Source organism: Acinetobacter sp. YH12116, assembly GCF_013418895.1.
In the GTDB taxonomy this organism is placed as follows: Bacteria; Pseudomonadota; Gammaproteobacteria; order Pseudomonadales; family Moraxellaceae; genus Acinetobacter; species Acinetobacter indicus.
The window spans coordinates 1-57671 of record NZ_VPBE01000008.1 but is presented as its reverse complement, the minus strand read 5'-3'; the positions used below and the strand labels follow the sequence as shown (position 1 = coordinate 57671).

Below are 57671 nucleotides of genomic sequence, written 5' to 3'. Positions count from 1 at the left end.
CTGGCAATGGTTAAAACATTATAATACCGTGACCCTGAAATCTGACCTGCTGGCCTCGCTAATTGTCATTGCGATGCTGGTGCCGCAAGGTATGGCCTATGCCATGCTGGCCGGTCTTCCACCGGTAATGGGACTGTATGCCAGTGTACTGCCGATGATCATCTATGCCTTTTTCGGCAGCAGTCCTACGCTTTCGATTGGCCCGGTGGCCATCATCTCCATGATGACCTTTGCCACTTTAAATCCCTTATTTGAAGTCGGCTCTCCGGTGTATATTCAAGCCGCCTGTCTGCTGGCGCTGATGGTTGGGGTCATTTCCCTATTGCTCGGTATGCTGCGCTTTGGCTTCCTGATCCAGCTGATCAGCCATCCGGTTATTAAAAGCTTTATTATTGCTTCGGCACTGCTGATTGCACTGGGCCAGTTAAAGTTTCTGTTTAATGTGCCGTTACAAGCCAACAATATTCCAGAATTTGTGCTGAGTGTCTTTGAATATATCGGCCTGATGCATTGGGAAAGCCTGATCTTTGGTATCGCATCCATTCTGTTTTTGGTCTTCATGCCGAAGTTTTTTAATCTGGAAGCAGTCAAACAGCGCCTCGGGGCCAGCGGATTTATTATTAAATCTTTACCGCTGGTACTGGTGGTGGTCTCCATTGCCCTGGTCTATTTCTTCAATCTGCAACAGGTCGGCATTAAAACTGTCGGTGAAATTCCTTCCGGTTTCCCGGCGCTGTCGATGCCGTTCTGGAATCTGGAGCTGGTACTGCAACTGTTACCCGGCGCCGCGATGATTGCCATGATCAGCTTTGTGGAGTCATTATCCATTGCTCAGGCCACCGCCTTGCAGCAACGTAGCCAGCTGAATAGCAATCAGGAACTCATTGCCTTGGGTGCAGCCAATATTGGGGCCGGCCTCAGTTCAGCCTTTCCGGTGACCGGCAGCCTCTCACGTACCGTGGTCAATGCCGATGCTGGCGCCAAAACCTCTATGGCTGGCGTGCTGTCATCTTTGTTTATTGTGCTGGTCAGTCTGTATTTCACCGGTTTTTTCCGTGATCTGCCACTGACTGTACTGGCGGCAACCATTATTGTGTCAATCTGGAAACTGGTCGAGCTAAAACCGTTTATCGACACTTGGCGTTATTCCAAGGCTGATGGTCTGGCGATGTGGATTACCTTCTTCGGCGTGTTATTTATTGATATTTCTACCGGGCTGATTATCGGGATTGTTTCAACCTTTATTCTGCTGCTGTGGCGTATTAGCCGGCCGCATATTGCCGAAATTGGACTGGTCGAAGGCACCCAGCATTTCCGTAATATCCAGCGTCATCAGGTCATCACCTCGGCCAAAGTGCTGTCGATCCGGATTGATGAAGACCTGACCTTTTTAAACTCCAATACCTTAAAAGGTTTCCTGATTAATGCAGTCAGCCAGAAACCGGAACTGGAGCATGTGGTAATTAACGGTTCCAGTATTAGTGCCATTGATTTAAGTGCGCTGGAAATGCTGGAAGATCTGGACAATGAACTGAGAAAACTGAATATCCAGCTGCATTTTTCCGAAGTTAAAGGCCCGGTCATGGACAAACTGCAACGCTCTAAATTACTGAATCATTTAAGCGGTAAAATTTTCCTGACCCATTATCAGGCCATTCGCGAGCTGAGTCCGGACATCACCTAAGATGCCGATCCTGTCTGCTTTTCAGGCAATTATTTGCCCTAAAAAGCAGGCATAAGCATAAAAACATGAAAAAATCATGACTTTTGCATAGCTTAATTTTTCGAATATTCTATTTAAAAACAGCCATTTGATTTTTATATGATTTTTTTTGTAAGCTATTTAAATTTTCGGTATAAAATACATCGCTAATTTTTCCCTATATTGTCCGTAATTCAGACAAGGCCTTCCTATGTTCTCAGCATTTCTGCGCTTGAGCTTAGTCACTCGAATTCTGATCGCTATCATTTTAGGTGTGATAGTTGCGGTGGCTTTTCCACAATTTGCGCCCTACTTAAGCCTGCTCGGCGATTTATTCATTAAAGCGCTTAAATCCGTGGCACCGATTCTGGTGTTTGTCCTGGTGTTATCCTCTATTGCCAATTTCAAGGTTGGCCATAGTGCGCATATCCGCCCGATTATGCTGATGTATGCCGCAGGTATGTTCCTGGCTGCGCTGGCTGCAGTAATTGCCAGCAGCCTGTTCCCAAGCACGCTGTTCCTGGATATTCCGGCCAATACCGACATGCAACCACCGGGCAGTCTGGCTGAGATTTTAAAGAATCTGCTATTAAGTTTTGTGGCTAACCCGGTAACAGCAATTAGTGAAGCCAACTTTATTGGTATTCTGGCCTGGGCCGTGGCTCTAGGTGTGGCCTTCCGTCATGCAACTGACAATACCAAAGCCTTCCTGACCGATGCTGCAGATGCTGTGAATAAAGTGATCCGTCTGGTGATTAACTTTGCGCCGTTTGGTATTTTCGGTCTGGTGGCGGTGACTTTTGCCGAATCGGGTATGAGTACACTGGTTAGCTATGCGCAATTATTAACTGTGCTGATTGGTACCATGATTTTCGTGGCGCTGGTGATTAACCCGATGATGGTGGGCTTTGTCACCCGTTCAAATCCATATCCACTGGTATTCAAATGTTTACGTGAAAGTGGTATTACCGCCTTCTTTACCCGTAGCTCTGCCGCTAACATTCCGGTAAACCTGGATTTGGCCAAGCGTTTAGGGGTACAGGAATCGACTGCCAGTGTTGCTATTCCGTTGGGTGCTGCGATTAACATGGCTGGTGCTTCTGTAACCATTACTGTGCTGTCACTGGCGGCGGTGAATACTTTAGGTATTCAGGTTGACTTTAGCACCATGCTGATTTTATCCGTGGTCGCAACAGTTTCGGCTTGTGGTGCATCAGGTGTGGCCGGCGGTTCATTGCTGCTGATTCCGGTGGCGTGTGGTCTGTTCGGAATTTCATCGGACATCGCCATGCAAGTGGTGGCCATTGGTATGGTGATTAGCGTGTTGCAGGATTCAACTGAAACTGCACTGAACTCATCTACCGATGTATTATTTACTGCCGCAGTTGATCGTAGTTTGCGTTAATATATGCACTACGTCTGTTGATTAATCAATGAATTATGCCATTTCAAAAATTACCGCTCTGGGTTCAGCTGGGTGCATTTTTTCTTTCTGTGAATGCAGGAATCATTAATGTTCTAGGACTAGTGACTGTGTTGCACCAGTCTGTTTCCCACATGACCGGTAATGTCAGCATGCTGGCAATGGCACTTTTAGACTGGCAATGGTCACAGGTAATTTATCTGTTTCTGGTCGTTGTCTGTTATGTGATTGGTTCATTTTATAGTGGACTTATCTTGGGAAATAGCCACTTTCTCCTCGGACGCCGTTATGGGCTGCCGCTGAGTTTAGTGGCTATTTTTATTCTGCTGTGCTGGATTTTACTGCCGTATTTCCCGCGTTATGCATTGCTCTGGGCCTGTGTAGCGATGGGCGTTCAAAACGCCATGATCAGCTATTACAAAGGCACCATCATCCGGACCACGCATTTATCCGGGGTACTGACCGATTTAGGTCTGGCTTTGGGCTATCGCATGCGTGGCCTGCATGTTGGCAAACGCCGGGTGATTCTGCACCTGCTGATTTTAATTGGCTTCTTTATTGGCGGTCTGGTTGCGACAGCAGTTTATCCTTTATTACAATTAAACTCTTTCCTGGTGCCGGTGGCTTTAAGTTTTAGCTTAAGTCTGGTGTACTGGGTGATTTATTTTCGTTATCGACATTTTCAGAAATAGTTCGGACATTTTCTCATGGTCAAAAATGCATTACAGGCACAGTTACTCAAAGCAGGTTTAGTCGATAATAAAAAGGCTAAAAAACTGTCTAAACAGGCAGTACATGAGCAGCGCACAGGTGTGAGTAAAGATGCTGAAGTCAAAGCCAAAATCGAGCAGGACAAACAGCAGAAAATGGCCCGTGATCAGGCGCTGGAACAAGAGAAAAAAGCCGCCTTGCAGGAAAAAGAGCTGAAAGCTGCCATCATGCAAATGATCAACCAGCATAAAATCCGCGACACCGATGGCGACAGCGTGTACCAGTTTATTGATGGCACCATCAAAAAAGTCTACATCAACCAGCAGATTTATAATGCACTGGTGGCCGGCAGTCTGGTGATTGCCAAGGAAAATGAAGCTTATGCCTTCTTGCCAAAAGCGTTGGCGGAGCGTATTAACCAGAAAATGGAAGGCTTTATTCTGGTGAATAATTCACAAAGCAACGCGGATACCACCGATGAAGAAGATCCGTATGCTGCTTATGTCATTCCTGATGACCTGATGTGGTAAGCACTACAAAGAAAACCGGCTTGGGCCGGTTTTTTTATGGGCCGTTTCATGTGATTCAGAGCCGATTAAACGTAAGCAGATGCACAGGATATGTATAAAAATTTTATTAGAGGTTATAAATTTAAACATAAACCTTTAAACTCTATCACATTTTTAAAATGAATTAAGCGAGGATCACTTGGAACAGTTTGACGTCATCCAGAATCTGCAAGACTGGATAGATCAATACCCATGGCTAGAAATGCTGTCATCTCTCAGTATTGTGATTTTATTGGCGATTATTGCCAATTTTATTGCCAAGCAGGTGGTGGTACGCGGCATTCGCAAGCTTATTTCCAAACTTCCTTTTGCCCACAACGAAATTATTGCCGAACACAGCGTCATCCGCCGTATTGCCAATATTGTGCCGGCGATTGTAATCATGAACGGGATTACCACCGTTCCACATTTGTCTGATAAAGCCATCACCTTTGTACAGATGGGTGCGCAGGCCTTTATCTTCCTGACCATTGCCCTGGCCATTGGCGAATTGCTGAATATCTTTAACCTGATTTACCAGCGCAATCCCAAGTCACGCAATAAACCAATCAAGGGCTATTTGCAGCTGGTCAAGCTGATTATCTTTATTGTCTGCGGTCTGATGATTCTGGGCACCTTCCTGAAAAAAGATGTATTCACCTTGCTGGCCGGTTTTGGTGCCATGGCCGCGGTGCTGATGCTGGTGTTCCAGAATACGATTTTATCGCTGGTGGCTTCAGTACAGATTGCCTCTTATGACATGGTGCGTTTAGGGGACTGGATTGAAATGCCATCTTTAAATGCCGATGGTGATGTCATTGATATGTCATTACATACCGTCACAGTACAGAACTTTGACAAGACCATTACCACCATTCCGACCAATAAATTAATTACCGACACCTTTAAAAACTGGCGCGGTATGCAGGAAGCCGGTGCACGCCGAATTAAACGCTCGATTCATATTGATCAGAGCAGCGTGCATTTCATGAGCGCTGAAGAACAGGCCAAGCTGAAAGAGTTTATTTTGCTGGATCAGTATTTAAATACCAAAGCGGAAGAACTGGAGAAATTTAACCAGCAGCTAAACAACCATGCCCAGTACAATCATCGTCGTCTGACCAATCTGGGAACGTTCCGTGCTTATGTTGAGTTTTATCTTCAGCAGCATCCGGGCATTAGTAAAAACCAGTCCCTGATGGTGCGTCAGCTGCAACCGACCAGCGAAGGCTTACCACTGGAGATTTATGCCTTTACCAATACCACGGTCTGGAAAGAGTATGAAAATATCCAGTCAGATATTATGGATCATTTACTGGCAATTATTCCGGAGTTTGGTTTACAAGTGTATCAGGCGCCATCTGGAACCGATTTTAAAGAGTCGTTTAAAGCATCTTAAGTTTTTAGACTGAAACTAAACACATGAGAACCCACCGCTTGGTGGGTTTTCTTTTTCATCTTCCCTTTCGAATGTATCAGACTCATTTCCCTGTTCTTTCTTATCTGAACGCTGCCCGCTGATGTTTACAATGACACAGCATTGCAGCACGCTGTTTTTACGTATACTGATACGTATACTGAAATTAAGCTTATAAAAGAAAGAGGTACATCCTGCATGAAAATTAAAATGCCGTTAATCTTCGCCAGTGTTCTGCTTGCACTTTCAGCTCCTGCCTTTGCGGATGATGACCAGAAAATTATTGCGCAAGCAGCAAAAAATATTATGACCACTGCGCAGGCACTGAAAGCCGCAGATGAAACACCAGTTACGGTGTATGGCACTATTCATAAACATATTAAAGATGAAATGTACCAGCTTCAGGATCAGACCGGCATCATCCATGTCGAAATTGATCATGATCTGGCGACACCGGCGCAATTGCTGAATCCGGGTAAAAAAGTCCGGGTGGTCGGTGAAGTGGATACACACCGTTATAAACCAACCGATATTGATGTAGTCGAGATTGAAATTCTGTAAGTTTCAGGCAGATATTTTCTGATCGAAGCTCGCAAAAAATATGAGGTTTCTTTCAACTGCAAAGCCTTATTTATCTGCCTGATTTTAAAGCAGCACCGCCCTGAAAAGTTTTACTTTTCTTTTAAACTGGGTATGCTTGGCAATAAATCTGTTGTTTATCTCGCAAGCGGTAATCGTGATCAGTAGCGCATTGAATAGAACATGCTCTTCGTCTGTACAAGCCGCATGGCCGATACCAATGATGATCATCAATCTGCTTGCTCAAAAGGACATTGTGTATGTTTAAGTGGTTCGAGAGCCTGGTTAATCCATACCCCACCAAAGGTTTAAATAAACCACTACCTACCCGTTTTTTTCCTTTTGTCTGGCAGGCCGCGCGCGGTGTTCGTCCGTACTTATTGCTATTGGTGCTGTGTACCGCAGGTGCGGCAAGTTTTGAAGCCCTGCTCTATGCCAAAATTGGCGAGCTGGTGAACTGGCTCAGTCAAAGTCAGCCAGATACCTTTCTGGCCGAACATCAAACCAATCTGACTATTCTGACTTTTATCCTGCTGGCCAATATTTTCTTTGCTAGTTTGCAATCCATTATCAAACATCAGATTTTATATAGTAATTTCCCGATGCGCCTGCGCTGGCGTTTTCACAACTTACTGCTGCGTCAAAGTCTGGATTTTTTCCATAATGATTTTGCCGGGCGGCTATCGGCCAAAGTCATGCAAACAGCGCTGGCGGTACGAGAATTCTGGATTATTCTGGGCGATATGCTGGCCTATGTGGTGATTTACTTTATTACCATCAGCGTGGTGTTAGGCGCCATTTCACCTATGCTGATTATCCCGTTGCTGGTATGGCTGGGCCTGTTTATTGCCGCAGCCAGTTATTTTATTCCACGTTTAAGCAGAATCTCCAATAGCCAGGCTGATGCCCGCGCCGTCATGACCGGCCGCGTGACCGATGCCTATACCAACATCCAGACCGTGAAACTGTTTGCCCATGCCGGCCGCGAAAGCCAGTATGCCAAAGAATCCATGCAGGAATTTATGGTCACGGTCTATAAGCAGATGCGTTTGGGCGCACAGTATGAAATCAGCATTAACCTGCTGACGGTTGTGCTGTATGTCGGTGTGCTGGGTACGGCGCTGTGGTTATGGATGAATGGCCAGGCAGAACTCGGCATTATTGCCGCCACCACCGCCATGATTCTCAAGCTGAACAGCATTGCTGAATTTATGATGTGGCAAACCTCGGCGCTGTTTGAAAATGTCGGTACCATTCAAGACGGGATGAAAACCCTCGGCCGCCCGATCACAATTGAAGATAAACCGGATGCCAAAACCTTGAATGTCGCGCAAGGTGAAATCAAATTTGAAAATGTCAGCTTTGCCTATAATGACAAAAACGTAATTGAGCAGTTTAACCTGACCATCCGTCCGGGTGAAAAAATCGGGATTGTCGGACGTTCCGGTGCCGGGAAATCGACCCTCATCCAGCTGTTACTGCATTTTTATCAGATTAATCAGGGCCGGATTCTGATTGATGGTCAGGATATTGTCGATGTCACCCAGGACAGCCTGCGTAAGAATATCGCGCTGGTAACACAGGACACGTCGCTGCTGCATCGTACCGTGGCTGAAAATATTAAATATGGCCGCCCTGATGCCAGCGATGAAGAGATGTATGCTGCAGTGGCCAAAGCCAAGGCTGAAGAATTTATTCCGCAGCTGACCGATTTACGTGGCAAACGCGGTTATGAAGCCTATGTGGGTGAACGCGGCGTGAAACTGTCGGGCGGACAACGTCAGCGGATTGCGATTGCCCGGGTATTCTTAAAAGATGCGCCCATTTTAATTCTGGATGAAGCCACCAGTGCGCTGGATTCTGAAGTTGAAGCCGCAATTCAGTCCAGTCTGGATGAACTGATGCAAGGTAAAACCGTTATTGCGATTGCTCACCGTTTATCGACCATTGCGCAGATGGATCGCCTGATTGTGCTGGATCAGGGTCAGATTGCCGAACAAGGCACGCATGATGAACTGGTGGCACTGAACGGAATTTACGCTCAGCTGTGGCAACGCCAAACTGGTGGCTTTCTGATTGAGCAACAACAATTAAAGCAAAAACAAGGAACCTGATATGTTGTATCTGGAAGATTTGAAGGTGGGTGATCACTTTGTCAGTCGTGACTACGAAATGACTTTAGAAGAAATTCAGCAGTTTGCCCACCTGTATGACCCACAAATTTTCCATACCGATGTGCAGCAAGCCGCGCAGCATCCGGTATTTCAAGGCATTGCCGCCAGTGGCTGGCATACTGCCGCGGTAACCATGCGTTTATGGACCGAATGTTTTCCGGTGGCACATGGCCTGATTGGTTCAGAATCCAGTCTGCGCTGGCCACGTCCGACCCGTCCGGGTGACCTGATTCATGTTGATGTTGAAATTACCGCCATCAGTCCATCAAAAACCAAGCTGGACCGTGGTCTGGTCAGTTATGTGACACAGGCCTTAAACCAGCATGGTGAAGTTTTACTGATTTCGACCACCAAAATTGTGGTGTTCCGGCGGGATGCACAGGTGGCCTAAGCAGTCATTTTGTCAAACAATTTTTCTAGTTTTCCGGTTTTTTTCATGCCAATATAGGCAAGCAAATTTAAAAAATAATACTCATTAGTGCAATGGACCGTGCATGAAAACACTTTTACCGCGTCAGGATCAGGGTGTTCCTGGTGTTTATGGCTTACTTATTCTGGATGTTGTTTCCCGTTGGGGATATAACGCTGAAACCTTTTTTGCTCCCTTCCATCTGACCACTGAACAACTGGCCGATCCTGACTTTCGGATTCCGACCAGCATGGCCAATGACATGGTCAAACATGCGCTGTATCTCACCGGTGAGTCGACGCTGGGCTATCATTTAGGCACGCAAATGCGCATCTCGATTCATGGCTTTATCGGCTATGCGATTATGACTGCCAATGATATTAGTGATGCTTTAATGCTGGCCAACCGCTTTATTCAGCTGCGGATGCCCTTTTTACAGCTGTTTTTCTCTACCTTTGGTGAAAAAGCCACCCTGCAGCTGCAAGGTGAAATTGATCTGGAACCGCTCAGAACCGAAATTGCGATTGCACTGATTATTGGCATAATCACCATGGCCAAAGCCATTACCGGCATGGAGCATCTTTCTGGTGAAGTCGATTTTGATTTCCCGGAACCGCTGGGCTTTGAAAAATATGCAGCCAAATTCCCGAATCACAGTTTCCGTTTTGACCAGCCCTATCTGATCTTGAGTTTTGACAAGCAGTATTTGGGGCTGAAAATGATTCATGCCGATCCTATTGCCAGCCAGATTGCCATTAACCAGTGCGAAGCCGAACTTTCTGCCTTGGGTGAACGGCGCCGCCTGTCGATGCGCGTGCGCGATATTCTGACCAATTCCGAACAGCATTATTTAAGTATCGAGCATGTCGCCGACCAGCTGCATATGTCAGATCGCACCCTGAAACGCCAGCTGGCAGCCGAAGGTACCTCTTTTTCTACCCTGGTTGATGAAGTCCGTTACCGGCATGCCACCTCGCTGCTGTCACGTACCGATTACACCCTGGAACAGATTGCCGATGAACTGGGTTATAGCGATGTCGCCAATTTTAGCCGCGCCTTTAAGCGCTGGAGTGGCCGCAGTCCAAGCAACTGGCGTAAAGATCCGTATTTATAAAACTTTTGTTTTTCTGCAAAAGCATGTATAAACATGCCAAAAATGATTTAAATAGTTAAGGAGTCATCATGAATCACCCTTCAGAACTGAAATATGCACGTACACACGAATGGGTACGCATTGAAGGTGATCTTGTTGTTACAGGTATTTCTGATCATGCTCAAGATGCACTGGGCGATCTGGTCTATGTCGAAGCACCTGAAGTGGGCCAGCAAGTGACCGCGGGTGAACAGGCCGGCGTGGTGGAATCTGTGAAAACTGCGTCTGACATTCACGCACCAGTATCCGGCACAGTGGTTGAAATTAACCCTGCGCTGGAAGATGACCCGGATTTTGTGAATGATGAGCCGTATGGCAAAGGCTGGATTTATAAAATCAAGCCAGACAACCTGGCCGATGTCGAAAAACTGCTTTCAAGCAGCGAATATGAAGCCGGCTTATAAAAAATAATCTTGCAAGAAGATCAGCCTACGGGCTGATTTTTTTAGCCTAAAAGCCAAATTAAGTACAATAAATATCATATTGAGATAATTTAATTAATAAAATTTAATAAATACCATTAAAATAAACATAGATTATAGCAATACTATATTTTTACCATAAAGTAATTTAAGATAGGCCTTGTCTCTCCCATGTACCAATAGCGGCAGATCAGCACAACAACAAACGCCCTATTGATCCCAGCACAAAGGTTTAATATGTCAAACACCGCGTCACAGCCTTTATGGAACAAACCTTTTCTTCTGTGTTTTTCCAATAACCTGTTTCTGTTTATTTTCTATTTTGCCCAGACCACCATTTTGCCAATTTATATCCTGAATGAGCTGAACGGTTCACTGGCACAGGCCGGTCTGGCCATGACCCTGTTTATGGTGTCCTCTATTCTGGTGCGGCCATTTAGCGGGTTGATTATTGAAAAGCTGGGCCGTAAAAAGACCTTGTTCCTGTCCGAAAGCATGTTCTGCCTGCTGTCTTTTGCCTATATTTTTGCTGACAACCTGACCCTGCTGCTGATCATTCGTTTTATTCATGGTATCTGGTTCAGTATTTTAACCACCGTTACTGTGCCAATTGCCAATGACTTTATTCCGGAGCAACGTAAAGGCGAAGGCATGGGCTATTTTGTCATGTCGGTGAATTTAGGGATTGTCCTCGGACCTTTGCTGGGTATTTCCTTAATCCAGACCTGGTCCTATAGCATTATCGCGACTGTGCTGGCGGTGATTATCAGCCTGGGCTTTGCCTTCTGTTTTATAATTCCGCTACGTGAGCCAGAAAAAAATGCGACTGCTGAAACTGTTCGCCGTAAGCTGTCGCTGCATGACTTTATGGAAAAAAAAGCCTTAACGGTTTCAGTGATGGCGATGCTGGTGGCCTTTTCCTATGCCAGCATCATGTCTTTTATTTCCACCTATGCCGAAGAAAAAGACCTGCTCAGTTATGCCAGCATGTTCTTTATTGTGTTTGCTATTTCCATGATGAGCCTGCGCCCGATTACCGGGAAAATTTATGACCGTTATGGTCCGCGCTATGTGATTTATCCTTCAATCTTAATGTTTGCCGCAGGTCTGGCATTGCTCAGCCAGATGCAGGGTGTGGTCAGTTTTATGGTCTCTGCGATCTTTATTGGGATGGGATTCGGCACCTTGCAACCATGTTTACAAACCTTGGCGATTCAGCGCGCGCCTAAATCGCGGATTGGCCATGCCACCTCAACTTTCTTCACCTGCTACGATATTGGCATTGCCCTCGGTTCGCTGCTGGTCGGCTTACTGATTAGCTGGCAAGGCTATAGCATCACCTATCTGGTCTGTGCTGGAGTGGTGTTGTCGAGTCTGGTCTTTTATAAGTTTGTGGTTAATCACCCAGCCACGGCCTAAATGTAAAAACGCCCGATTTGGGCGTTTTATTTTTTAAGTGATGCTAGATAAATTGCAGCTTAAGCACTCTGTTGAGGAGCAGCTTCCGTATCTTCATCTTCCGGTTTTGGCTCTTCCAGCATGCTAAAACTCATAGCTGCCGAAGCTTCGCTTGGCCGGTTACTTTTCAATTTAATCTGTAAGCGCAATTCATTCATCGAGTCGGCATTACAAATTGCTTCTTCATAGGAAATTGCACCTTCGTTATACAAATCAAATAGAGCCTGATCAAACGTCTGCATGCCCAGTTCACGCGATTTGCCCATAATCGACTTTAACTCATGGAACTGGCCTTTTAAAATCAGTTCAGAAATCAGCGGCGTATTCAGCATAATCTCGACTGCCGCACGGCGGCCTTTACTATCTTCGGTACGCACCAGACGCTGGGAAATAATGGCCTTCATATTGGACGACAGATCCATCAGCAACTGGTTACGGCGCTCTTCCGGGAAAAAGTTGATAATCCGGTCCAGCGTCTGGTTGGCGTTATTGGCATGCAAGGTGCCCAAACATAAATGCCCGGTTTCAGCAAAGGCAATCGCATGTTCCATGGTTTCGGTGTCGCGGATCTCGCCAATTAAAATCACATCCGGTGCCTGACGTAAGGTATTTTTCAGCGCATTGTGCCAGGAATGGCTGTCGACCCCGACTTCACGATGGGTAATCATCGACTTTTTATGCTTGTGCACATATTCCACCGGGTCTTCCACGGTAATAATATGCCCGGCTGAATTTTCATTACGATGATCAATCATCGCCGCCAAAGAGGTCGATTTACCTGAACCGGTTCCCCCCACCACCAGCACCAGACCGCGCTTTTCCATAATAATATGCTTCAGTGATTCCGGCAGTTTCAGCTGGCTAAAGTTTGGAATTTCCGCGCTAATGGTTCGAATCACCATCCCGACATGCAGCTGCTGTTGAAACACATTGACCCGAAAACGCGATACCTCCGGCACACTAATGGCAAAGTTGCATTCCAGATCAGTTTCAAACTCGCTACGCTGTTTTTCATTCATGAGGCTGTAGGCAAACAGCTTGGTTTTTTCTGCGGTCAGCGCCTGTTGTCCCAGCGCTTTCATCATGCCCTGATGTTTAATGCTCGGTGGAAAATCCGCGGTAATAAATAAATCTGATCCCCCAAATTCAACCACTTTGCTGAGCATATGAAACATAAACTTACGCGCATCTTCGAGTAATTCTGCACTGTACATCATCAATTATTCACTATCTGTTCTGTCATCATTTTTGACCCCAACGCGCCGGTATTCAACCGATTGGCAGCGCTGAGCATGTTGTCGATATTGCATCAATCATCCTGATTTCACAATCAATAAAAATTTCAACTTATTCAAAAAATTCAAGATAATCTGCCAATTTCATCAAACTTTTCTATTTTAATTTTAAGATGCTGATAAAAAATAAGCCCCTGAGGTTCAGGGGCTATTCATTCAATACAATTGCAGTTTAAGCACTACGTTTTAACGGTCGTAAGACCAGTTCTTGTGCGACCTGAAACAGTAACTGTTCAGTCTTGTTCCAGCCTAAACAGCCATCGGTCACGGACTGGCCATAGGTCATCTGATCCGAGATTTTCTGTTGTCCATCGACCAGATGACTTTCCAGCATGACACCGCGAACCTGAGTCTGTGCACGCTCTGCCACAATGGTTTTTAACACCTCTGGTTGTAATAACGGATTTTTACTGCTGTTGCCATGACTGCAATCAATCACCAGCGCTGGCATCTCGCCTTTGACTTTGGCTTTGATTTTTTCAATTTCAGCCAGCTGGTAGTTCGGGCCAGCATTGGCGCCACGTAAAATCAGATGTGCTTTCGGGTTGCCCTGTGATTCTAAAATACACGGTAAACCTTGCTGGCTCATGCCTAAGAACTGATGCGGATGTGAAGCCGATTGAATTGCGTCTAAAGCAATTTGTACCGAACCATCGGTACCATTTTTGAAGCCAATGCTGTACGGCATGTGGCTAGAAATTTCACGGTGAATCTGAGATTCACTGGTACGCGCGCCAATCGCACCCCAGGCCAGTAAATCGTCAAAGTAGGCCGTTGCCATCGGGCTTAGAATTTCCGAGGCAATAGGCAGCCCCATTTCAATAATTTGCAAGTACAGTTCACGTGACTTTTCCAGTCCCAATTGCATATTGGATGAACCGTTTAATTCTGGATCGTATAAGAAGCCTTTCCAGCCAACCGTGGTGCGCGGTTTTTCGATATAGGCGCGCATTACCAGGAAAATCTGGTCTGCCACCTGGCTTTGCAGTTGTTGTAATTTTTGTGCGTATTCCAGTGCTGCCGCAGGATCATGGATGGAGCATGGGCCGGTAATCACCAGCAAACGTGAATCGGTACCGTTAAGAATATTCTGAATGGTTTGACGCTGCTCGGCAATTTGCTGTGCCAACGCGCCAGAAAGCGGCAATTGCGCCTTGAGCTGATAAGGTAAGCTTAAAATTGTTTCTTTGGCTGAGGATTGTTGTAATGCAGTATTTAAAGCGTTCATTGATTCTTCCTTTGGACTGTGGTTTGACAGTCCGAACTTTTATTTGAGCGATATGGGTCTAATACAGGTCAGGTTGGTCATAGCTTGACTAAAGTAAAACCAATAAAAGTTGCTAAAGTATGAATAGTTAAATGTACGCATGAGAATCTCCAAAAGATTGATTAAATTCAAGATATAAAAAAACCTGATCAGGGTTGCCGATCAGGTATCAACTGGTGGGCAACCTTATTTTGCCCGAACGCGTTCAGGCAATTATCTAAACTGCCAGAAGTAATAGTATGCGTTTGAGATTACAGGTTGCTTTAACATCTTTATTTCTTCAAAAAAGTATGTGTCTGAAAAATAAAATACGCGCTATTTCCAGCTTTGACAATAGTTTTCTGGATGTTTTTTAGCATTCTTCCGGATTTCCTTTCACATTTAGCAAAACACAGCTTTCCTCCAATTGATCTCCTATCTTCCGGGTTAAATCACGTCGAAAGACTCAAATTACTTTTGGATAAAAAATTATCCGCATTAAAATTACCTTCTATTGGATATTTACAGTCAAAACACCACCATTAAAAACCTTTTAAAATCATTAACTAATTCATTAAAAATCATAGCCTACCCGCCATCATTTACAAAAAGTTACAATTATATTTCTTCCTATTCACCAATAAAACACAAAACAATATTTTATAAATATCATTACTTTAATTTATCATTAAGCCTGATTTGAGTTATAAGTTACGAAATGCGTAATCATATTACGTATTGAACAAAGATTAACTCTTGCTAAGATATTTTCATCTGGAACTCCCTGATTTCAGGAAATTCCTGCAAAAACAACAAGTGAAGCAATTGGATTGCTCACCATACATGAGGATGGAACATGCACAACTTAGCTAACCCTTTAGAGCTATGCGGATTTGAATTTATTGAGTTTGTCTCGGAAAATGGCGCTCTGGATTCAGTTTTTCAAACGCTCGGTTTTACCCAAGTGGCTAAGCACAAATCCAAAAATGTCTACTTATGGTGTCAGGGCGACATCAATATCATTCTGAACTATCAGCCAGAATCCTATGCATCGTATTTCTTTAATGAACATGGTCCATCGGCCTGTGCCATGGGCTTTAAGACCAAAAATGCAACCCGTGCCTATCAGAAAGCGCTCGAACTCGGTGCCGAACCAATCAAAAACGTGATTGGTCCTATGGAACTGAATATTCCAGCGATTAAAGGCATTGGTGGCTCACCAATCTTTCTGGTCGACTGCGATATTTATCAGCAGGATTTCGAGTTCTTTGAAGGTGTTGATCCGCGCCCGGTGGGTACTGGTTTAAAAGAAATTGACCATTTAACCCATAATGTCTACAAAGGCCGGATGCAGTACTGGGCCAATTTCTATGAAAAAATCTTTAATTTCCAGGAAATCCGCTACTTCGATATTAAAGGTGAATACACTGGTTTGACCTCAAAAGCGCTGACTGCACCAGATGGCAAAATCCGTATTCCACTGAATGAAGACTCGGACAAAGGCAACGGACAAATTGCCGAGTTCCTGTCAGAATTTAACGGCGAAGGCATTCAGCATATTGCCTTCTCAACCGATGACTTACTGGCGACCTGGGACAAGCTCAAAGCCATGGGTGCCAAGTTTATGACCCCACCACCGGCAACCTATTATGAAATGCTGGCAGAACGTTTACCGGAACATGGCGAACCGACTGCAGAGCTGCAACAGCGTGGCATTTTACTGGATGGCAATACCAAAGATGGTGAAAAGCGCCTGCTGCTACAGATTTTCTCGGAAAATATGATTGGCCCGGTGTTCTTCGAATTTATTCAACGTAAAGCAGATGATGGCTTTGGCGAAGGAAACTTCAAAGCCCTGTTCGAATCGATTGAGCGCGACCAGATTAAACGTGGCGTGCTTGACGTCTCTGCCTGATTTTCAGGTGTTCTAAATCCCGACAACGCCGCTCTTGCACATGCGATTTGGCATGTGTCAGGGGCGACGCATGTTTAAATTTCAGCAATCACATCACCTGCGCCAAAACAATAACAACACAGTGATGTCGATTTTACATGGATGATAAAAGATGCAACAACATGATGGCAAACTACATAAGGGTTTGAGCAACCGGCATATCCAGCTCATTGCCCTCGGTGGCTCAATTGGCACCGGATTATTCCTCGGCATCTCCCAGACCATTAAACTGGCCGGCCCGTCGGTCATTCTGGGTTATGCCATTGCCGGCCTGATTGCATTTTTAATGATGCGTCAACTGGGTGAAATGATTGTCGAAGAACCGGTCAGCGGTTCTTTTAGTCATTTTGCCTATAAATACTGGGGCAAGTTTGCCGGCTTTATGTCGGGCTGGAATTACTGGGTACTGAATGTGCTGGTGTGTATGGCCGAACTGAGTGCCATTGGCCTGTATATCCATTACTGGTGGCCGGAGATTCCGACCTGGGTCTCAGCACTGGGCTTCTTTATTTTTATTAATGTGATTAACCTGCTGCATGTCAAACTGTTCGGCGAAATGGAATTCTGGCTGGCGATTATTAAAGTGCTGGCGATTGTGGCCATGATTGCGTTTGGGAGCTATCTGCTGGCCTCAGGCACGGGCGGTCCACAGGCGCATTTAAGCAATTTATGGGAACTTGGCGGCTTTTTCCCCAATGGTGTGATGGGCCTGGTGATGGCAATGGCCATGATCATGTTTGCCTTTGGCGGTATTGAGCTGGTCGGTATTGCCGCAGCAGAAACTGACAACCCGAAAAAGACCTTACCGAAAGCGGTCAATCAGATCGTATACCGGGTTTTATTATTCTACATTTTAACCCTGCTGATTATTCTGGCCTTATATCCATGGAACCAGATGGCACAAGGCGGCAGCCCGTTCGTGATGATGTTTGATTCTTTGGGCAGTCAAGGCGTTGCTACCGTGCTGAATTTCGTGATCTTGACTGCGGCGGTGTCGGTCTATAACAGTACCAACTACTGTACCAGCCGTATGCTTTTAGGTCTGGCGGAACAAGGTAATGCACCGAAGTTTTTAAGCAAAATCAATTCACGCGGTATTCCGGTGAATGCGGTGATGGTTTCAGCCTTTTTCACCCTGCTCTGTGTGCTACTGAATTACCTGTTCCCCGAAACGGCATTCAGCCTGTTGATGATGCTGGTGGTGGCGGCCATTGTGATTAACTGGGTGGTGATTTCCTATACCCATCTGAAATTTAAACGTCAGATGCTGGCGCAGCAACAGCAAACCCTGTTCCCAAGTATTGCCTATCCGTTTACCAATTACCTGTGTATTGCCTTTATGCTCGGTATCTTGGTGATTATGAGCCAGACCCCATCAATGCGTATTGCGGTCGGCCTGCTGCCGGTATGGATTGGCCTGTTATCGCTGGCCTATTACCTTAAACAGAAAAAACTGGCGCGCGATCCTGCGCTCATCAAAGCCAAAAGCTATTAATTCAGGAAGATTGTATGTTTCAACATGTCGATACCTATGCCGGCGATCCGATTCTGTCCCTGATGGAAGAATTCCAGCATGATCCGCGTCCGCATAAAGTTAATCTCAGTATCGGGCTGTATTATAACGAGGCCCAGCAGGTTCCGCAGTTGCGTGCCATCCAGCAGGCTTATCAGGACCTAAATGCCGAGCAGCAGAAGGTCAAACTGTACCTGCCAATGCAAGGTATGCCGGCTTATAACAGCGCCGTCCAAGCACTAATTTTTGGCGAAGATAGTCCGGCTTGTCAGGCCGGTCGTGTAGTGACCTTACAAACGCTGGGTGGTTCGGGCGCACTAAAAGTGGCGGCAGATTTCTTAAAACGCTATTTCCCGGCCTCTGAATTATGGGTCAGCCGCCCGACCTGGGATAACCATATTGCGATTTTCCAGGGCGCTGGCATTCGCTGTCATGAATATCCGTATTTTGATCCGCATAGCGGTCAGGTGGACTTTGCTGCCATGCTGGATTGCCTGCAACAACTGCCGGCACAAAGTATTGTTCTGCTACATCCCTGCTGTCATAACCCGACCGGTGCCGACTTGTTGCCAGCGCAGTGGGATCAGCTGATTGAGCTACTGGCGCAGAAGCAGCTGATTCCGCTCTTGGATATGGCCTATCAGGGCTTCGCCGAAGATTTTCACGCAGATGCTTATGCCATCCGGGCGATGGACAGGGCCGGCCTGAATTTTCTGGTCAGCCATTCATTTTCCAAAATTTTCTCTTTATATGGCGAACGGGTTGGCAGCTTAAGTGCGGTCTGTGATGATGCCACCACCGCCCAAAGCGTGTTAGGCCAGCTGAAAGCCACCGTACGCCGGATTTATTCCAGCCCGCCGACTACCGGCGCGATGCTGATTCAGCATGTGTTACACACGCCGACGCTGTACCAAAGCTGGCAGGACGAACTGACCGAAATGCGTGAGCGCATTCAACAGATGCGTGAGCGTTTAAAACAGCAGCTCGAACTTGCCTTACCGGGGCAATCTTTTGACTATCTGACCCGGCAGCGCGGCATGTTCAGCTATACTGGCTTGAGTGCAGCCCAAGTCGATCAGCTCAAGCAGGAGTTTGGTATTTATCTGGTGCGTAGTGGCCGGATGTGTGTGGCAGGACTCAACCAAAACAATGTCGATGCAGTGGCACATGCCATGGCACAGGTATTACAGCATAGTGATACTGCTCTCACTGCTTAAACCTCTGTTCCCTCGCAAATAAAAACGGGCCATGTGCCCGTTTTTATATTTTTATATCGTAGAAATTTGAAGATTATGAAGCGGCTTTTAACATCTGCTTGGCTTCAAGCTGATTGACAGCATTGCTAAATAAATAGCCCTGACCAAAATGGCAGCCAAACTGTTTCAGGGTTTCAAACTGCTCCTTGGTTTCAATGCCTTCGGCAATAATATCCAAGGACAAAACCGGCCCTAACTTGATAATCGCTTCGACAATGGCCTGAATTGATTTATCACTATTGATGCGGTTGACGAAATCACAGTCAATTTTCAGGCTATCTACCGGATAATCACGTAAATGGGTTAAGGAGGAATGTCCGGTGCCAAAATCATCCAGCGAAATGCGAATACCGGCCTGTTTCAGTTTATGGATGGTACGAATCACACATTCAGAGCCACGCTCGGCCAGCGATTGCTCAGTAATTTCAATTTCAATTAATTGCGCCGGAATCTGATAATGCTGCATCCGTTTTAACAGCACTTCTGCGTAGTTATCGCGCATCAATTCCACCGGCGAAGCATTAATTGACACCGGCACCGTCTGTAGACCCTGTTTGATCCAGCTTTGTAAATCACTAAAAATCGCCTGCTGCATCAATTCACTGATTTTTGTAGTCAGCTCATAATCGCTAAATGCTTCTAGCAGCTCTTTCGGATAACGGTAACGCTGCTGTGCATCCTGCCAGCGTAATAAAGCCTCAAAGCCAATCAGCTCACCGGTTTCAATACACACTTTCGGCTGATAAAACGGTACAATCCGCTGTTCACGAATAATCATGCGTGCAGTCTGCAACTGCTCTGCCTTGCTCTGGACCGCCGCCAGCATAGAATGATCAAACATGCGGATGCCACCTCGGCCACCGGCTTTCAGGTCATTCAGCGCGGTATCGGCACATTTCATCAGTTCGGGAATTTCTCTGGCATCTTTGGGATACATCGAACAGCCAATGCTCATGCCGCAGTTAATGACCCGGCCGCTATAGGTAATGGGTGCATCCAGCAGTTTGGCAAACTTCTTGGCCAGTTCAATCAGCTGCTGTTCATTTTCAACCGAATGCACCACCACGGCAAACTCATCACCACCCAGGCGCGCAATACTGACCTGTTCTGAAATATATTTTTGAAAGCGTTTGGACAATACTTTTAATAAATGATCGCCGGCCTGATGGCCCAGGGTATCGTTAATATTTTTAAAATGATCCAGGTCAATCAGCATGACCCCGACCAATGTGCGGGTTTCTTTGGCGACCTGAATTGCCTGTTTGGTTTTTTTCCGGAAAGTTCGGCGGTTAATCAGCTTGGTCAGATCATCGACTTCACTGCTGAGTCTTAATTTATCTTCGGCAATTTTTTGCAAGGTCACATCACGCGACACACATAAAATACTGGTGGTTTCGCCGTGTTCGTTCAGCACTGGGGTCAGCATATTGTCCCAGTATTTCACTTCATCCTGATTAATGCTCATACCCGGGAAATGGGAATTTTTGCCTTTAATCGCCTCACGAATGGCCTGCTGACCTTTTTCACGAGCTTCGGGTGGTAACAGGTCAAGCCATTTCATGCCGAAGTTCTTTTCCCGCTCTTTGCCTAGCAAGGCCTGGCAACCTGAACGGTTCATATGCGACAGTGAGCCATCCGGTTTGACAATCTTGATACAGTCAACACTGACATCCAGCATATGGGTGTGGGCACGTAAGGTATCTTTGGTTTCCCGATATTTCACCGCACTGTCATGAATATTGGTACAGCTGATCATCCACTGGTCACAACCCTCGAGCTGCTGCGAATTTCGGGCAATTAACAAAAACCAGTGATAGCGCTGCTGGCGATCCCGAATCCGGCATTCTTTTTCAAAACTCTGACCACTTTTTTGCGCACTTTCCCATAAAAAACACAGATGCTCGGCATCTTCCGGGTGAATGGCATTCAGCCAGCTTTGAGCAGTCAGGCTTTGCTCATCTGAAGCAAGATACTGTTTAAAATTAGAATTATATAGATGATGTCCGGCTGAACTAACCCAAATCAGTTGTGGCATCATTTCAATGGCGCGAATAAAGTCTTTCTGAAAAGGAGATTTCTCAAGTTTAGGCGTGACCTGTTTGGACTTGTCTTTTAATACCTCAAGCAGATTAATATGACTCATATCGCATTTTCCGATTTATAGTGCCAATAAGATCACACTTCTATACAAATATGTATTATAAGAGCTATAAAAATTATTTTTAACCCACGGTAAATAAAAATACCCAGTTTTTGTATATTCTTTTTGTAATTAAAATGGCTTAAGAATATACAATTTTCTGTGCATATTCCTGACTTTAAGCATGCAGCCTAGTTCTACTTTGTAGCGAGACTGGGCAGTTTTGATAGAAAAAAGATATCAGTTGTGATGGTTTCTGTGAGTGCAGATACAAAAAAACACCGGGTCTAAGCCCGGTGTTTTTTAGATAAGGTCATTACGACTCGAAATGAATTACACTACGAATTGATTTACCTTCATGCATTAAGTCAAATGCTTCATTAATCTGTTCTAACGGCATGGTATGGGTAACAAAAGGCTCCAGCTGAATATCACCTTTCATGGCCTGCTCGACCATGCCTGGTAATTGTGAACGGCCTTTAACGCCACCAAATGCAGTGCCCATCCATTTACGGCCCGTCACCAATTGGAATGGGCGGGTCGAGATTTCTTTACCGGCACCAGCCACACCAATAATCACCGATTGGCCCCAGCCACGATGGGCACATTCCAGCGCGGAACGCATGACGTTGACATTGCCGATACATTCAAAGGAATGATCAACACCCCAACCGGTCATTTCAACAATTACTTCCTGAATTGGGCGCTCATAATCATTCGGGTTAATGCAGTCAGTCGCACCAAACTGTTTGGCCAGTTCAAATTTTTCCGGGTTGGTATCAATTGCAATAATACGGCCGGCTTTGGCCTGACGCGCACCTTGCACCACGGCCAGACCAATCCCGCCTAAACCAAACACGGCAACGCTGTCACCTTCCTGCACTTTGGCAGTGTTATGCACCGCGCCAATACCGGTGGTTACACCACAGCCCAACAAGCACACCTGTTCATGGTTGGCTTCCGGGTTAATTTTGGCCAGTGACACTTCGGCCACCACAGTATATTCACTGAAAGTTGAACAGCCCATGTAATGATAAATGGGCTGACTATTATACGAAAAACGGGTGGTACCATCTGGCATCAAACCTTTACCTTGGGTAGCACGCACCGCCACGCACAGGTTGGTTTTGCCCGATTGACAGAACAGACATTCACCACATTCCGCGGTATACAGTGGAATCACATGATCACCCGGCTTGAGACTGGTCACGCCTTCACCGACTTCCACCACCACACCCGCACCTTCATGCCCCAACACGGCTGGAAACACCCCTTCAGGATCATCACCTGACAAGGTAAAGGCATCCGTATGACATACACCGGTATGACTAATTTTAACCAAGACCTCTCCAGCTTTTGGCGGAGCCACGTCTATTTCTACAATTTCAAGGGGTTGACCCGGACCAAATGCGACCGCAGCTCTTGATTTCATGAAATTGATCATCCTTTTGATACGTCTTTAACAGATGTCTTACAGTAACCGCTTTTTATCAACAGATTCAACCTATAACATCATGATAATCTATATGAATCAGTAAAAATTTACTTCATAAAAATGATGCCATTAAAATATTACAACATGATCTGGTTGTGCTGTCTGATTCTGGCATGTACCGGTTGTAATTCGCTTGAACAGAACTATGCTGCGCAGGATGCGCCAATTGAACCAGATTTTGAACACTGGATGCCGCGACCAGAGGCACAGGCACAACTACAACGCGGACAAACCGCCTATTTACCGCTGTATGACGGATTTATCAGTATTGCTTCACGTTTACATTTAATTCATAACGCCAAACATCATTTAGACCTGCAGTATTACATCTGGACCGATGACGAAATTGGTCATTTAGTGCTGGCCGAATTACTCAAAGCCGCCGACCGCGGGGTACAGGTCCGGTTACTGATTGATGACCAAAATGGCACCCAACTGGACGATACCTTGCTGGCACTCAGCCATCATCCGAATTTTAAAATTCGCCTGTTTAATCCTTATAAATTCCGTCATTTTCGGGCGCTGGATTATGCCTTCCGGATGCAGGCTGTGAATCACCGCATGCACAACAAACTGATTATTGCCGATGGCGCGATTGCCGTGACTGGTGGCCGCAATATCAGCCGGGAATATTTTGATGCCAGTGATGACTTTCAGTTTACCGATGTAGATATTCTCTTTGCCGGTAATGCGGTCAAAAAAGCCAACGATAATTTCCGTGCTTTCTGGAACCATGAACTGAGTTTTAATCTGGTCCAGCTGATGGACCAGAACAGCAATAAATACCATCGTAATAGCTTGACCTTGCTGCGGGAAAAATATGCCAGCCAGCAACTGGATGAACAGGAGGTGCAACATCGGATCAGTTTTGCCGAGCAACAGGTGGCGCAGTATTTAAAACAGCGTTCCTATCATTGGGCCAAAGCTCATTTTGTGGCTGACCCGCCAGAAAAAATCCAGGGCAAAGCCAAAGATGAAGAGATGATTTACCATCAGATGATCCAGATTATGGGCACACCCAATCAGCATCTGGAACTGGTGTCTGCCTATTTTATTCCAACCCAACGTGGTACAGATTATATGAGCCGTTTGGCAGAAAACGGCATTGATATCCGGGTTTTGACCAACTCGTATATGGCCAATGATGTACCGATTGTACATGCCTTCTATCAGCAATACCGGCCGCAGCTATTGGCCAGTGGCATTCGACTGTATGAGTTCAAGCGTTATATTCAGCGCGAAGAACGTACCTGGTATGAAATTATTACCGGTAACGTGATTCCAGCCAAAGGCCGCAGTGCTTCCAGCCTGCATGCCAAATTCTTTGATATTGATGGCAAGGTATTTATTGGCTCTTTTAATTTTGATCCGCGCTCGGCTTTTTTAAATACCGAAGTCGGGCTAGTGCTGGAATCTGATGAACTCCAGGATGAAATTTCAGATTCATTGAATCAGTACCTGCCGCAAATTGCCTATGAACTAGGGTTGGATGAGAAAGGACATATTATCTGGCTGGATTATCAAAAAGATGGTTCAGTGATTCAGCACAAGGTTGATCCGGAAACCACCAGTTTCCAGCGTTTTGTGATGAATTTAATGACCCATGTCCCAATCGAGTGGATGATGTAATGACATCCACATTACAGTAAATATACATTGACCAAGATAATTGAATACGAGTTGCTCTATGGGTTTGCAGCAAACCCGATACCCGGAGAGATTGTGTGATCTCTCACTTCGTATTTATCGCCAGAAGGTTTTACTCTTCTGCTACATTACTTTAAAATTCACGCTTTATTTTTCTTCTTTTTTAGATCTCTCCTCATGCAATTTTTTGATTTAAGCCGTCAATTTAAATTAAGTGATATTCTCAGCCCGACTAAAACCCTGAATGAATTGGGCCAGCAAGAGTGGTTTCTGGCCAAAGTGCGGGTCGAACATGATTGCCTGTCCGACTCGGAGCAGCTTGAAGGTCAGGTAGTGTTGCAATCGAATGAGAATATTCAGCTGGAACTGGAATGGCTGATTCAGGACACCGGTTTTGAATTGCAGGTGTTGTTTAAGGGTGTAGAAACTGCGGCTGAACAGGAAACCTTGGTGATGGTCAAAGGTGCACAACTGGTGGATGATGCACAGCAACCGCTCTCAGCCCAAGCCCTCAGCTTATGGATTGATGGCACTTTATTACCGATGTTGCCGCAAATCCGCAAGGAAATTAAAGCCCGCCTGAATTTATGGGATTATGTGGAATACGGAGCTTAAGTCCTTTTATTCTGCTTTTACTGCTGAAACATGAAAAAAGAGCGAAGTTTTTCGCTCTTTTCTGAGCTGTGCTCGTCAGATTTCCTCTCGTTCTATTTTTAAATCCAATTTATGATGAATATGCAGTTGCGCTTTCACGCATAACAATAGTTCTGGTCTTTATTATGCTGGTTTTAACTATAAAATGAGTATAAAAATGAACAAGAATATGGATGCTCAAACCTGGGGGCAAATACGACAAGTGGTTGCGCAGGCGCAGCGCGCCAGTATGCACTGCTCCATCGCCAGTGTGAGTCCAGAAGGTATCCCGAATATCACCCCGATTGGAACCTTATTTTTAAACGACAGCTCTCCCACCGGTTTCTTTTTTGATACCTACTCTGCCACGCTGCAACAGCATCTCAAACATAATGCGCAGGCCTGTATTCAGGCCGTAAACAGTAGCCGCGGGTTCTGGCTAAAATCAATGATGTCAGGTCAATTTCGTACTTATCTGGGTGTGCGTTTATATGCTGAAATTGGTGAGTTACGCCCGGCCACTGCCGAGGAAATGCATCAGGTGCGCCGTAGAATTGCGCCGTTAAAATGGACACGCGGCAGCAAGCTGATCTGGTCGGATTTCACCCAGATTCGGGAGGTACATATTCATGCGTTTAGATGGGTGGAATATCCATCAATGATGCCAAAGACATCCTCTCTTTTTTAAAGCAGGCCGACATCCTTAAACAGACCGCAATAAAGTTCAGCCTTTTTCTCCACCGCTAAGGGATAGGCGCGAGATGAAGACGGCATACGGTATAAATGCAGCTCTCGACCAGCAAAGATCGCCTGTGAAGATTGGCCAATTACCGGTTTCGGCGTGCCTTCCGGCATTGATTCCATCAAGGTATCAGTGGCTTTATCACCCGTGGTCATAATGTACTGACACAGCGGCATTTGCTGGAGCAGCCGATTTAAATCGGTCGGGGTGTGAATATGCAGAAATTTATCTGAAGCATTGCCCTTTAAACGGCTGATCCGGTAGGCGGTATCAAACAGCGCAATACCGGTATCTTTTAAAAAGTTTTGAATCAGTTCGAGCTGAAAGTTTTTATTCGGCAGGTCTAAAAAATAGTTTTTATCCTGAAAAAAGCAGATACCAAAAATCCGCCACATATCATTCTGATAATTCGGATAATAAAATTCCATTTTCCAGCGGTTTTTGGGCGGTGGAAAACTGCCCATCATCAGCAGTTTGGCATTGGAGGGTAAAAAAGGCTCAAAGGGATGGGTTTCAATTTCAAGATCATCAATCATAAGGCAGCAAACTCAATTCACTTTATTCATCTTAAGCCGTTGTTTAATTTTGAGTGTTACTTCTTTGCCCCATATTTGATAAATTTCTTTACTCGGATGAAAGCCATCTTCGGCCATTTCCAGTTTCATCTGCTGATATTGTGCAATGTCATATTCAATCCAGTCCATGTTTGGCTGCTTTTGAATAAATTTATGCAGTTCACGGTTCATCTGCTTGGCATATTGGCCAAACAGCCACGCCAGCGGATTCGGTAAAGCCGGGAAAAGTTGCATCGGTGGTACACCTGCTGCAAGGATGAGCTGTGGCTGGAATTTAGCTGCAATCAGCTGATACAACTGCGCCTGCTTTTGAATCCAGATATCGGCTGGTATCAATTTGGTGACATCATTCACCCCGACCGAGGTGACCACTACATCAAACTTTTCAGTGTCCAGCTGCTGAACGCTTTGAATGACCTCCCCCGTGGTATTGCCTGTTTTGGCATGCAGTTTCCAGCTGACCTGAAATTCGGAAGTGAGTCCGGCCAGAATCGCGCCGAGCAAGGCATCTTCCTGATGGCTAACGCCAACGCCGGCAGCGGCTGAATCACCCAGAATCAAAATGGATAAGGCCTGTCCCTGACCGCTCGTGCCTTCACGTTCGCCTTCTGGCTCTGCCAGTCTTAAGGTATTTTTCTTGACCCGGCGGCCTTGAATAATCAGGGCGGGAATTAAACCCAAGGTTGCAAGCTTCAGAAACATCGCATTGTCGATCATCTTCAAAAAAATCGGGCCTATTTTAACCAAAATAAGCCCTCTATTTTTATCTTTCTATGAAATATTTTTAAATTTTCAAATATTTAAAACAAACATTTAAAATAAAAAGTGAAAAGCGCCAAATGGAACTTTTCACTTGATATTAATATGAATTAACCGAGCTTATTGACCAGTTTTAACGGTAAGACTTTCATGGCCAAGCCCAGTGGCAACCATGGCCATTTTGGCACATAAGCTTTTACCGGTGCTTTTTCAATTTCTGCAGCCAGTAAGCGTGAACCAGTTTGCTCATCCACTTCAAATGGTAATTTTTTCGCGCCTTCGTTAATTTCGGTACGGATATACCCCGGGAAAATGGTGGTAACTTTAATTGGCGTATCAATCAGCTCGGCACGGATGCCTTCAGCCAGATGCGCCACGCCGGCTTTACTGGCGCCATACGCAGTCAGATGTTTTGGCATACCACGCATTGCGCTCATGGAAGAAATCATCACCAGATGGCCAGAGTTTTGGGCACGGAAAATTTCTACCGCAGCTTCACATTGCGCCAGCGCTGAAATAAAGTTGGTTTCAACCGTGGCGCGGTTAATCGCAAAGTTACCTTTGCCGATCCGGCGGCCTTCACCAACCCCGGCATTGACAATAATCCGGTCAATTGTGCCGAGCTCTTCTTTAAAGGCACGGAACACCTCAAATACCTGATCATAATTGGTGACATCTAAGGTTTTTGCGGCCACGCTCACGCCGTACTTGCTTTCCAGTTCCTGTTTTAAGCTTTCCAGACGTTCCATACGACGCGCACAAATGGCCAGGTTATAGCCTTTTTGCGCAAATTCGCGGGCCATACCGGCACCAATGCCGGAACTTGCGCCGGTAATTAAAATTGTTTTGGTCATCTGTCTATTCCTTGATTAAATCCAAGTTAATAATTCTGGATGTTGTGCTTTTATAAAATGATGTTCATTCAGACTTAACAGTTGTGGCTCATTGCCGACCAGACGCAAAGTGGTCATGCTGGTATTGGCGATGGCCCAGTTCAGTGCAAAAGTCCGGTTAGGATTCAGTTCCAGAATTTTTCCAGCAACAACCGAAATGACGCCGCCCGAAGTAAACACAATCGCGTAACGCGGTTTGGTTTGGGCCAGTTCATCACACAGGTTTTGCAAGGCGGTTTCGACCCGGGCCTTGAAATGCGGCCAGGATTCTTCATATTCATGGTGATATTCACCGCCAGTCCAGCGTTCAATGGCACCTTCAAAAATTTTTGCCAGATACGCCCGCGGATTAAGCTCTTTGGCTACATCGGCCTTTAATAAATGCGGTTCATTAAAGCGCGGTTCGTATTGGGCAAACACCTGCTGATGATTAAACTCGTTCCAGTCCGGATTGGTGACCAGATGAGCTTCAGGGAAACATTCGGCCAGAGCGATCTGTGCAGTCTGCTGATGGCGCTGCATGGAGCCGGCCACCACATAGGGTTCTTCTTTTAAGATGTTGTCAAAATACTGCCCCAGCAGTTTGGCCTGCAATTCCCCATTCGGCGAAAGCTGGTCATAGCTTTCTGCACCAAAAGAAGCCTGGCCATGACGGATTAAATAAATGGTCGTCATTTCGGCAGCAGCTCCTTAAATTTGGCCATATATTTTTGTGCCAGCTCATTGGCTTCAATTTTTTGCAGCCCAATCAGTTTTAAGGCGCGGATGTGCAAGGCATGAATCACAATCCAGAAATCTTTAAAGGCCGGATTATTGGTCTGTTTATGATAATAACGGTAGTAAATCTGCTGGGCGATCACCGCCAGACGGAAAATCCCGAACACTTCATAGAAGGTCCAGTTTTCCGGTTGCAGGCCGGTTTTTTCCAGATAGTAATCGACCACCTGTTTACGGGTGAACATGCCTTTTAAATGGGTCGGCTGACGGCGGGTGGCTTTAAAAATCTGGTTATCGGTTTCTTCTACCCAGTAGGCCAAAGCGGAACCAAGATCCATCAGCGGATCGCCCAGAGTTGCCATTTCCCAGTCCAGCACGCCAATCACTTCGGTTGGATGCTGCGGATTTAAAATCACATTATCAAAACGCCAGTCATTGTGAATAATGCAGGTGGTGGAATCTGCCGGAATATTCTCGTGCAGCCATTTACGCACATATTTAAATGACGGCACATTCAGGGTTTTGGCTTTTTCATAACGGCTGTCCCAGCCTTCCACCTGACGACGGCAATAGCCATCACCTTTACCGAGTTTTTCCAGTTCAGTGCCCTGATACGGCACCTGATGCAGCTCGATTAATTTATCAATCACATTAATGCACAGTTCCTGAACCTGGGTTTCATCAAAGTTCAGTTCTGGCGGCAGTTTGGCCCGCGGGATAATACCTTCCACGCGCTGCATGATATAAAAATCACAGCCAATCACCGATTCATCCTGACACAGCGCCACCATCTGCGGTAACACCGGATAATACGGCGCCAGATTTTTTTGTACATGATATTCACGCGCCATGTCATGCGCAGATTTGGCTTTGGTGCCTTTGGGTGGACGACGTAAAATTAAATCGGCATTGCGATAGTTCAGACGATAGGTCCAGTTGGAGGCACCGCCTGAATATTGGGTCACTTCAACGGGTTCCTGAACATCAACCCCTTGCGCCTTTAACCACTGGCTTACTGCCTGAATATCCAGTTCCTCGCCTTCACGAACCTGACCGCCAACATCAATCACTGACATGTTATTTTCCTGATTTTTCACTTTTTTAGGTCTTGCTCTATTAGAGCATTTTCAGCTGTAAAGACCCACACTGTTTCTGGTGTTTTGCCACTTATTTTTTACGACGGGTACTGTAGCCACGTTTGGCCAGTTCCAGTTTGGCAATCATGCCTTTATGCACTTCATCCGGGCCATCGGCCAAACGTAAGGCACGTGCCTGAGCAAAGAAACCGGTCAATGGCGTATCGCGGGACAGCCCGGCACCGCCGTGGATTTGCATGGCCATATCTACCACTTTTTCCAGCACGCTTGGCGCCACCACTTTAATGGCAGAAATTTCTGTTAAGGCGGCCATATTGCCTACAGTATCCATTTTATAGGCGGCATAGAGTGTTAACAGGCGGGCCTGATCAATTGCCACACGCGCTTCGGCCACACGCTCCAGGTTGCCACCCAGTTTCAGGATTTCCTTGCCAAAGGCAGTCCGGTTCATGCCACGGTCAATCATCAGTTCCAGTGATTTTTCTGCCGCACCGATACAACGCATACAGTGATGAATCCGGCCGGGTCCTAAACGGCCCTGGGCAATTTCAAAACCTTGGCCGGCACCACCAATAAAATTGGCCACTGGCACACGGACATTGTCAAAGCTGACTTCACCATGCCCATGCGGCGCATCGTAATCGCCAAACACCGGTAACATACGTTCAATTTTCACCCCTGCAGTATCAACCGGGACCAGCACCATCGAATGTTGATGATGACGGTCTTTGCTTTCGTCCGGGGTATGCGCCATAAAAATAATGATTTTGGCATTCGGATCACCCAGACCCGATGACCACCATTTACGCCCGTTCAGGACAATCTCATCGCCTTCTACCACCGCCGTAGCCTGCATATTGGTCGCATCAGAAGAGGCGACCGCCGGTTCAGTCATACAAAACACCGAGCGGATTTTGCCTTCGAGCAGCGGCATCAACCATTGCTGTTTTTGCTGTTCTGAACCATAACGCCATAACACTTCCATGTTGCCGCTATCTGGCGCGTTACAGTTAAATACGGTCGGGGCAATCAGGCTACGGCCAGACAATTCGGCAATATGTGCATATTCCTGCACTGACAGGCCCTGGCCCAAATTAGGACAAGGCAAAAACATATTCCACAGTCCCGCGGCTTTGGCTTTGGCTTTTAAACTTTCTAATTGCGCCGGCCACTGCCATTGCGTCCAGTCACCACCCTGATTCAGTTCATGCACCTGCTGCCAAAAGTCGGCCTCACTTGGTTCAATTTCTGTTTGAATAAACTGTTGGGTTCTTTCGAGATAATCCTGTGCGCGTGCTGACAATTCAAACATGACTGTAGCTTCCTCAATCTGTTGTTATATTGGCTTTACAACACCTTAACCTAAAAATTATTATGCATGAAATGATTTTATTGAATTAAATACTATGCACAATATTCATAATAATAGCCCGATGGATCTGGGTGCTTTTCATCGTATTGATATTAATTTATACCCGCTGTTTATTGCGATTTTTGAACAAAAAAATATTTCCAAAGCGGCGCAGCTCTTATGTATCAGCCAGTCGGCCACCAGTCATGCCTTACAACGGCTTAGGTTACAGTTACAGGATGATCTGTTTATTCGCACCGGCCATCAGATGTTACCAACGCCGTTTGCCGAGCAGATTTATCCGACCATTAAAACTGCACTGCTGTCTATTCAGCATATTGCCCGGCAAAAACAGCAGTTTGAACCGGCGATGGTACATACCCTGAAAATTGCCATACATGATGAAATTGAACCGATTATTTTTCCCAAACTGGTGCAGCATTTTCAGCAGCTGAATCTGGAGATTCAGTTTTTAAGCAGCAAGCTGGACCGTAAAACCATGATCAATGATCTGGCGACCCAGCAAATTGATTTTGTGATTGATCTGGAACACAACCTGGGCGATAAAATCCAGTTTCAGGCGCTGGTACAAGACCGTTTCGTGGTTTGTAGCCAGCGTTCATCCATAGATAAAGAATTATATTTGTCTGCGCCGCATATTGGTGTTTCTTCACGCCGTAGTGGCTTGCTGCTGGAAGATATTTATTTAAAGCGCAATCAGCTGTCGCGAACCCTGTTATTACGCTGTCAGCATTATTCCACTGCCCTGCAAATTCTGGCGCAGCATGACACGGCGATGCTGACCATTCCGGAAAGTATTTTGCGGCATTTACATATTGACCCGAAGCTGCATATTTTTGAATCGCCTGTCGACCTGCCGCAAATTGATTTGGGGATGTTCTGGTATAAGGAGATGCAGGAGAATGCACGTCATGCATTTTTAAGAGCGGAGATTTCTAAAATTTTTGCTTAGGCTATTTCAGTAGATTAATCTTAATTATGCTTAGGCTATTTTAAATGAGGTCAGAAAATTTACTTAGGCTATTTAGATCACTCAAATTCAAGGCGCTTTATCTTCATTAAATTTCAAACATCGCTCAAGCCCTTGCCAGATCAGGCGTTGCAGCGTAGCTGATTTGTTAAAAATTAGCTAATTGGCGATTTAATCGACCGGCGAATTGCGCCATTTCTTTTACACTAGCACTTTTATTTTTCACGGTTTACAGCTGGCTGGTCTGTTCAGCTGAATTGAAAGCGTCTATGTTGACTGAACTCTCCCCTTTCTGGCTGCTGGCATTGGCCGCTGGATGCTGTCTTGTTGCGTTTATGCTGTTGGGTAAGATTTCCCGCTTTGTGCAGCAACTGTTTCGACCTTTTAAAAAAGGCAAAACCTATTGGGCGCGGGTCACTGCGGTCAGCGATGGCGATACCCTCACCCTATACCGTTTTAATTTAAGACGTTCAGAAACCCGCATCCGCTTTGCCTATATTGATGCGCCAGAATCGAGTCAAAGTTATGGTCCGGAAACCCGGCGTCTGGTGAAAACCATGCTGCATCAGAAGGTGGTACGGGTCAAAATTACCGATATTGACCGCTATGGCCGCCATGTTGGGGTGATTTATCGCTACCGTAAAAATGTCAATGAAGAACTGGTCAAACGTGGCGCCGCCTGGGTCTATGAAGATTATATTCGTGATCGCAAGCAGCTGGCGCATATGCGCGCCTTACAGACTCAGGCCAGAGCGCGGAAAAAAGGACTCTGGAAAAGTAGCCGCCCGGTGCGGCCAAGTGTCTATCGCAAACAGAACCGTAAATAAAATGCTCAGGTGAATTTTTAAAGTCCGAAGATGATTCAGCTTAATAAGCCCATTGCACCAGCAAACGAAAAGCTCCGGCAATCAGCGCCAACGCCACAAAACCGGCCAGCCAGAGACCAATAAACCACAGCAGCTGTGTACGTTTCATTGCGGCTCCTTGATGACTAAAGAAATAACTGAGCTGGGATGATGTGCTTCATGTCGATTTTCTTTAATGATAGCCATCATCCCCCACCCGGACTTTATGGCGAAAAATCCAATAGGACATCGCGCTATAACCTAGAATAATCGGAATTAAAATCAGCGCGCCAATGAGAGTAAAACGCTGACTGCTTTCCGGTGCAGCAGCCTGCCAGAAGCTGACCGAGGGCGGAATAATATAAGGCCATAAGCTGATTAAAAAACCGCTATAGGCCAGAAATACCAAGGCCAGCGTATACAAAAATGGGCGAAACTGTTGCTGTTGCCGGCAGGCTTTTAAAGCCAGATAAGTAAAGATCAGCACCAGTATCGGCACCGGAGAGAAATACAGCAGCTGCGGCAGACTAAACCAGCGCTCGGCAATGTGCGGCTGGGTTATCGGGGTATAAATACTGACGGCTGCTAAAACAATCAATAGGCCGATCAGCATCTTCGGCATTAAACGGTACATACGCTGCTGTAGCGCCTGATCGGTTTTAAAAATGAGCCAGCCACAACCTAAAGTGGCGTACAACATTACCACGCCAGCACCAGTAAACAGGCTAAACGGCGTTAACCAGTCCAAGCCATGGCCCGCATATACCCCCTGCTCGGTACGAATACCCTGAATATAAGCGCCCAAAATTACGCCTTGTAAAAAGCTGCTAAAAACAGAGCCACCAATAAAAGCTTTGTCCCACCAGTGTTTGCTGCTGTTGGCCTTAAAACGAAACTCAAAGGCAACACCGCGAAAAATTAAGGCAATCACCATTAAAATGACCGGTAAATACAGGGCCGAAAGTACCGTGGCATAGGCCAAGGGAAAAGCAGCAAACAGGCTGGCGCCTCCCAGCACCATCCAGGTTTCATTGCCATCCCAAATTGGCGCGACGGTATTCATCATCACATCCCGCTCTGCCTGCTCGGGAAAAAATGGAAATAAAATCCCGATGCCCAAATCAAAGCCATCTAACACCACATACATCAGCACCGCGAAGGCAATAATCCCGATCCACAGCAAAGATAAATCCATCATGGCTCCTGCTCCTGTTTGGGACGCTCGGTGGGCGGGTCGATCTGCTCGGTGACACTGCTTAATGGCCGTCTGGAGGCTTGAGTAAGCTCAGCATCAGAGGCTGATGATGGCGCTGAATGAATCAGTCCCGGCCCTTTGTGCATCAGTCTGAGCATGTAATAAATGCCCATCCCAAACACCACAAAATACACCAGTACAAAAATCATCAAACTCAGGCCAACCTGCTCTGCAGACACCGGCGATAAGGCATCTTCGGTACGTAACACCCCATAGACCACCCACGGCTGGCGGCCGACTTCTGTGGTAAACCAGCCGGCCAATAAGGCAATAAAACCGGAGGGCCCCATCCACAGGGCAAAACGCTGAAAGCGACGATGTTCATATAAACGCTGCCGTTTACGTAGCCACAATCCCCACAGCGCCAGAATTAGCATCAGCACGCCTAAGCCGACCATAATCCGGAAACTCCAGAACACAATGGTCGAATTGGGCCGATCTTCCGGGGCAAATTCTTTTAAACCGGTCACGGTGCCATCCAGCGAATGGGTCAGAATTACGCTGCCCAAGTTGGGAATCGCCAGCACATATTTGGTTTCTTCGGCCTGCATATCTGGAATACCAAACAGATACAGCGGCATGCCTTTCTCATGAGTGGTATTCCAATGCCCTTCCATCGCTGCCAGTTTGGCTGGTTGATGTTGCAGGGTATTCAAGCCATGTAAATCGCCCACCAGCACCTGTAAGGGAGTTAAGATCAGCATCAGCCACAGGGCCATCGAAAACGAGGTTTTTACCAGTGCATCCCGACGGCCTTTAAGTAAATGCCAGGCAGCCGTGGCAGCCACCAGCAAAGCAGAGACCAAAAAGGCGGCAATAGCCATATGCGCCAGCCGATACAGGAATGACGGATTAAAGACAATGGCCCACCAGTCCTGTGGCACCAGAATGCCATTTTCGATGCTGAAACCTTGCGGAGTTTGCATCCAGCTATTGGCTGATAAAATCCAGAACATGGAAATACAGGTGCCAATTGCGACCATTAAAGTCGAGAAAAAATGTGCTTTAGGTCCCACCCGTCCCCAACCAAACAGCATGATGCCGAGGAAACCCGCTTCCAAAAAGAAAGCGGTGAGCACTTCATAGGCCAATAATGGTCCGGTGACACTGCCGGCGATACGGGAAAATTCACTCCAGTTGGTGCCAAACTGATAGCTCATGACAATGCCAGAAACCACCCCCATGGCAAAGGCGACCGCAAAAATCTTGACCCAGAATTTAAACAGGTCCTGATAAATCGGATTACGACTGCGTAACCAGCGCCATTCCAGAATCGCCAGAAAACTGGCCAGACCAATGGAAATGGCCGGAAAAATGATATGAAACGAAACTGTAAAGGCAAACTGAATCCGGGCCAGTTCCAGCGCGGTAAAACCGAGGGTCATCATGCCACCTTTCAAAAGGTCGAGCTGCGCTCAGGGTGTAGAGTTTTAAATATAGCGTTTTGAATTTTTCTCATCGCGCTTCAGCATAGGACGAAGTTGTATAGGCCTTGTGTAGGCTTTTGATCAAGAATCTTTAAGCGAGTAATTTCTGCAACTGATGAGTTTTTTGGAAGATAGAAGCGCTGATTTTTTATTCTTGCGGTTTATCAGCTGGATAGACAGGACTGGATGAGAGGAATTTTTGTAGTTCAGTTGATTGACCTTAACGCTGCTTAACAAATCTATAGCAATACACGTTGCCCCCTCATCTTTTATCATCTGTTTTTTTGAATCCTTCTCTGGCTTCCCTACTTGAAAAAAATTCCGAACAGGCGTACATTGACTTTGTTTTAGTTACCCTGGTTAACTATTTTTTTTATGCCAAGCTCTCCCTTAAAATTTCGTACCGCCTTATTACGCTGCGCGCGTCTGTTCAGCGATGAAGTTAATACCCTGTTATTGCCACATCAGCTTAATTATTCCTTGTGGCAGGTGTTATATGTCATTCATTTAAAACAGCAATGTACCCAGGTAGATATTGCCACCTATTTAAAGGTATCCAAACCGAGCATCACCAAACGTATTCGGGTGTTGCTGGACTTGGGTTTAATCCATCAGCTTGAAAGTAGCGATAAACGGCAGAAATGCCTGACTTTTAGCTCTCACGGGCAGGAACTTTTCAAGCATTGTTCAACCCAGATTGATCAGTTTGAACAGCAGCTGTTGCAGTCTTTTGCAGTTGCGGACATCGCCCATACCCGCGAGATCCTTAATCAGCTGAGTGAACAGTTACAACTGACCCTACAAGGTGAAGACAAATGAGTTCAGCACAAGCACCGCTATGGACCAGAAACTTTATCCTGGTCGGCCTGATCAATTTTCAACTGGTACTGATTTTTTATCTATTGGTGATTGTGATTGTCGGTTATGCCGTGGCGGAATTAAATGCCAGCATTGCCGAAGCCGGTTTAATTTCAGGACTGTTTATTGTCGGCACCTTATTTGGCCGTCTGCTGATTGGCAAATGCCTACAGCGTTTCGGTTATCGTAGCACCCTGCTTTTTGGGCTGGCCGGTTTCTTGCTGCTTTCCTTAGGCTATTTTATAGAGATGGGGGTGACTGCCCTGCTCGGCATCCGTTTTATTCATGGCTTTATGATGGGAGTCGCCTCTACCGTACTCGGCACAGTCATCGCACAAACTCTGCCGCCCACCCGCCGTGGTGAAGGTATTGGCTATTACAGCATGAGCAGCACCCTGGGTACGGCGATTGGTCCTTTTGTCGCGATCTGGATGATGCTGCACACCAGTTATCAGACAATTTTTAGCTTATCCAGTGCCTTGGCGCTGGGCTGTCTGGTGGTGGCCTGTTTTATCCGGATGCCGAACCTGGCACAGCCTAAACCTGCAGCCACCGCGACAGCAGGCAAAGGTTTTGGCTTCTGGACCCAGTATCTGGAAAAGAATGCGCTGCCCATTTCCCTGATTATGCTGTTTGCTTCCATCTGTTATTCCGGCGTGCTGTCATTTATTAACTTTTACGCCAAGGAAATTGATCTGGTCGAAGCCGCGTCCTTATTCTTTTTAATGTATGCCATCGCCATTTTGTTTTCGCGTCCATTTACCGGGCGGCTTATGGATCGTAAAGGTGAAAATATCATTATGTATCCCGCCTTTATTGTGATGGCGATTGCCCTGTTTTTACTAAGTCAGGCGCATAACTCCAGTATGCTGCTGCTTTGTGCCGGCTTGCTCGGTCTGGGCTATGGCAATATTCAATCGGTCTGTCAGACTATTGCGGTCAAAAGTACCTCACTGGAACGTATGGGACTGGCGACCTCGACCTATTTTATCTGTCTGGATGCAGGGCTGGGCTTCGGGCCGTATTTGATCGGAATCGCGCTGAAATCGGTTAGTTATGCGCAGATGTATTTCTATAGTGCCATCGCCGCGCTGTTGTGTTTAGGCCTGTATTATCTGCTACATGGTCGTCATGCTCAGCAGGTGCAGCCACAGTTATCACGCTAACGAAAGCAACACGCTTAAAACCGCCGGCCAAAGCGCTGGCGGTATTCCATTGGGGTTAGGCCGGTTTTCTTGCGAAATAAACGCCGGAATGAACTCGGATCTTCATAGCCCACCATTTGCATAATCCGGTCAATCGGCTGCTCGGTTTCTTCCAGCCGTTTTTGCGCAGCTTCAATACGAATAGCCTGCACATACTGATTCGGCGCCACATCTAACACTGCTTTAAAACGGCGAATGAGCGTGCGCGGGCTGATATTAAAGCGCGCCGCCACATCTTCCATATTCAAGTTTTCACTAAAATGCTGCTCCAGCCAATGCTGGATTTCTTTTACCAAACCATCCTGATGTGGCTTGCTCATACGCATCAAGGAATAGGACAACTGGTTGTCACGGCGAAAATCCAGCACAAAGGATTTGGCCGTCTGAATGGCAATTTCAAAGCCATAAAAACGTTCAATTAAATGTAGCCCCAAATCGAACCAGGCCAACCCGCCACCGGCACAATAGACATGATCGGACTGGGTAATCAGGCGATCCGCCTGCAAATGGACCTCCGGATAGCGCTGCTGGAACTGATCTTTAAAACCCCAATGCGTGGTGGCACTGCGGCCCTGTAAAATTCCGGCTTCGGCCAGAAAAAAATTCCCGGTACAGTTTCCGGCAATCAGGCATTGGGCTTGATCGGCCTGTTGCAGAACATTCATGAGCAACTGATTTTTTTCCAGAATCTGCTCGATGGAACCGGCCAAAGTCGGAATCACCAGCAAATCGGCCTGCTGGATTTCACTATAGGCCAGATGCGCCTCAATGCGTAAACCATTACTGCATTGCACCGTTTTTCCCTGTGGCGAGGCAATCTGCACCTGAAACAAACGCTGGATGTCCTGTTTCTGAATCCGGTTCCAGCTAATGCCGGCCAGACTGAATAAATCGGCCACACCGGTTATGGCCGAGGCCAGTGCACCATCATAGGCCAGAATAAAAACCCGCTTCATGCTTTCTTCCCAAATGTCGTTTTTAGCTCCTTGAGTGTCATTATTGACAATTTATCTGCCAATACAAGTCTTGTTAAGCTAGTGACAATCAATAAAAACAGGTAACGGCATCCCATGACCGCACTCATCAATCAAAAAGATCTGGATTTTTTACTCTATCAGGTATTTTCAGCCGAACAGCTGACCCAGCTGGAACGTTATCAGGAACATGACAAAGCCACCTTCGACAGTATTTTAGATACGGCGCGCGGCATTGCAGCAGACTATTTTGCCCCGCACAATGCCAAAGGCGATGCGCAAGAACCGCATTTTGATGGTACACAGGTACATACCATTGCCGAAGTGAAACAGGCCTGGCAACAGTTTGCCCAGGCCGGTCTGTTATGTGCCCAGCATGATTATGATCAGGGCGGTATGCAGCTTCCCACACTGATTAATATGGCTGCCAATGCCTATTTTATGTCGGCCAATCCTGCCACCGTGGCTTATTCATTTTTAACCGCCGCCGCAGCGAATCTGATTCAGGCCTTCGGTACCGAGCAGCAGAAACAGACCTTTGTCCCGTCGATGTTCAATGGCCGCTTTTCCGGCACCATGGCCATGACCGAGCCGAATGTCGGTTCCTCTCTGGGTGATCTGACCACCAAAGCCATTCCACAAGCTGATGGCAGCTACAAAATTAAAGGCCAGAAAATGTTTATTTCTGGGGGTGATCAGGACATTACTGAAAATATTGTGCATCTGGTGCTGGCGCGGATTCAGGATGCGCCACAAGGTGTCAAAGGCATTTCCCTGTTTATTGTGCCGAAATTCCTGACCAATGAAGATGGCACGCTGGGTGAACGCAATGATGTCAAACTGGCGGGCCTGTTACATAAAATGGGCTATCGCGGGACAACATCGACTGTGCTGAATTTTGGTGAAAATAACCAATGCTTAGGCTATTTGATTGGTGAAGCTGGTCAGGGCCTGAAATATATGTTCAAAATGATGAACGAGGCGCGTGTCGGTGTTGGGCTGGGCGCCGCGATGATCGGTTATCGCGGTTATTTGGAATCGCTGGAATATGCCAGAAACCGTCCGCAAGGCCGACTGGCCAGTGAAAAAAATAGCGACAGCAAACCGGTCAATATTATTGAACATAGCGATGTGAAACGGATGTTGTTAGCGCAAAAGGCCTATGTAGAAGGAGCTTTGGCATTGTGCCTGTTTGCCGCGCGACTGATTGATGAACATCAGGCGGGTGGCTCGGAAGATAGCGCCATTCTGCTCGACCTGATCACGCCTGTGGTCAAATCCTTCCCGTCTGCCTATGGTCCGAAAGCCAATGATCTGGCAATTCAGGTACTTGGCGGTGCCGGCTATACCCGTGATTATCCGGTAGAACAGTATTATCGGGATAACCGCTTAAATCCGATTCATGAAGGTACTTTTGGTATTCAGTCACTGGATTTACTCGGGCGTAAATTATGGCAGCACAATGGCAAAGGCTTAAATCTGCTAATGCAACGCATCAACACCACGCTGGAACAGATTCAGCATCCAGCCATTCTGGATCTGTCTAGCAAATTCTGCAAACATCTGGCTACGGTACAAAGCACCACACAAAAACTGGGACAGGCGCTTATGCAAGGTCAAACCAATGAGGCTTTGGCCAATTCTGCACTGTATTTAGATATGATGGCTAAAGTGATTATTTCCTGGTTATGGCTGGATATGGCCAACAAGGCGCAACAGCAGTTTGGCCAGTCTGAGTTGGCAGAAGATCAGCAATTTTTAGCAGGCAAGTTGCAAGCGGCGCGCTATTTTATTCGCTGGGAATTACCGGAAATTGAACATCAGGCCAAATTACTGAGTGAATTTGATGATACTTGCCTGTCGATGCACAGCGACTGGTTTTAAAACCGGATGATGGAAAGCAGGTTTTAAATATCTACCTTCTAAAGAAAATCCCCATGTAGTTTATTACATGGGGATTTTTTATATACTTCTAGAATGCAGATGCCGTTTAGAATTGTGCATTCAAGACATTGGCCGCCACTTTACCCTGCCACAATTCACGTAGGGTCGGTAAATAGAATTTTTCACCCAGCTCGACCAGTTCTGCATCAATTTGCGCATGAACTTCATGCATAAACAGATAGTCCAGCTCTACCGTCGCCAATTGGCTTTGTGATTTTTTATAGTCCTGACGTTTTTGCTGTGCTTGCTTCACCAAACGGTCTGCAAAAGCGCGATCTTTATATTTCGCAATAGCATTTAAACGCAGCTCAATCAGGCCCCAACCACTGAGCAGCAATTTAAACAATTCCAGATCTGCCGTGGTTGATTCCCAGGTCATGTCTTCCAGGTTTTCATTTTCAGGCAGCACCGGCAGCAGCAACTCCATCACACTTGGGAAAATTTTCTTAAAATTTAAAATAAATTTAACAGGATGCTCACCCGGATAATCGGTAAATTGCACCTTTTTCTGAACATCCGTTAAATAGATATCAAGCATTGAAAATTTTCCTAGATAGATTGCTGTTTTACAAAGCTTTATTTCTTAGCTTGTAAAACTGTAATAAAAAACGAATCGCATTTTAGCAATTATGACATCTTATTCAATGTTATTTAAGCCATGTGTCTACATGAGGACGGCTTTAGCTCTAAAATTCTTCAATCTGGAAAGATGGCTTGAAACAACCTGAAGGCTTGTAATTCTTTTTAAGGACTTTGATTCGGGGCTAGTAGATGGTTCTTTTCTTTATTGGGTTCTTGAGTTTGAATCTTATATTAATCAATATCTAGTAGTTCAATAAGCACGAACACTCCATATTAAAATGACACACTGTTTGCCTTCAATGCACTCTCCTCTATTATGCTGAGATATCTCAGACTTAAAAAATAACAATGCTTTTTCTTATTGCGATCCTATTTTTAGTTTTTATTCTCTATTACTACAGGCTTGATCAGGCCAGCTCGATGAGCAGCGAGTTTGTGTTCTACCTTTGCCTTTCATTAATCATCCTCTGCATCGTGAACGCTTGGCGTGTGTTGACTTAAGCATCGAGTAAGCATCAAAAAAACCTTCTCATCTCCCAGCGATCACAACACTGCGTATAGCGTGACCCTCTAGTTACACCTATATTTTTCCTTTCACAAGCGGTTCACAGTACAGGTATATCATCACGGGATTAAAAAAATTAACGTGAGATGTATCGTGAAATACGGAATTTTAATTGTTCTACTGTTAAGCTGTTTAGTCAGCAGTGGCCTGAGTTTCTGGGTTGGATTCAAGGCAAATGATTCATTATTATTGATCATTGGCGGACTGCTCATTTTTGCCTCAATCTTGATTGCCCTTGAAATTAAAAAAGTCAAAAAAGATCCGTTCTAAGCCAAGCCGGCAATTTTTCTATGCTCTATGGATGCGGGTATAGCGCCTATTCACGCTCTTTTAGACAATCCTGACAACGCCGAATTTCTTCATCATCACCCGTGTATTCGACTTCAGTTGCGCCATGAAAGCTAAACAGACAAAGAAGGAACTGGATCATAATATTCTGCTCTTAATAATCTGCCTCCTGTTCTGGAGGACGGAGATGGGAGAAAATCAGAAGCTAGCCCTGATACAAATTTTATATAAATAGAAATTTTAAAATTTGTCATAATATGACACTCATAAAAATTAATATTCAATTAAATTATCCTATTTCGATAACCTAAATAAAAAATACCCACTAAACCCAAAAGTTCTGAATAACGACTTTATGGATACTTTCATCGAAATCCAGATTAGACAGACTTAAGTTTTTGTTCTTCATATTGATATAACAATAACTTGCTGCAAGTCCTACACCAATCAAAGCTAATAGTTTCATTGCTCACCTCACCTATTGGAAGATCTGGATTTAAACTATCATTCAAATTTGTAGCTTTCACATTCAATTTTGATCATTTTTTGTACAGATTGTAATTTCCGGAGCAATGTATAAAGCCATAAAAAAGCCCACCAGTGGGTGAGCTTTTTAGGTCTTGACCAAGAGAAAGAAGCAATAGGGATGAGCGCTGTTAATACTCTTGATCTAAACCATTGCTACACGTTTCATTCCCTTCTTCATCGAGCAGGTAGTCGATTTCAGTCACCTCATGCAGGCCAAATAAAGTGAATAGAAGATGGAGCATAATTTTCTCCTCAAAAAAAATGCCTCCCTAGAGGAGGAGGCAGTAAAAAAAGAAAGAAACTACAGCGATAGATTCTGCTGGAAATTATATATAAATTTATAATTTATATATTTGCATAATATTACATATTTTATGCCAAAAATTAGCCAACCCAAGCCGTTTTAAATGAATTATTAATAGAAAATTATTATAATTTTAAGTTGAATTTCAAAGTTAAGAGGACTTCTTATTCGGTAATCAGCAGAATATCTAGAATCCCTTAATTAACGTAAGTAAATGACTGCCCTTTTTGCCTAGATTCACTATTGGAGCCGGTTTTATACCAGCCATAAAAAGGCTCACCTGTTTCCAGATGAGCCTACCGATGTCGAACAGCGAATGCTCAACCTGAATATCTGATGCATCCATCTCAATACATCAAGCAGCCCACCTACCGATGGATCCGAAGAAAATATTCAGATTATCCCACCCTTAAAGATGCATGGTCACACCCAGCTGAAAAGCGCGGCCCGGTAACGGCGCAATATATTTCAGGGGCGAATTATGTGGACGTGCCTCTTCATCCAGCAGGTTTGATCCATTCATAAACAGGTCAAAACTGGCATTTTTTAAAGTTACTTTTTTACGAATATCCAGATCCATCAGGTTATATGCCGGCAGTGGCACTTCCTCTGAAACATTTTTCCCCAAATATCGCGGTTGATCATAATAAATACTTGCCAGACGCGCTGACCAATCGGCGCGTGTCCATTCAATGTGGGCACCATAACGATTGGTCGGCATATTCGGCAAATACACGCCATCATTACTTAAACGCAAACTTTCCGGATTAGTGGCCTTATTTTTAACCAGATCGGCAAAACCACCGACCTGTACCTCACCAAAATGGTCTAAATCAAAAGTGTAGTTCATATCCACCTCAAAACCATTCACTTTAGTATCGGTTTGCTTCCAGTACTTCAGCGGTAAACGGTTTCTCATGGATGAACCGGAATGCGACAAATAAAAATAATCTTCAAAATCCATTTGATATAAAGCTACAGCGATATTCGCAGCATCCCAGTTCACATGCGTGATTAATTCCAGCCCCTGCATTTTTTCTTTGTTCAATGCCTGATTGCCTTCCTCCTGCGTCATAACCGAATAATGCGGATTGCTGGCATACAGTTCATTAATTTCAGGAGCCCGTTCTGACTTGGAATATTGCAGTCTAAAGTCCAGATAATCAGTCGCTTTAAAATTCGAACCGACATAAAAACTATTTAGAGCAAAAGATTTATTTTGTAGGGTGCTATTGGCCGCATTACGCGCCAGTTTAAAACTCTGATCCTGAATCTCATGCTGAACGTTCTCATGGCGATAACCGGCATCCACTGAAAACCGCTCCCAATCCAATTTTTCCTGGATAAATACCGCCTGAGTCGTGGTTTTGACATTAGGGAGATAGCGCTGTGTTCCTGAACCCTTAACATCACGCACATTCAAAGCAGTGCCAATTTCGCCACTCAAATTTTTATAGGGCATCTGCTTTAGTACCAGTTCGGCAGCATGGCTATTAAATTGATATTCATTGGCTTTGCTTGCACCAATATATTCACCCGAGCGATTGGATAATTTTGATGCCTGAATTTGGAGATGATCAAGTACAGGCAGTGGGTCTCTGAGTAACGCATCAACCGCAAAACGGTTCTGTTTAATCTGCACCGTAACCGGCAAACTATCTTCATAAGCACTCTGGAAAGATTTATTCTCCATTGAGAAACCCGGCACACCATAATCACTGGTTTTATAATCGGCACTAATTCCAATATAGCCATTGTCTAAAAAGTAAGTACTCCCGATTGCCATATTTTCATTTCTGGCATAGCTATTGCCCAGTTTTTTCTGATAATTGGGCGTAACATCCTGATTGGTTCGGCTTTCCACATATTTTGGCGTATTGGGCACATAATCCGGGTTGGGATCATTGACAAATTCCCGGTAGGCACCATTCACATAGCGGGTTAAAACCGCTTGATCAGTATATTTGGCCGACTCCAAGCCATCATAATAATCATAAAAATGCTGAGGATTCTGGGCGATATCTTCTAAAACATGCTTATTTAAATATTGATGATGTGCCTTATTAAAGACCTGTTCAATTCTGGCATCGCGCTGGCAGGCGCTTGCCAAAGCAGAATCAATCCCACCTCGCTCCGAGATAATCGCTGTATCACAGACGGCTGCTTTGCTCTTTCCGGGAATTTTATAAGATGAAATCTGTTGGGTAGAAAACTGGATATTGGTGCTCAGATTTTCCTGATTATTGACATTAATGCGAATACCATGCCCGCTAAAATCGTTAAAGCCCTTTTTATACACCACATCGACATTGGCGCTTTTCTCTTCCAGCATTTTTGAAATGATGCCCGAATCTATATCCACATAACCACCAATCGCCTGTCCGCCATAACGTACAGTATTGGTCCCTTTATGTACGGTCACGCTTTTAGTAAATAGTGGATCAAATGGAATATTAATATCACCGCTGATAGCATTCATTCCATTGATCGCCTGACCATTCTCCAGAATCCCGACCCGATGACCACTCAAACTGCGTATCACTGGTGCCCCCGAATTGGGACCGAATGCGCTACTTTGCACGCCAGACATATGCTTAACAGCATCGCCCAAGGTATTGGCTGTTTCAATGCGTTCTTTAGGCGCAATGTTCAGGTTCTTGTCAGTATCATCCCCCTGAAAAATAAGTGGTTCCAGAATTGTAATCGGCTCTTCAGCCTGTGCCTGTTGCATCGCCAATAAAATTAAAGTCATGAGTGTGCTGTATTTCATGCGAGCCCCCTTTTAAAAAAAGTGTTATGTTATAACATAACTTTATATCTATTTAAAAAATTATTCTGGTTTTTCTGGCAGATCGAGAAAATGCAGCAACTCAATTGAGAGGAAGAAAAATGGGGGAATTGAAATATTTTGAATTCTTAGATTCTTAAAAAAAGAAAAAACCATCTAACACGAAGTTAAATGGTTTTTAGAATCAGCTCAACAGCCAAAGCTCATTAGAGCTTTTTCCAGGTCATGGCACTGGTTGTATTGCTCTGTTGCGCTTTACCAAATACTTTCATCTGGTCTTTGCCATCATTCAATTGCGCTTCAATGGTATAGGTCCGGCCATCCTGGGTATTCAGCCATTGACCTTGCTTAAACTGCTTATGGTTGCCGGTCATGCCTTTCAGCACTTCCATACCAAAAATCGGCTGGTTCTTTAAAGCCCCTTCACATTTGCCACAAACGTCCGGATTCACCGCTCCCGCTGTCGGATAATTTTTGCTCACCACGGCGCTATACTGCTGTGTTTTGGAGTTTTTACGAATCACAATTTCCGACACATAATACCCGGTTCGATCATCAATCACTTTCCATGTCCCGATTAAAGGATCAAACGGCATTGCCACTACAGTTTTGGTTAAACCCGCCAATAGAGCCGCAGCCCCCAATAATTTAAAATTCATAAGCAAAAAGAGTTTCAAAAGAGTCAATAAAGAAATGAGATACGCTTCCCAGCGGCCTGAATTATATTCATTTTCCTAAACTAAATCATAATAATTTCATAAATTTTAAATATCTATGTGGTATTTAGAGCCAAGTTTTGCTAGATACTTCACATTTCTTTTCCAGAATTTTACCAATTCTTTTTATTGTCACATTCAGGGCTTATGATGCAGTCAAGGTCATTAAAAACGAGAAGATGGCCTGTAATAACTAAGTAGCGCAAACTAACCCAGCATATAGCAATCCATATGTTGGGTTTTCTTTTATAGGTACTTTGCACTTTCATGCACAGGTTCTGATGGAAAAATAGTTGTGATGAAGCAAAATTTTTTAGCCCACCGGGATGGCTGCTCATATTCCATCCCGGTAGATGCAGCACTTATTTCGCATTCGGTGAAACCATATTTTCTGGTCGTACCACGTCATCAAACTGTTCAGCAGTGACCAGATTCAGCTCCACCGCCACCTGTTTTAAGGTTTTCCCTTCTTTATAGGCCGTTTTCGCGACTTTGGCAGCATTTTCATAACCAATTACCGGATTCAGTGCTGTCACCAACATCAGCGAGTTATGCAGGAAATGATCAATCTTGTCACGGTTCGGTTCAATTCCGACAGCGCAGTGATCGTTAAAGCTGTTGCAGGCATCTCCCAATAACTGAATCGACTGTAACAGGTTATAGGCAATCACTGGCATAAATACGTTTAGCTCGAAATTCCCTGAAGCCCCAGCCACATTAATTGTCGTATCATTACCCAGCACTTGCGCCACCACCATGGTCATGGCTTCACTCTGGGTCGGATTGACCTTGCCCGGCATAATGCTTGAACCCGGTTCATTTTCCGGAATGCGGATTTCACCAAAACCACAGCGCGGCCCACTGGCCAGCCAGCGTATGTCATTGGCAATTTTATTTAAGCTCACGGCCAGAGTTTTTAAGGCACCGGAAGCAAATACTGCAGCATCACGTCCAGCCAGAGCTTCAAACTTGTTCGGCGCAGTAACGAAAGCCAAACCGGTCAGGCTGGCCAGTTGCTGTGCGGCTTTTTCCGCATAGTCCGGATGGGCATTTAAACCGGTACCGACAGCGGTACCACCCAACGGCAGTTCATATAAACCGTCCAGGGCCTGATGCAAACGTTTCAAACCATGATCGAGCTGCGAGACATAGCCGCTAAATTCCTGCCCTAGGGTTAAAGGCGTTGCGTCCTGTAAATGGGTACGGCCAATTTTCACAATATCGGCAAAGGCATCGCTTTTGGCCTGCAAGGTATCTCTTAAACGGGTCACTGCCGGAATTAAGAGTTCATTGATCTGTAAACTGGCAGCGACATGAATCGCGGTTGGAAAAGAATCGTTGGTTGATTGGGCGCGGTTCACATGGTCATTCGGATGGACCGGCTTTTGCGCGCCCAGCGGATTTCCAAGTTTCTGGTTGGCAATATTGGCAATCACTTCATTACAGTTCATATTACTTTGCGTGCCCGAACCGGTCTGCCACACCACCAGCGGAAACTGGCTATCCCATTTGCCTTCAATCACTTCTTCAGCTGCATCAACAATATAGTGCGACAGCTCTTGAGGAATCTGGTTCAGTTCTGCATTGGTCATGGCCGCGGCTTTTTTCACTAAGCCCATGGCGCGAATCATGGGACGAGGTAAACGTTCCTGCCCGATTTTAAAATTCTGTAAGCTGCGCTGAGTCTGTGCACCCCACATGGCCTCACTCGGGACTTCAACTTCTCCCATGGTGTCGTGTTCGATACGTGTTTGCATACTCAACCTCTATCTATTCTTGCTGTTCTCAATGCTGTTATAACGCTGCCCTGAGGCAGCGGCTATGGCGAATATAGTCATCTTAGGTCAGGCGGATAAAATTATAAATGATAATTATTATCATATTTAGATATATCATTGCCCGCGTAAGGTATGCTGATAAAAGCGCCATTCATCTTCTAGCATCTGCTGAATCGAGCGTTTCGGTTGCCAGCCTAGTACCTCTTTGGCTTTACTAATATCGGCCGCGACCTGATCCAGTTCAGCATAGGGATATACATCAGCATCGACCGTTTTAATTTCGGTACCGGTGACGCTCGAAATTTCATTTAACAGCTGCTGGATGGAAATCGCCTCGCCGGCAATATTAAAGGCTTCACAAACATGCTGTTGCTGGAATAGCCATTGCAGGGTTAAAGACACCGCTTCACAACAATCCAGTACATGCAGGAAACTACGTTCAACAGTCTTGTCTTCAGTTTGGGCCTGTTTACGCAGCTCGATAAATTCGCGTTGCCGCGCCCCGACCTGCATCGCCAGGGGTACAATATTTTTTGGCAGTGGCGGTACCATTTCACCCAGTACCCCATGTTCAAAGGCACCGGCAATATTACCCAAACGCAATAAGGCAATTTTCCATTCATTGTCAGTTTTAAAGGTATCCTGAATAATTTCCTCAGCCATCTGCTGAGATTTGATATACGGATTCGGATAGGCATACTGAAATGGCAGATCTTCTTTCAGTTGCAGGCTGGATTGACCATACACGGTTAAGCTGGATAAATGCGCCAGCACACGTACCCCGGTACGCTGCATGGCACGCAGCAAACTCATGATACAGCTGACATTATCATTATAATATTCAAGCGGTTTCAGGACCGATTCTTCCAGCGATTTAAAGCTGGCCGTATGCACCACTGCATCGACCGAATACTGTTCAAAGACTTTATTTAAGGCCGGGGTGTTACGAATATCAATTTTGGCAAAAGGCACATACATGCCCGAAATATATTCAAGTCGTTCTAAGGTTTGTAAATTGGCATTGGATAAATTGTCGACAATAATGACTTCTTGCCCTTGAGCCATCAGACTTAATGCAATATGCGAGCCTATAAAGCCTAAACCACCAGTCACTAAAATCATTGTATACTACCTTTTTCTTATGAAGTCTGAATGCCCCCTGTGTTGCGGGAACATTTCATTAGTGAATTTTGATGAGTACCTTATTACTAATTACCTCCGCGCCAACCTCAATTCATGCCTGGCATGCGTTGGGTCTGGCTCAAGCCTTGCAGAGCAAGAATGAAGATTTCCGGGTGTTCTTCTATCAGGACGCTGTTATGGTCGCTAACGATTTACAATGGCTACCCGATGATCAGCGACAGTTAAAATCGGAATGGCAAAAACTGTCGATTCGTTTGCCGGTTTGTGTCAGTGCGGCACTGTTACGCGGGATTACCGATCAGGACAATGCCAAACGTCATCAACTTCATCAACACAATTTAGCCGTGGGCTTTGAATTGGTTGGTCTGGGCGAACTTGCCGATGCAGTGCAATCTGCAGATCGCCTTCTTCAATTCTAAGTGGTTCTATTTGAGAATTTGTTGCATTTAAAAGGTAAATTGTGTGAAAACTGTACTCGTCATTTTAAGCCAGGCCAATTTAAGCAGCCAGCAGGTACATGAAAGCCTGTCTGCGACTATGGTACTGGCCACTTTTGGCTGTGAAGTCAAAGTGTTATTACAGGATGCTGCCCTAAGTCTGCTCAAAAGCGATTTGGCTTTTGACCAGCTCAAACACGCCTTCAAGCTGGCCTCGAATATGGTCGAAAGTTTTGAGTTTTATGATTTAAGCCCGATTCTGGTAGAACACCAGCATCAACATTCAGCTTATGTCAGCCAGTCGCAGCAGGAAATCGAGTTTATTGAACTGAATGCGGACTTTATCCAGCGTTTTGACCACGTGCTGTACTGGTAAGCCGGAAGGAATCTGTTATGTCACAAAATACTTTATATCTGCTGCAATCCGGCTTCCATACTACCCCGGCCATGCTGGACAAAGTTTCACGTCTGTATAGTGAAGGCGATGCAGTGGTGCTGATGGGTGATGCAGTATTGGCCATTGATCACCCATTTTGTCAGCAATGCGGCACCCTGTTTGCACTGGAGCATGATCTAGAGCTGCTGGTCCAGCCATTGCCTGCCCATCTGCACAGTTTAAACTATGCTACCTTTGCCGAGCTGTGTCTGGCTTATAGCCGTTGTATCTCTTTAAAATAAACAAGCTTTGAGTGTGTTATGAATCTTGAACTGGACCAAGATGGTCATTTGGTCGATTACACCATCTGGAATGAAACTGTAGCGCAAGAGCTGGCCAAAAGCCTGGAGCTGGAACTGGAAGATTGGCATTTTGAAATTTTGCAGGCTGTGCGCCAGTTTTATCAGCAGTTTGGTCATTCTCCGGCGACTCGCCCGTTAATCAAGTTTCTGATGAAAACGGTCAGCCCTGAGATTAACAATGCCCTCTTGCAAGAGCGTTTTAACACCGGACTGGTGGCGCGGCACTTAAGTCGTCTGGCCGGTATTCCCAAACCGGCGAATTGCCTGTAATTGGAGGAAGATTCATCTGTTCAGAGGTTTAGCGCTGTAGATGAATCTGATTTCACACGATAATCCTTTAATTCTTACTTTAGAAATGAATCTGATCAGGATGCGTTTCAATAATTCTTAACCAGGCCCGGGTGGCCGGACTCATGGCGACTGTCGTATTCCAGGCCATTCGCAAGGTCCAGTTCAGCTCAGGCTGGCACAAACGGCTGATCTGATAACGCTCGGCAGGCAACTGCTCACAATAAACCTGAGGCAGCAGTGCAATTCCCACGCCGGAATCCACCATTTTGGCAATAAAATCCCACTGGCTGCTTTTACAGACAATTTTCGGTTCAAAACCCAGCTGCTGTGCGGCCTGTAAAATCATCTGGTTTAAAGTAAAGCTGTCGGCAAACAGTAAAAAAGACTCATCTTTCAGTTCCAGCAACGATACCGTTTCACGTCCCTGCCATGCAGAATTCCGGGCAGATAACAAACACAGTGGCGAATCCATAATTGGAATTCCGCCCAATACCGGTTTTAAATGGCCGAGTACAATCCCGACATCAATCTGTTTATCCAGAATAGCAGCTTCAATCCCGCTGGCGCCTACCTCTAAAAAGCTCAGTTCAATAGCCGGATACTGCTGATGAAACTTGGCAATTAACCGGCTTAATAGCACCGAACCCAAGGGCGGCAAACCCAGCGTCAATTTACCGCGTTCCAGTGCACGAACTTCCGCCACCGAATCATAAATCGCCTGCTCCAGTTGCAGCATTTGTAGCGCATGCTGATAAATCTGCTCGCCCAGGTAAGTCAATTGCACTTCACGTTTACGCCCAGCTTCACCTTTATGAAACAGCGCAGTGCCCAACTCATCTTCCAGCCCCCGAATGGCCTTGCTAATTGTGGGCTGGGTCAGGCACAAAGCATCTGCAGTCCGGGTAAAACTTTGCAATTGCACCAGCTTGACCAGTATTTTCAGGCTTTTTAAATCCACCATCATTCCCAATAGGCATAATTATTTTTTCATTATTCATAATCATCTTGGTAGGTCAAATCTAAAATACAGTCGTGTTTAACCTTTAGGGTAATTCAGCGATGTGGTCACTTTCCCGTGTTGCCGTCCTCAGCATACAAATTGCGCTGCTAATCCTGATCTGGTGGCTCGGTGCGCTGATCCAACAGATATTCCAGCTGCCGGTTTCAGCGGGTGTGATTGGCCTGATCCTGTTACTGCTGGCGCTGTTAAGTGGCATATTTCAACTGCAATGGATCAAGCAAGGCGCCGATTTTATGCTGGCCGAGCTGATGCTGCTGTTTATTCCCTGTGTGGTCGGCATTATCAATGATCTCGACTTACTGCTGAGCCAAGGCTGGCAACTGCTACTCTCGATTACGCTCGGCACCTGTGCGGTAATGGTCGCCACAGCCTATAGTGTGTGCTGGGGTTTTAAACTGGAACAGCGGCTCAGGAAAAATACCAACAACACCGCATATGTGTCAGGAGATTAAGATGAACCTGATCGCAAGCCTGTGCTTCATCTTCACCCTGCTGGGCTATATCGCAGCCAAACAGCTGTATCGTCGTTATCCGGTGCTGCTGTTTTTACCCTCCATTCTAGTTCCGGCTGGATTAATCTGCATGCTGCTCTATTTCGGGATTTCCTATGACAGCTATATGCAGTACAGTCACTGGATTGTCTGGATGCTCGGGCCAGCCACGGTGGCTTTTGCCATTCCGATTTATGAATATCGCGCGCTGATTCAACGCCATCTGCTGGCCATCAGCATGGGTATTGTGATCGGTATGTGTGTCGGCATTATCAGTGCTTTTTATCTGGCGCAGCTGTTTCAGCTGAATCAGGAAACCACATATAGCCTGATGGCGCGCTCTATCTCTACACCCTTTGCGATGGAGTTAAGTACACAGGTGGGCGGCTCGGTTGAACTGGTAATCCTGTTCACCATGATGACCGGCTTTGCCGGCGGTTTTATGGCAGATGCCGTCTTACTCGCACTCAAACTGAATTCACATTTTGCTCAAGGTGCAGCCTTAGGTAATGCCGCGCATGGTTTTGGTACTTCTAAAGCCTTTATGCGCCATCGTGAAGAAGGTGTGGCCGCCTGCTTAAGTATGGTACTGGCTGGCATATTTATGGTGATTTTTGGACCTGCCCTGATTCATGGCGTGGTCCGGTTTTTATAACTGAATCCGCTGCTAAAATAAAATCAGTGCAGATTAAGACTCATCCACCACATCGGCAAACTGGGCATTTAACACCCGGGCCAGATCATCCGGCTTTAAACCAATGTCCAGTCCACGTTTGCCACCACTGACATAGATTTTTGCCAGACTTTGCGCACTCTGATCAATCACGGTTTTTAAACGTTTCTTCTGCCCAATCGGGCTAATTCCGCCAACCAGATAACCGGTTAAACGTTCGGCATCTTTAGGCTCTGCCATATGCAGTTTTTTACAGCCCACCGCGGTAGCAACTTTCTTTAAATTTAGCTGCACATGCACCGGCAAAATCGCCACATAATACTGTTTATCATCAGTTACCAATAAAGTCTTAAATACTTCAGCCAGGGCTAAACCCAGCTTTTCCGCTGCTTCCAGCCCAAAACTTTTGGCGTTCGGATCATGCTCATATTCATGAATACTATAGTCAATTTTATTGGATTTTAAAATTTTACAGGCCGGTGTCATTTTAGTTGCCCAGTGATAAACATCCTCGCAGTATAAAAGCTTCTGCTGCAGAAGTTAATCACTGTATAGCTTAGGCTATTGAGTGGCAGCATAATATTTCCGCTTTTCCACATCATCCAGCATACTCTCGGTTTCCTGCAAGACATTGGCCAAACGCTGGGTATGCGCAATCAAACGGTCCAGCCAGCGCTGTGCGGCCAGTAATTCCAGACTGCGCGCGGCACTCAGATGTTGCACCGTGGCATATTCAATCACTTTTTCACGCGCTTCGGCACGCTGCTCTTCCACCCATTGTTTCAGGTTTAACAGCTCACGATTTAAAGATGCCACTTCGGTCAGGCGGTTAAACTCATCGACATACTGAAAGTGATTGTCCAGCACATGAATATAATCCAGCCCCATCTGATAAATAGTTGGCTGGGTGCGGATATGCTCGGCATGTTCTACTGCTTCCAGATCACTGCGCAGCACACGTAAATACACCATCAGGCGCAGCATCGCCATTAAACGCTGCTGATCCAACTCATTTTCACTAACCGATAAATCTTCCAGATACTGCTGCACCCGTTTTAAGATTTCATCCAGCTGCTGTAATTCACTATTGGAAGGCAAACGACCTTCCTGAATCGCACGTTTCAGTAAAATCAGGATATGCCCAATCGACCAATAAATCACTTTAGAAGCAGCATTAATCGCTAAAGCCGGCACCGAAAAACTGGCCTGATCCAGATAACATAAAATTGAAGGGGTACGATCTGGAATTAAACCTACAATCAACTGTTCAAACTGTTTTAAAAAGGGCAATAAAAATAAGGTTCCCAGCACACTAAAAGCGGTATGAAACGCGGCAACAATAATCACATCATCCCAAGTGCCGACCTGTGAATGTTCCGCCAGCCACAAAAAAGCCGGTTTCAACAAGATAAAAGCCAACACGGCCGAAATCACGTTAAACACCACATGCACGGCCGCGGTACGTTTGGCATTGGCGGTTGAGCCCATGGCCGCCAGAATCGCGGTCGCCACCGTACCAATATTTTGTCCAATCACCAGACCTAAGGCTTGGGACAAATCAATCGCACCACTGGCCAAAGCCGCCAAGGTTGCAGTAATGGCTGCACTGGAAGATTGCAGCAGCACGGTCATCACCAGCCCGACCAGCACTAAAATCAGCTGTGTGGTAAAAGAATTATTGGAGAAAACCGATAAATCAACCCGCTCGGCAAAACCGGACATTGCCACCTGCAGCAAGTCAATCCCAAAGAAAATCAGGCCGAAACCAGCAATGGTTAAACCGAATAAAGACAGTCGCCCACGGCTGAATAATTTAAAGATGGCCCCTAAACCAATGAGTGGCAAGGCAATATGGGCAATGGAAAATTTAACCCCGAGAAAAGCCACCATCCAGCCGGTGCTGGTGGTGCCAATATTGGCGCCAATAATCACACCAATGGCCTGACTAAAAGTCAGAATACCGGCACTAACGAAGCCAATGGTGGCCAATGTGGTTGCCGTTGAGGATTGCACAGCCAAAGTCAGACCGATGCCAGAAAAAATAGCTTTAATCGGTGAACCGGTAAATTTAGACAGCCATAAACGCAATGACTCCCCGGCCATCTCTTTCAGACTGTCTGTCATTAAGGTCATTCCGATCAGGAATAAACCGATCCCGCCACACAACTGTGCAATCACTTCTAGCATGTAACTACCCAATAAATATTTTTATTTTCAACCATCTAAGTATATAAGAGATTATGCGATGAAATCCGCTTTATACCCTAAAAGTTGCATAGTGACCTAAACGTGAACAGCACAATAAGTAGAAAGATGATCTTCCAATTCACTCTAACAATATTTCAAACACGTAGTATTGGAGCGAAAACTTAACAAAACAGCGGCGGTTCCAGGCCGCCGTTGGCTTGACGGATATCGCCCAGCTCACTAACATCCTTAAACATATTCGCGAGCACTGGCTAATCTGGTGCAGCATCACTGCTTTTTTCTGATTTTAAAATGAAACTGACCATCCCATTATTATTGAAAACCTCTTTTATTGGCCTCAGTGCTCTTAGCCTGATTGCCTGCTCACCTTTAGGAGGCGGCTCCGTTGCCAAACGTTCCGCTAAACTTTCAGTCGGTATCCAAAAAGCCTATTCGGTTGCACCTGACACCGCTAACCGTGTTGCGCCGATGATTGTGCAACATGCAGAACGTTATGAAATTGATCCACTGTTACTGGCCGCGCTGATTCGCCAGGAATCCAGCTATCGCAGTCATGTGGTATCACCGGCTGGTGCGGTGGGCTTAACCCAAGTCATTCCGCGTTACTGGCAGCAAAGCTGTGGCAGTAATTTGTTTGATGAATCTTCCAATATTCAATGCGGCTCTTACATTTTAAATCGCTATAACACGAAAGCCGGCAGCTGGCCCAAAGCCCTAGCCTATTATAATGTTGGCCCTACCGGTTATCATTCCAGCTGGAAGATGAAACGCCAAGGCAAACGTTATGCCAAACAGGTTAAACAGCACCAAAATGATTTAAAAGGCGCACTATAAACCTTTTTATCCTGTGATTTTTTAAAAGCTCCTGATGGGGCTTTTTTACATCATTGCCAAGCAATTACATATTCCCGTCAAAACCAGTACAGTGCCTTGAGCCTCAGTTGTTAACGTAGCAAAAGAATTCACGAAACGAGGATGGGAAAATGCCAAAGAAAGTATTATTCATTACGTCCAATCAGGGTGTGGAGCAAGATGAGCTGATCAAACCCTTTGAATATTTGAAATCTAAAGGCATTGAAGCCATACATGCAGCAGAAGAACAAAAAGAAGTTCAAACGGTCAAGGCTGATAAAGAACCGGGCTTAAGCACCGAACCGGAAACAACGCTAGATAAGGTCAATCCGGAAGATTATGATGCACTGGTCATTCCCGGTGGAACGGTCAATGCCGATACGCTGCGGATCAACCCCGAAGCGCATAAAATCATCCAGCACTTTACCGATCAAGGTAAACTGATTGCCGCAATCTGTCATGGTCCGTGGGTTTTAATTAATGCCGAACGGATTCGCGATAAAAACCTGACGTCTTATAAAACCATCAAGCTGGATCTGGAAAATGCCGGCGCGAAATGGGTCGATGAAGAAGTCCATCGCTGCAATACCGGTGGATGGGTATTGATCAGCTCACGTAATCCGGATGATATTCCTGCATTTAACCAGGCGATTGTGCAAGAATTGGAAGCTGAAACCTAAAGATTTTTAATCGCCTCCATAAAAGAAACCTCATCTTCGGATGAGGTTTCTTTTATCAGAATCGGGAAATTAAGCAAGCCCTTTGAGCTGCTTTAAATAGGCCACCACTTCCTCATTACCTGCCATTTCAGCAAGTTCCAGCGCTGTATGTGGACTACGATGCTCCATATCCGCCCCTTTGCTCATCAGCAATTTCACCACATCCAGATGATCATTTTCTGCCGCAGCCTGCAAGGCACTATAGCCTTCCTCATCACTACCATTGGCATCGGCACCTTGCTGTAAGGCTTGCTGTACCTGCTCTAGCTCACCGAGTGACGCCCAATATACAATTTCAGGAAGATGTAGCTCATCATCATCTTCAGGGATCGGAGAGAATGAATTCAGTTTCATAAAGTGCTCTTAGAATCGTAATTTGATCATATTGATCTTAAGATTTTAGCTGAATCTGGGGATATATATGGATTTAAATTGTTAGCTTTAATTTTTAGATAAAAATTGGGTTCTATGCGCTGGCTGATGAGGCATTTATTTAAATAGAAGCAGGAAGGAACAGCAAAAAATCAAAAGCGACCTTAAACAAGATGAGGAAGCCCAGATAAATTTTACCCATAAAAAAATCCCCCTGCTGTTTAAGCTCGGGGGATTTTGAATAATGAGCTGGCGATGACTTACTCTCACATGGGTAACCCCACACTACCATCAGCGCTAAGAGGTTTCACTTCTGAGTTCGGGAAGGGATCAGGTGGTTCACTCTTGCTATTGTCGCCAGCACAACTG

General features: G+C 45.6%; 54 protein-coding genes and 1 rRNA gene (1 of these 55 running past the window's edge). 30 read left to right on the top strand and 25 right to left on the bottom strand.

Annotation, left to right across the window (positions count from 1 at the left end):
- The 6 genes from FTU54_RS07040 to FTU54_RS07015 form a co-directional block, all read left to right on the top strand.
- Positions 1–1684, top strand: the 3' portion of a protein-coding gene (locus tag FTU54_RS07040; RefSeq protein ID WP_104494982.1) for a SulP family inorganic anion transporter. 41 nt of this gene lie to the left of the window's left edge; 1684 of the gene's 1725 nt are visible here — the last part of the coding sequence; its start codon lies off the left edge, out of view; it ends in the stop codon at positions 1682–1684.
- Positions 1685–1913: 229 nt separating this feature from the next.
- Entirely contained in the window at positions 1914–3107 is a 1194-nt protein-coding gene (sstT, locus tag FTU54_RS07035) for a serine/threonine transporter SstT (protein WP_045794785.1), read from the top strand.
- 35 nt (positions 3108–3142) lie between these two features.
- Positions 3143–3817, top strand: a complete 675-nt coding sequence (locus tag FTU54_RS07030) for a YoaK family protein (protein ID WP_180074585.1) — start codon at positions 3143–3145, stop codon at positions 3815–3817.
- Between the two features lie 15 nt (positions 3818–3832).
- Positions 3833–4366: a DUF2058 domain-containing protein gene (locus FTU54_RS07025; RefSeq protein WP_016658090.1), complete on the top strand. Its 534-nt coding sequence runs from the start codon at positions 3833–3835 to the stop codon at positions 4364–4366.
- A gap of 178 nt (positions 4367–4544) precedes the next feature.
- The gene (locus FTU54_RS07020; protein WP_016658089.1) at positions 4545–5783 is read left to right on the top strand and encodes a mechanosensitive ion channel family protein; all 1239 of its coding nucleotides are present in this window, start codon (positions 4545–4547) and stop codon (positions 5781–5783) included.
- Between the two features lie 216 nt (positions 5784–5999).
- The gene (locus FTU54_RS07015; RefSeq protein ID WP_075166578.1) at positions 6000–6362 is read left to right on the top strand and encodes a NirD/YgiW/YdeI family stress tolerance protein; all 363 of its coding nucleotides are present in this window, start codon (positions 6000–6002) and stop codon (positions 6360–6362) included.
- Positions 6363–6446: 84 nt separating this feature from the next.
- On the opposite strand, the gene FTU54_RS07010 is transcribed toward FTU54_RS07015, so the two are convergent.
- Positions 6447–6611, bottom strand: coding sequence for a hypothetical protein (locus tag FTU54_RS07010; RefSeq protein ID WP_180074584.1), 165 nt, complete (start codon positions 6609–6611; stop codon positions 6447–6449).
- Positions 6612–6640: 29 nt separating this feature from the next.
- Here FTU54_RS07010 and FTU54_RS07005 point away from each other — a divergent pair, with 29 nt between their 5' ends.
- The 5 genes from FTU54_RS07005 to FTU54_RS06985 all read left to right on the top strand — a co-directional run bounded on the left by FTU54_RS07005 (position 6641) and on the right by FTU54_RS06985 (position 11957).
- The gene (locus tag FTU54_RS07005) at positions 6641–8494 is read left to right on the top strand and encodes an ABC transporter ATP-binding protein (RefSeq protein ID WP_005178171.1); all 1854 of its coding nucleotides are present in this window, start codon (positions 6641–6643) and stop codon (positions 8492–8494) included.
- A 1-nt stretch (position 8495) separates the two neighbouring features.
- The gene (locus tag FTU54_RS07000) at positions 8496–8945 is read left to right on the top strand and encodes a MaoC family dehydratase (protein ID WP_016658087.1); all 450 of its coding nucleotides are present in this window, start codon (positions 8496–8498) and stop codon (positions 8943–8945) included.
- A gap of 103 nt (positions 8946–9048) precedes the next feature.
- Positions 9049–10077 carry an AraC family transcriptional regulator gene (locus FTU54_RS06995; protein WP_180074583.1) on the top strand — a complete coding sequence of 343 codons (1029 nt, stop codon included), beginning with the start codon at positions 9049–9051 and terminating at the stop codon, positions 10075–10077.
- A 68-nt stretch (positions 10078–10145) separates the two neighbouring features.
- Positions 10146–10520, top strand: a complete 375-nt coding sequence (gcvH, locus tag FTU54_RS06990) for a glycine cleavage system protein GcvH (protein WP_005178176.1) — start codon at positions 10146–10148, stop codon at positions 10518–10520.
- Between the two features lie 255 nt (positions 10521–10775).
- The gene (locus FTU54_RS06985) at positions 10776–11957 is read left to right on the top strand and encodes an MFS transporter (RefSeq protein WP_180054419.1); all 1182 of its coding nucleotides are present in this window, start codon (positions 10776–10778) and stop codon (positions 11955–11957) included.
- Between the two features lie 59 nt (positions 11958–12016).
- Here FTU54_RS06985 and FTU54_RS06980 read toward each other — a convergent pair whose 3' ends face one another.
- Together FTU54_RS06980 and FTU54_RS06975 are read right to left on the bottom strand one after the other, a co-directional pair.
- Positions 12017–13210, bottom strand: a complete 1194-nt coding sequence (locus FTU54_RS06980; RefSeq protein ID WP_180074602.1) for a PilT/PilU family type 4a pilus ATPase — start codon at positions 13208–13210, stop codon at positions 12017–12019.
- Positions 13211–13463: 253 nt separating this feature from the next.
- Positions 13464–14519 (bottom strand): 3-deoxy-7-phosphoheptulonate synthase, encoded by a 1056-nt coding sequence (locus FTU54_RS06975; RefSeq protein WP_104488899.1) that lies wholly within the window; start codon positions 14517–14519, stop codon positions 13464–13466.
- An 874-nt stretch (positions 14520–15393) separates the two neighbouring features.
- Here FTU54_RS06975 and hppD point away from each other — a divergent pair.
- From hppD to FTU54_RS06960, 3 genes are all read left to right on the top strand, one after another.
- Positions 15394–16452, top strand: coding sequence for a 4-hydroxyphenylpyruvate dioxygenase (gene hppD, locus FTU54_RS06970; protein ID WP_180061701.1), 1059 nt, complete (start codon positions 15394–15396; stop codon positions 16450–16452).
- Between the two features lie 151 nt (positions 16453–16603).
- On the top strand, positions 16604–17986 hold the full coding sequence (locus FTU54_RS06965) for an amino acid permease (protein ID WP_016658082.1): 1383 nt from the start codon (positions 16604–16606) through the stop codon (positions 17984–17986).
- A 14-nt stretch (positions 17987–18000) separates the two neighbouring features.
- Positions 18001–19221 (top strand): amino acid aminotransferase, encoded by a 1221-nt coding sequence (locus FTU54_RS06960; RefSeq protein ID WP_104500753.1) that lies wholly within the window; start codon positions 18001–18003, stop codon positions 19219–19221.
- A gap of 73 nt (positions 19222–19294) precedes the next feature.
- Here FTU54_RS06960 and FTU54_RS06955 read toward each other — a convergent pair whose 3' ends face one another.
- The gene (locus FTU54_RS06955; protein WP_168395742.1) at positions 19295–21403 is read right to left on the bottom strand and encodes an EAL domain-containing protein; all 2109 of its coding nucleotides are present in this window, start codon (positions 21401–21403) and stop codon (positions 19295–19297) included.
- A 313-nt stretch (positions 21404–21716) separates the two neighbouring features.
- Entirely contained in the window at positions 21717–22832 is a 1116-nt protein-coding gene (locus tag FTU54_RS06950; RefSeq protein ID WP_180036377.1) for an S-(hydroxymethyl)glutathione dehydrogenase/class III alcohol dehydrogenase, read from the bottom strand.
- A gap of 123 nt (positions 22833–22955) precedes the next feature.
- Between FTU54_RS06950 and FTU54_RS06945 the strand changes: the two genes are divergently transcribed.
- The 3 genes from FTU54_RS06945 to FTU54_RS06935 all read left to right on the top strand — a co-directional run bounded on the left by FTU54_RS06945 (position 22956) and on the right by FTU54_RS06935 (position 25863).
- The gene (locus FTU54_RS06945; RefSeq protein WP_168400119.1) at positions 22956–24524 is read left to right on the top strand and encodes a phospholipase D family protein; all 1569 of its coding nucleotides are present in this window, start codon (positions 22956–22958) and stop codon (positions 24522–24524) included.
- A gap of 195 nt (positions 24525–24719) precedes the next feature.
- Entirely contained in the window at positions 24720–25157 is a 438-nt protein-coding gene (locus tag FTU54_RS06940) for a hypothetical protein (protein WP_005178205.1), read from the top strand.
- Between the two features lie 196 nt (positions 25158–25353).
- The gene (locus FTU54_RS06935) at positions 25354–25863 is read left to right on the top strand and encodes a pyridoxamine 5'-phosphate oxidase family protein (protein WP_168400118.1); all 510 of its coding nucleotides are present in this window, start codon (positions 25354–25356) and stop codon (positions 25861–25863) included.
- Here FTU54_RS06935 and FTU54_RS06930 read toward each other — a convergent pair.
- The 6 genes from FTU54_RS06930 to FTU54_RS06905 form a co-directional block, all read right to left on the bottom strand.
- Positions 25860–26450, bottom strand: coding sequence for a uracil-DNA glycosylase family protein (locus FTU54_RS06930; RefSeq protein ID WP_171065083.1), 591 nt, complete (start codon positions 26448–26450; stop codon positions 25860–25862). The two genes, FTU54_RS06935 and FTU54_RS06930, sit on opposite strands and share 4 nt — an antisense overlap.
- 15 nt (positions 26451–26465) lie before the next feature.
- Positions 26466–27194 carry an SGNH/GDSL hydrolase family protein gene (locus tag FTU54_RS06925; protein WP_168400117.1) on the bottom strand — a complete coding sequence of 243 codons (729 nt, stop codon included), beginning with the start codon at positions 27192–27194 and terminating at the stop codon, positions 26466–26468.
- Positions 27195–27361: 167 nt separating this feature from the next.
- Positions 27362–28105 (bottom strand): SDR family oxidoreductase, encoded by a 744-nt coding sequence (locus FTU54_RS06920; protein WP_016658074.1) that lies wholly within the window; start codon positions 28103–28105, stop codon positions 27362–27364.
- Between the two features lie 15 nt (positions 28106–28120).
- Positions 28121–28819 (bottom strand): histidine phosphatase family protein, encoded by a 699-nt coding sequence (locus FTU54_RS06915; protein ID WP_016658073.1) that lies wholly within the window; start codon positions 28817–28819, stop codon positions 28121–28123.
- The gene (locus tag FTU54_RS06910) at positions 28816–29937 is read right to left on the bottom strand and encodes a phosphotransferase family protein (protein ID WP_168400116.1); all 1122 of its coding nucleotides are present in this window, start codon (positions 29935–29937) and stop codon (positions 28816–28818) included. The genes FTU54_RS06915 and FTU54_RS06910 overlap by 4 nt, the downstream gene beginning before the upstream one ends.
- Before the next feature lie 91 nt (positions 29938–30028).
- The gene (locus FTU54_RS06905) at positions 30029–31270 is read right to left on the bottom strand and encodes an acyl-CoA dehydrogenase family protein (protein ID WP_168400115.1); all 1242 of its coding nucleotides are present in this window, start codon (positions 31268–31270) and stop codon (positions 30029–30031) included.
- Positions 31271–31364: 94 nt separating this feature from the next.
- Here FTU54_RS06905 and FTU54_RS06900 point away from each other — a divergent pair, with 94 nt between their 5' ends.
- Positions 31365–32282, top strand: coding sequence for a LysR family transcriptional regulator (locus FTU54_RS06900; RefSeq protein WP_104484110.1), 918 nt, complete (start codon positions 31365–31367; stop codon positions 32280–32282).
- 287 nt (positions 32283–32569) lie between these two features.
- Positions 32570–33127: a thermonuclease family protein gene (locus tag FTU54_RS06895; protein WP_005178218.1), complete on the top strand. Its 558-nt coding sequence runs from the start codon at positions 32570–32572 to the stop codon at positions 33125–33127.
- A gap of 40 nt (positions 33128–33167) precedes the next feature.
- On the opposite strand, the gene FTU54_RS06890 is transcribed toward FTU54_RS06895, so the two are convergent.
- The 3 genes from FTU54_RS06890 to FTU54_RS06880 form a co-directional block, all read right to left on the bottom strand.
- Positions 33168–33275: a hypothetical protein gene (locus tag FTU54_RS06890; protein ID WP_005178219.1), complete on the bottom strand. Its 108-nt coding sequence runs from the start codon at positions 33273–33275 to the stop codon at positions 33168–33170.
- A 63-nt stretch (positions 33276–33338) separates the two neighbouring features.
- Positions 33339–34343: a cytochrome d ubiquinol oxidase subunit II gene (gene cydB / locus FTU54_RS06885; protein WP_160255572.1), complete on the bottom strand. Its 1005-nt coding sequence runs from the start codon at positions 34341–34343 to the stop codon at positions 33339–33341.
- Positions 34340–35785 (bottom strand): cytochrome ubiquinol oxidase subunit I, encoded by a 1446-nt coding sequence (locus tag FTU54_RS06880; protein ID WP_180074582.1) that lies wholly within the window; start codon positions 35783–35785, stop codon positions 34340–34342. The genes cydB and FTU54_RS06880 overlap by 4 nt, the downstream gene beginning before the upstream one ends.
- A 417-nt stretch (positions 35786–36202) precedes the next feature.
- On the opposite strand from FTU54_RS06880, the gene FTU54_RS06875 reads away from it, so the two are divergent.
- Complete coding sequence (locus FTU54_RS06875) at positions 36203–36646, top strand: MarR family winged helix-turn-helix transcriptional regulator (RefSeq protein WP_160243107.1); 444 nt, start codon at positions 36203–36205, stop codon at positions 36644–36646.
- A complete protein-coding gene (locus FTU54_RS06870) occupies positions 36643–37851 on the top strand; it encodes an MFS transporter (RefSeq protein ID WP_168396536.1) in 1209 nt (402 codons plus the stop codon). The genes FTU54_RS06875 and FTU54_RS06870 overlap by 4 nt, the downstream gene beginning before the upstream one ends.
- Positions 37852–37865: 14 nt before the next feature.
- On the opposite strand, the gene FTU54_RS06865 is transcribed toward FTU54_RS06870, so the two are convergent.
- Complete coding sequence (locus FTU54_RS06865) at positions 37866–38846, bottom strand: GlxA family transcriptional regulator (protein ID WP_104505471.1); 981 nt, start codon at positions 38844–38846, stop codon at positions 37866–37868.
- A gap of 114 nt (positions 38847–38960) precedes the next feature.
- On the opposite strand from FTU54_RS06865, the gene FTU54_RS06860 reads away from it, so the two are divergent.
- Positions 38961–40748: an acyl-CoA dehydrogenase gene (locus FTU54_RS06860; protein ID WP_168400113.1), complete on the top strand. Its 1788-nt coding sequence runs from the start codon at positions 38961–38963 to the stop codon at positions 40746–40748.
- A 106-nt stretch (positions 40749–40854) separates the two neighbouring features.
- Here FTU54_RS06860 and FTU54_RS06855 read toward each other — a convergent pair whose 3' ends face one another.
- The 5 genes from FTU54_RS06855 to FTU54_RS06835 all read right to left on the bottom strand — a co-directional run bounded on the left by FTU54_RS06855 (position 40855) and on the right by FTU54_RS06835 (position 49479).
- On the bottom strand, positions 40855–41346 hold the full coding sequence (locus FTU54_RS06855) for a hypothetical protein (RefSeq protein WP_104471392.1): 492 nt from the start codon (positions 41344–41346) through the stop codon (positions 40855–40857).
- A 2138-nt stretch (positions 41347–43484) separates the two neighbouring features.
- Positions 43485–45845 carry a TonB-dependent receptor gene (locus tag FTU54_RS06850; RefSeq protein WP_168400111.1) on the bottom strand — a complete coding sequence of 787 codons (2361 nt, stop codon included), beginning with the start codon at positions 45843–45845 and terminating at the stop codon, positions 43485–43487.
- A 224-nt stretch (positions 45846–46069) separates the two neighbouring features.
- Positions 46070–46522: a DUF2147 domain-containing protein gene (locus FTU54_RS06845; protein ID WP_016658057.1), complete on the bottom strand. Its 453-nt coding sequence runs from the start codon at positions 46520–46522 to the stop codon at positions 46070–46072.
- A 419-nt stretch (positions 46523–46941) separates the two neighbouring features.
- Positions 46942–48336, bottom strand: coding sequence for a class II fumarate hydratase (gene fumC / locus FTU54_RS06840; RefSeq protein ID WP_016658056.1), 1395 nt, complete (start codon positions 48334–48336; stop codon positions 46942–46944).
- 135 nt (positions 48337–48471) lie between these two features.
- A complete protein-coding gene (locus FTU54_RS06835; protein WP_075167041.1) occupies positions 48472–49479 on the bottom strand; it encodes an SDR family NAD(P)-dependent oxidoreductase in 1008 nt (335 codons plus the stop codon).
- Between the two features lie 71 nt (positions 49480–49550).
- On the opposite strand from FTU54_RS06835, the gene tusD reads away from it, so the two are divergent.
- From tusD to FTU54_RS06815, 4 genes are read left to right on the top strand one after another with little or no spacing between them, the layout of a single operon-like run.
- Positions 49551–49919, top strand: coding sequence for a sulfurtransferase complex subunit TusD (gene tusD / locus FTU54_RS06830; protein WP_168400109.1), 369 nt, complete (start codon positions 49551–49553; stop codon positions 49917–49919).
- 43 nt (positions 49920–49962) lie between these two features.
- Positions 49963–50313, top strand: a complete 351-nt coding sequence (locus tag FTU54_RS06825; RefSeq protein ID WP_005178260.1) for a hypothetical protein — start codon at positions 49963–49965, stop codon at positions 50311–50313.
- A 17-nt stretch (positions 50314–50330) separates the two neighbouring features.
- On the top strand, positions 50331–50615 hold the full coding sequence (locus tag FTU54_RS06820) for a DsrH/TusB family sulfur metabolism protein (protein ID WP_016658053.1): 285 nt from the start codon (positions 50331–50333) through the stop codon (positions 50613–50615).
- A gap of 18 nt (positions 50616–50633) precedes the next feature.
- On the top strand, positions 50634–50945 hold the full coding sequence (locus FTU54_RS06815) for a TusE/DsrC/DsvC family sulfur relay protein (RefSeq protein ID WP_005178263.1): 312 nt from the start codon (positions 50634–50636) through the stop codon (positions 50943–50945).
- Between the two features lie 79 nt (positions 50946–51024).
- On the opposite strand, the gene FTU54_RS06810 is transcribed toward FTU54_RS06815, so the two are convergent.
- Positions 51025–51924, bottom strand: a complete 900-nt coding sequence (locus tag FTU54_RS06810; protein ID WP_168400108.1) for a LysR family transcriptional regulator — start codon at positions 51922–51924, stop codon at positions 51025–51027.
- 101 nt (positions 51925–52025) lie between these two features.
- Between FTU54_RS06810 and FTU54_RS06805 the strand changes: the two genes are divergently transcribed.
- Together FTU54_RS06805 and FTU54_RS06800 are read left to right on the top strand one after the other, a co-directional pair.
- Positions 52026–52439 (top strand): CidA/LrgA family protein, encoded by a 414-nt coding sequence (locus FTU54_RS06805; protein ID WP_005178267.1) that lies wholly within the window; start codon positions 52026–52028, stop codon positions 52437–52439.
- 1 nt (position 52440) lies between these two features.
- Positions 52441–53133 carry an LrgB family protein gene (locus FTU54_RS06800; protein WP_005178270.1) on the top strand — a complete coding sequence of 231 codons (693 nt, stop codon included), beginning with the start codon at positions 52441–52443 and terminating at the stop codon, positions 53131–53133.
- 33 nt (positions 53134–53166) lie between these two features.
- On the opposite strand, the gene ybaK is transcribed toward FTU54_RS06800, so the two are convergent.
- Positions 53167–53637, bottom strand: a complete 471-nt coding sequence (gene ybaK / locus FTU54_RS06795) for a Cys-tRNA(Pro) deacylase (RefSeq protein ID WP_005178272.1) — start codon at positions 53635–53637, stop codon at positions 53167–53169.
- Between the two features lie 75 nt (positions 53638–53712).
- On the bottom strand, positions 53713–55338 hold the full coding sequence (locus FTU54_RS06790) for a Na/Pi cotransporter family protein (protein ID WP_075175343.1): 1626 nt from the start codon (positions 55336–55338) through the stop codon (positions 53713–53715).
- A 312-nt stretch (positions 55339–55650) separates the two neighbouring features.
- Between FTU54_RS06790 and FTU54_RS06785 the strand changes: the two genes are divergently transcribed.
- A complete protein-coding gene (locus tag FTU54_RS06785) occupies positions 55651–56193 on the top strand; it encodes a lytic transglycosylase domain-containing protein (RefSeq protein ID WP_005178276.1) in 543 nt (180 codons plus the stop codon).
- A gap of 149 nt (positions 56194–56342) precedes the next feature.
- Positions 56343–56891 (top strand): type 1 glutamine amidotransferase domain-containing protein, encoded by a 549-nt coding sequence (locus FTU54_RS06780; protein ID WP_104471402.1) that lies wholly within the window; start codon positions 56343–56345, stop codon positions 56889–56891.
- Positions 56892–56960: 69 nt separating this feature from the next.
- Here the strand turns inward: FTU54_RS06780 and FTU54_RS06775 are convergent, their stop codons facing one another.
- Positions 56961–57284, bottom strand: a complete 324-nt coding sequence (locus tag FTU54_RS06775) for an ankyrin repeat domain-containing protein (RefSeq protein ID WP_005178280.1) — start codon at positions 57282–57284, stop codon at positions 56961–56963.
- 265 nt (positions 57285–57549) lie between these two features.
- A 5S ribosomal RNA gene (gene rrf, locus FTU54_RS06770) occupies positions 57550–57664 on the bottom strand.
- Between the last annotated feature and the right edge of the window lie 7 nt (positions 57665–57671).

Excerpts from the sequence above, each read along its gene's own strand:
- sstT (WP_045794785.1), top strand. The coding sequence starts at position 1,914 with ATGTTCTCAGCATTTCTGCGCTTGAGCTTAGTCACTCGAATTCTGATC.
- FTU54_RS07030 (WP_180074585.1), top strand. The coding sequence starts at position 3,143 with ATGCCATTTCAAAAATTACCGCTCTGGGTTCAGCTGGGTGCATTTTTT.
- FTU54_RS07025 (WP_016658090.1), top strand. The coding sequence starts at position 3,833 with ATGGTCAAAAATGCATTACAGGCACAGTTACTCAAAGCAGGTTTAGTC.
- FTU54_RS07015 (WP_075166578.1), top strand. The coding sequence starts at position 6,000 with ATGAAAATTAAAATGCCGTTAATCTTCGCCAGTGTTCTGCTTGCACTT.
- FTU54_RS07010 (WP_180074584.1), bottom strand. The coding sequence starts at position 6,611 with ATGATCATCATTGGTATCGGCCATGCGGCTTGTACAGACGAAGAGCAT.
- FTU54_RS07005 (WP_005178171.1), top strand. The coding sequence starts at position 6,641 with ATGTTTAAGTGGTTCGAGAGCCTGGTTAATCCATACCCCACCAAAGGT.
- FTU54_RS07000 (WP_016658087.1), top strand. The coding sequence starts at position 8,496 with ATGTTGTATCTGGAAGATTTGAAGGTGGGTGATCACTTTGTCAGTCGT.
- FTU54_RS06995 (WP_180074583.1), top strand. The coding sequence starts at position 9,049 with ATGAAAACACTTTTACCGCGTCAGGATCAGGGTGTTCCTGGTGTTTAT.
- gcvH (WP_005178176.1), top strand. The coding sequence starts at position 10,146 with ATGAATCACCCTTCAGAACTGAAATATGCACGTACACACGAATGGGTA.
- FTU54_RS06985 (WP_180054419.1), top strand. The coding sequence starts at position 10,776 with ATGTCAAACACCGCGTCACAGCCTTTATGGAACAAACCTTTTCTTCTG.
- FTU54_RS06980 (WP_180074602.1), bottom strand. The coding sequence starts at position 13,210 with ATGTACAGTGCAGAATTACTCGAAGATGCGCGTAAGTTTATGTTTCAT.
- FTU54_RS06975 (WP_104488899.1), bottom strand. The coding sequence starts at position 14,519 with ATGAACGCTTTAAATACTGCATTACAACAATCCTCAGCCAAAGAAACA.
- hppD (WP_180061701.1), top strand. The coding sequence starts at position 15,394 with ATGCACAACTTAGCTAACCCTTTAGAGCTATGCGGATTTGAATTTATT.
- FTU54_RS06965 (WP_016658082.1), top strand. The coding sequence starts at position 16,604 with ATGCAACAACATGATGGCAAACTACATAAGGGTTTGAGCAACCGGCAT.
- FTU54_RS06960 (WP_104500753.1), top strand. The coding sequence starts at position 18,001 with ATGTTTCAACATGTCGATACCTATGCCGGCGATCCGATTCTGTCCCTG.
- FTU54_RS06955 (WP_168395742.1), bottom strand. The coding sequence starts at position 21,403 with ATGAGTCATATTAATCTGCTTGAGGTATTAAAAGACAAGTCCAAACAG.
- FTU54_RS06950 (WP_180036377.1), bottom strand. The coding sequence starts at position 22,832 with ATGAAATCAAGAGCTGCGGTCGCATTTGGTCCGGGTCAACCCCTTGAA.
- FTU54_RS06945 (WP_168400119.1), top strand. The coding sequence starts at position 22,956 with ATGATGCCATTAAAATATTACAACATGATCTGGTTGTGCTGTCTGATT.
- FTU54_RS06940 (WP_005178205.1), top strand. The coding sequence starts at position 24,720 with ATGCAATTTTTTGATTTAAGCCGTCAATTTAAATTAAGTGATATTCTC.
- FTU54_RS06935 (WP_168400118.1), top strand. The coding sequence starts at position 25,354 with ATGAACAAGAATATGGATGCTCAAACCTGGGGGCAAATACGACAAGTG.
- FTU54_RS06925 (WP_168400117.1), bottom strand. The coding sequence starts at position 27,194 with ATGTTTCTGAAGCTTGCAACCTTGGGTTTAATTCCCGCCCTGATTATT.
- FTU54_RS06920 (WP_016658074.1), bottom strand. The coding sequence starts at position 28,105 with ATGACCAAAACAATTTTAATTACCGGCGCAAGTTCCGGCATTGGTGCC.
- FTU54_RS06915 (WP_016658073.1), bottom strand. The coding sequence starts at position 28,819 with ATGACGACCATTTATTTAATCCGTCATGGCCAGGCTTCTTTTGGTGCA.
- FTU54_RS06910 (WP_168400116.1), bottom strand. The coding sequence starts at position 29,937 with ATGTCAGTGATTGATGTTGGCGGTCAGGTTCGTGAAGGCGAGGAACTG.
- FTU54_RS06905 (WP_168400115.1), bottom strand. The coding sequence starts at position 31,270 with ATGTTTGAATTGTCAGCACGCGCACAGGATTATCTCGAAAGAACCCAA.
- FTU54_RS06900 (WP_104484110.1), top strand. The coding sequence starts at position 31,365 with ATGCACAATATTCATAATAATAGCCCGATGGATCTGGGTGCTTTTCAT.
- FTU54_RS06895 (WP_005178218.1), top strand. The coding sequence starts at position 32,570 with ATGTTGACTGAACTCTCCCCTTTCTGGCTGCTGGCATTGGCCGCTGGA.
- FTU54_RS06890 (WP_005178219.1), bottom strand. The coding sequence starts at position 33,275 with ATGAAACGTACACAGCTGCTGTGGTTTATTGGTCTCTGGCTGGCCGGT.
- cydB (WP_160255572.1), bottom strand. The coding sequence starts at position 34,343 with ATGATGGATTTATCTTTGCTGTGGATCGGGATTATTGCCTTCGCGGTG.
- FTU54_RS06880 (WP_180074582.1), bottom strand. The coding sequence starts at position 35,785 with ATGACCCTCGGTTTTACCGCGCTGGAACTGGCCCGGATTCAGTTTGCC.
- FTU54_RS06875 (WP_160243107.1), top strand. The coding sequence starts at position 36,203 with ATGCCAAGCTCTCCCTTAAAATTTCGTACCGCCTTATTACGCTGCGCG.
- FTU54_RS06870 (WP_168396536.1), top strand. The coding sequence starts at position 36,643 with ATGAGTTCAGCACAAGCACCGCTATGGACCAGAAACTTTATCCTGGTC.
- FTU54_RS06865 (WP_104505471.1), bottom strand. The coding sequence starts at position 38,846 with ATGAAGCGGGTTTTTATTCTGGCCTATGATGGTGCACTGGCCTCGGCC.
- FTU54_RS06860 (WP_168400113.1), top strand. The coding sequence starts at position 38,961 with ATGACCGCACTCATCAATCAAAAAGATCTGGATTTTTTACTCTATCAG.
- FTU54_RS06855 (WP_104471392.1), bottom strand. The coding sequence starts at position 41,346 with ATGCTTGATATCTATTTAACGGATGTTCAGAAAAAGGTGCAATTTACC.
- FTU54_RS06850 (WP_168400111.1), bottom strand. The coding sequence starts at position 45,845 with ATGAAATACAGCACACTCATGACTTTAATTTTATTGGCGATGCAACAG.
- FTU54_RS06845 (WP_016658057.1), bottom strand. The coding sequence starts at position 46,522 with ATGAATTTTAAATTATTGGGGGCTGCGGCTCTATTGGCGGGTTTAACC.
- fumC (WP_016658056.1), bottom strand. The coding sequence starts at position 48,336 with ATGCAAACACGTATCGAACACGACACCATGGGAGAAGTTGAAGTCCCG.
- FTU54_RS06835 (WP_075167041.1), bottom strand. The coding sequence starts at position 49,479 with ATGATTTTAGTGACTGGTGGTTTAGGCTTTATAGGCTCGCATATTGCA.
- tusD (WP_168400109.1), top strand. The coding sequence starts at position 49,551 with ATGAGTACCTTATTACTAATTACCTCCGCGCCAACCTCAATTCATGCC.
- FTU54_RS06820 (WP_016658053.1), top strand. The coding sequence starts at position 50,331 with ATGTCACAAAATACTTTATATCTGCTGCAATCCGGCTTCCATACTACC.
- FTU54_RS06815 (WP_005178263.1), top strand. The coding sequence starts at position 50,634 with ATGAATCTTGAACTGGACCAAGATGGTCATTTGGTCGATTACACCATC.
- FTU54_RS06805 (WP_005178267.1), top strand. The coding sequence starts at position 52,026 with ATGTGGTCACTTTCCCGTGTTGCCGTCCTCAGCATACAAATTGCGCTG.
- FTU54_RS06800 (WP_005178270.1), top strand. The coding sequence starts at position 52,441 with ATGAACCTGATCGCAAGCCTGTGCTTCATCTTCACCCTGCTGGGCTAT.
- ybaK (WP_005178272.1), bottom strand. The coding sequence starts at position 53,637 with ATGACACCGGCCTGTAAAATTTTAAAATCCAATAAAATTGACTATAGT.
- FTU54_RS06790 (WP_075175343.1), bottom strand. The coding sequence starts at position 55,338 with ATGCTAGAAGTGATTGCACAGTTGTGTGGCGGGATCGGTTTATTCCTG.
- FTU54_RS06785 (WP_005178276.1), top strand. The coding sequence starts at position 55,651 with ATGAAACTGACCATCCCATTATTATTGAAAACCTCTTTTATTGGCCTC.
- FTU54_RS06780 (WP_104471402.1), top strand. The coding sequence starts at position 56,343 with ATGCCAAAGAAAGTATTATTCATTACGTCCAATCAGGGTGTGGAGCAA.
- FTU54_RS06775 (WP_005178280.1), bottom strand. The coding sequence starts at position 57,284 with ATGAAACTGAATTCATTCTCTCCGATCCCTGAAGATGATGATGAGCTA.